Below are 56,394 nucleotides of genomic sequence, written 5' to 3'. Positions count from 1 at the left end.
CGCGGAACTGGGGCTGATGAAGACGACCGAACAGCTCTCGGCGATGGAGATGATGGCGGTGAACCCCTATCGCCGGATCTTCGCGCCACGCTTTGTGGCCGGGTTCCTCTCCATGCCGCTGCTGGCCGCGATCTTCAGCGCCGTGGGCGTGATGGGCGGCTACCTCGTCGGGGTGGGGCTGCTGGGCGTGGACAGCGGCGCCTATTTCTCGCAGATGCAGTCGGTGACCGACTGGAACGAGGATGTGCTCTCCGGCGTGATCAAGAGCATCGTGTTCGGCTTCGTGGTGACCTGGATCGCGGTGTTCCAGGGCTTCAATGCGCAGCCGACGTCCGAGGGCATCTCGCGCGCCACGACCCAGACGGTGGTGGTGTCGTCGCTCGCGGTGCTGGGCCTCGATTTCATCCTGACCGGGCTGATGTTCGGCGCGGGCTGACCAAACAGTGTTTACCCAGGACAGGTGGCAATAATGAAGGTACGTTTCTTCGAACTGGCGGTCGGTGTCTTCGTGCTCCTGGGTATCGGGGCGCTGTTCTACCTGGCGGTGCAGGTGAGCAACGTGACCGACTACCACGACCGTGACACCTATACGGTGAGCGGATACTTCGACAACATCGGGGGGCTCAAGACGCGTGCCCCGGTCACGGTGTCGGGTGTGCGCATCGGGCGAGTGGCGGATATCCGTTACGATCCGGAACGCTTTCGCGCCGAGGTGACCCTGGCGATCCGCTCGGAGCACGACTACCTGCCGATGGACACCCAGGCCGCCATCCACACCGCGGGGCTGCTGGGCGAACAGTACATCGCGCTGGAGCCGGGTGGTGACTACGACACCCTGCAGGAAGGCGACGAGCTGATGTTCACCCAGTCGGCACTGGTGCTGGAGAACCTCATCGGTCGCTTCATGACCAACATGGGTAGTGACTGATCTACCCAAACCGGGAGCAAGAGACATGAAATGGTTGCATGAACGAATCCTGATCCTGCCGCTGGCGCTGCTGGTCCTGATCCTGGCGGCTCCCGCCCAGGCCGAAGAAAACCCCGCCGAGCTCATCAAGCAGTCGATCGACGCGGTCTACGAGAAGCTGCGGGCAAACGAGGCGCGTGCGCAGGAAGATCCTGACTTCGTGATTGGCGTGATCGAGGAGGAGATCCTGCCCGGCGTGGATGTCAACGGGATGGCCCGCCTGGTCCTGGCACGTCACTGGCGCGATGCCAGCAGCGAGCAGCAAGACCGCTTCGCCGAGGCCTTCAAGAACACGCTGCTGCAGGCCTACGGGGTGCAACTGGCCGATCATCTGGACAAGGACGTGCGCGTCATCGAGCGGCGCTCGCGCCAGGACGAGCGCATGGCCGTGGTTGCCACCGAGGTGGTGATGGGCTCCGGCCAGTCGAACATCCAGGTCAACTACCGTCTGCGTCCGGTGAACGGCGAATGGAAGGTCTTCGACGTCGAGGCCGAGGGGCTCAGCTTCGTCGGCAACTTCCGCACTCGCTTTAACGAGGAGATCAACCGCGATGGCCTGGAGGCGCTGATCGAGCGCCTGGAAGATGGCGACGAGGCGCTGATCGAGGATGCCGTGGGCGACGTGACCCCCGACAACGGCGCCGCGGACCGGTGAGCGACGCACAGATCCGGGCGGATGAAGGCGGTCTGGTCGTCAACGGGCCACTGACCTTCGCGACGGTGGCCGGGCTGGAGGCACGGGCCCGCGGGCTGACGGCGCATCTCCCGGAACACGCTCGGGTGGACCTGACGCAGGCGGGTCGTATCGACAGCGCCGGCGTGGCGTTCCTGGTCATCCTCTGGCGTCGCGCCCGCGAGCAGGGCCGCACCCTGGTCTTCGAGCCCCTCCCCGAGGGGTTGCGCCCGTTACTGGAGTTGTACGACCTGGAGTCGATTATCACCGACTCCGCCGCCCGTTCCGTCGCCTGAGTCGTGCCGGCGGCGGGCGAACGGGCGAGCCCGGCGCGGATTCGTTATCATGGCGCGTTTCGCCGAACCACGGTCGGTTCGGCGGTCAATCCGGGCATCCCATGGACAAACTGATCATTACCGGAGGTCGCCGACTCGAGGGTCAGGTCTGGATCTCCGGGGCCAAGAACGCCGTGTTGCCGATCCTGTCCGCCACCTTGCTGGCGGACGGGCCGATGACCATTGGCAACGTCCCGCATCTGCAGGACGTGACCACCACCATGGAACTGCTCGGCCGCATGGGCGTCAGCCTTACGGTTAACGAGCGCATGCGCATCGAGGTCGACCCGACCACGCTGACCCAGTGCGTCGCCCCGTACGACCTGGTCAAGACCATGCGCGCCTCCATCCTGGTGCTGGGGCCGCTGCTGGCCCGCTTCGGCGAGGCCGAGGTTTCCCTGCCGGGTGGCTGTGCCATCGGTTCGCGTCCGGTGAACCTGCACCTGCGGGGTCTTGAGGCCCTGGGGGCCGAGATCGAGGTCGAAGGCGGCTACATCCACGCTCGCGCGGATCGCCTGAAGGGCGCGCGCGTGGTCTTCGACCAGGTGACGGTAACCGGTACCGAGAACCTGTTGATGGCCGCCACCCTGGCCGAGGGCGAGACCCTGATCGAGAACGCCGCGCGCGAGCCAGAGGTCATCGATCTGGCGGACTGCCTGACCGCGATGGGCGCGAAGATCCAGGGGGCCGGCACCGACACCATTCGGGTGCAGGGCGTGGAGCGCCTGCACGGCTGCGAATACGATGTGATGCCGGACCGTATCGAGACCGGCACCTTCCTGGTCGCCGCCGCGGTCACCCGTGGGCGCGTGCGCTGCCGCAATACCCGCCCGGAGCTGCTGGACGCGGTGCTGGCCAAGCTGGTCGAGGCCGGCGCTCGCATCGAGACCGGGCCGGACTGGATCGAGCTGGATATGGAGGGCCGCCGACCGAAGGCGGTGAACCTGCGCACCGCGCCGTTCCCGGCCTTCCCGACCGACATGCAGGCGCAGATGATGGTGCTGAACACCGTGGCCGAGGGCACCGGATCGGTAGTCGAGACGGTGTTCGAGAATCGCTTCATGCATGCGCTGGAGCTGCAGCGCATGGGCGCGCACATTACCATCGAGGGCAATACCGCGATCGTCGAGGGCGTGGAAAAACTGGTCGGTGCGCCGGTGATGGCGACTGACCTGCGTGCCTCGGCGAGCCTGATCATCGCCGGCCTGGTGGCCGAGGGCGAGACCGAGGTGGACCGCATCTACCACATCGATCGCGGCTACGAATGCATCGAGGAAAAACTGAGCCAGATCGGCGCGACCATTCGTCGCGAGCCGGTCTGATGCCGCGACTCACACGGAACCGGACGAACGCCTGACCCATGATGGATCCCAACGCCCTGACCATCGCCCTGTCCAAGGGCCGCATCCTCAAGGACACCCTGCCGCTGCTTTCCAGCGCCGGGATCGAGTTGCTGGAGGATCCGGACGAGACGCGCAAGCTGATCCTCGACACCAACCGCGAGGATGTGAAGATCGTGGTGGTGCGCGCGACCGACGTGCCCACCTACGTGCAGCACGGCGCGGCGTCCATCGGCGTGGCCGGCAAGGACGTGCTGATGGAGCACGGCGCGGCCGGGCTGTACGAACCGCTGGATCTGCATATCGCCGAGTGTCGCCTGATGCTGGCGGGGCGCCCGGGCCAGCAACCGGACCCGCAGCAACGCCTGCGCATCGCCACCAAGTTTGTGAACATCACGCAGAACTACTTTGCCCAGCAGGGCCGCCAGGTCGATATCATCAAGCTCTACGGCTCGATGGAACTGGCACCGCTGGTGGGCCTGGCCGACTACATCGTCGACCTGGTGGATACCGGCAACACCCTCAAGGCCAACGGCCTGGAACCGCTGGAACTGATTACCCCCATTAGTTCCCGGTTGATCGTGAACCAGGCAGCCATGAAGATGCGACATAGAACCATTCAAAATCTCATCGAGGGCCTGCGGGAGGCCGTCACCCCCGCGACGACGTAATCGAGAACACCATGACCGCCGATACCGACGACCTGCGAATCCGCGAAATCCAGGAGGTGTCCGCCCCGGACACCGTACGCGATGAACTGCCGATCACCGATGCGGCGGCCAACACCGTGTTCGAGGCCCGCCAGGCCTGCCATCGCATCCTGCGCGGCGAGGATGACCGCCTGCAGGTGATCGTCGGCCCCTGCTCGATCCACGACGTGGACGCCGCGCTGGACTATGCCGATCACCTGAAGACCCTGCGCGAGGAGCTCTCCGACGCGCTGCATATCGTGATGCGGGTGTACTTCGAAAAGCCGCGTACCACGGTTGGCTGGAAGGGTCTGATCAATGACCCCGATCTGGATGGCAGCTTCCATATCAACAAGGGCCTGCGCGTGGCGCGCGGACTGCTGCGCGATCTGGCGGTGAAGGGCATGCCGGCGGCCACCGAATACCTCGACCTGATCAGCCCGCAGTACATCGCGGACCTGGTCGCCTGGGGCGCGATTGGTGCGCGCACCACCGAAAGCCAGGTGCACCGCGAGCTGGCCTCCGGTCTGTCCTGCCCGGTGGGCTTCAAGAACTCCACCGATGGCAGCCTGCGCGTGGCGATCGACGCGATCCGTTCTGCCTCGCGCCCGCATCACTTCCTGTCGGTGACCAAGTCGGGCCGCTCGGCAATCTTCTCCACCACCGGCAACGACGACTGCCACATCATCCTGCGCGGCGGGAAGCAGCCGAACTACGACGCCGCGAGCATCGAAGAGGCCTGCAAGGAACTGCGCATGGCCGAGCTGCCGGAGTCGGTGATGGTGGACTGCAGTCACGCCAACAGCCGCAAGGACCCGAAGCAGCAGATCGAGGTCGCGCGTGTGCTGGGCGAACAGATTGCCGGCGGCGATCGGCGCATTATGGGCGTGATGCTGGAGAGCCACCTGACCGGTGGTCGCCAGGACATCCTGCCCGGCAAGCCGCTGCAATATGGCCAGAGCATCACCGATGCCTGCATGGGCTGGGACGACAGCGAGGCCACCCTGCGCCTGCTGGCCGATGCCGTGCGCGCGCGCCGCAAGGCTGCCGTACCCGCCTGAACGAGGAGCCCGACATGCCATCCATTGCCCGACTCGATACCCAGCAGCCCGATTTCGATCAGGCCCTGGAGAACCTGCTGTCCTGGGAATCCGTTGCCGACACCGGCGTGCGGGACGCGGTGGACGAGATCCTTGGCGCGGTGCGCACCGAGGGCGATGCCGCGGTGTTGCGCTACACCGCCAAGTTCGACCGGCTCGACCGTGCCGCAGTCTCCGATCTTGAGATCCCCCACGACCGCTTGCAGGCCGCCCTGGAGTCGATCCCGGCGGAGCAGCGCAAGGCCCTGGAGATGGCCAGCGCACGCATCCGTCGCTATGCCGAGCACCAGCTCATGCGGGACTGGGATTTCACCGACGAGGACGGCACCGTTCTCGGCCAGCGCGTGACCGCGCTGGACTCGGTGGGCCTGTACGTCCCCGGGGGCAAGGCGGCCTATCCGTCCTCCGTGCTGATGAACGCCATCCCGGCCAAGGTCGCCGGCGTCGAGTTGCTGGTCATGGTCGTGCCCGCCCCGGGCGGTGAGCTGAACGATCTGGTGCTGGCCGCAGCCGCCGTGGCCGGCGTGGATCGCGTGTTTACCGTGGGGGGCGCCCAGGCCGTGGCCGCGTTGGCCTATGGCACCCAGACGATCCCGGCGGTGGACAAGATCGTTGGTCCCGGCAATATCTTCGTGGCTGCGGCCAAGCGCGAGGTGTTCGGCACCGTCGGCATCGACATGATCGCCGGTCCGTCCGAGATCCTGGTGGTCTGCGACGGCGAGACCGACCCCGACTGGATCGCGGCCGACCTGTTCTCCCAGGCCGAGCACGACGAGCAGGCCCAGTCCATCCTGCTGTCCTGGGACGATGCGTTCCTGGATCGCGTGGCCGAGGCCATGGACCGCCTGCTGGAGGAGATGCCGCGCGCCGAGATCATCCGCACCAGCCTCGACAAGCGCGGCGCGCTGGTGAAGGTGCGCGACTCGGCCGAGGCCGTCGCGGTCGCCAACCGCATCGCCCCGGAGCACCTGGAGCTGTCGGTGGCCGACCCGCAGGCGATGCTGGATGCCGGGCTGCGCCACGCCGGCGCGATCTTCATGGGCCGCTATACCTCCGAGGCCCTGGGCGACTACTGCGCTGGCCCCAACCACGTGCTGCCGACCTCGCGTACCGCGCGCTTCTCCTCGCCGCTGGGCGTGTACGACTTCCAGAAGCGTTCGAGCATCATCCACTGCTCGGCCGAAGGTGCGGCCAAGCTGGGCGAGACCGCCGCGGCGCTGGCCCACGGCGAGGGCCTGACCGCCCACGCGCGCTCCGCCGAACTGCGCAGTCGATGACCGCCCGCGCGACCCGGACCCCGGACGCCCTGATGCGCCCGGAGGTGCTGGCGCAGCCGGCCTACCAGGTGGCCGACGCGACCGGCCTGATCAAGCTGGACGCGATGGAAAACCCGCATCCCTGGCCGGGGGAGCTGGAAGACGCCTGGCTGGCGGCCCTGCGTGATCCGCAGCTGAACCGCTATCCCGACGCCCAGGCACTGGGTCTGGCCGCTCAGGTGCGCGCCGCCCACGGCGTGCCCGAGGCCGCCGGACTGTTGTTCGGCAATGGCTCCGACGAACTCATCCAGATCCTGATCACGGCGGTGGCGGGTTCCGGGCGTCCGGTGCTGGCGCCGGAGCCGACCTTCGTGATGTATGGCGTGTTGGCCCGAGCGCTGGGGGTGCCGTTCATCGGTGTCCCCCTGAACGCGGACTTCACCCTGGACCTCGACGCGATGCGCGCGGCGATGGCCGAGCACAACCCGGCGCTGGTGTTCCTCGCCTACCCGAACAATCCCACCGGGACGCTGGACGATGCCGCGACCGTACAGGCCATCGTCGACGAGAGCCCCGGGGTCACGGTGGTCGATGAGGCCTACGCCCCGTTCGCGGCGCACAGCTTCCTTCCGCGCGTCGGCGAGGATGACGGCCTGATGGTGATGCGCACGGTCTCCAAGCTGGGGCTGGCCGGCGCTCGGCTTGGCTATCTGGCAGGCACGCCGGCGTGGATCGATGCGCTGGATCGCCTGCGTCTGCCATACAACATCAACACCCTGACCCAGCGCTCGGTGGCCTTCGCCCTGGAGCACCGCGAGGCGCTGGACGCGCAGGCGCGCGGAATCGTCGAGGAACGCGACCGCCTGAGCGAGCGTCTGACCGCGACGACGGGGGTCGAGCAGGTCTTCCCCAGCCAGGCGAATTTCATCCTGTTCCGGGTACGCGCCGGGGCGGGGCATGCGACCTTCGCCGCCCTGCGCGACGCTGGCATCCTGATCAAGGACGTCGGCCGGGCGCATCCGCTTCTCGCGGACTGTCTGCGCGTGACCGTCGGTCGCCCCGACGAAAACGACGCCTTCCTCGCCGCGCTCGGGCAGGCCCTCGCCGCCTGACGTTTTTTCCGGCGCCACGCCTTTTGGTTGCACCACAGAGGGCACGGAGAAATGCGCGGAGTGGTTTCCGGAACGGCCTAAGCGCATCGTAAAGGGGTCTTGCCCTCGCGGAAGACGCGGCGAGATCGGGTGAAGGTGGGGTGCCAGGCCCGGTTTTCGTTCACCCTTTCCCGAAACTGGTAAACCGGAGGTCATCCCGGCCGCAGCGCAGGGAAGCGAAGAGCCGGGATTTCCGACGCAAGTCCTGCCCCCCACGTTCGGCCGGGCCACAACGCGAAGATCCCGGATAACCGCTGCGCGGTTTCCGGGATGACAAGGGGGCGCTGCCGGGCCGGTGCGCAAGAGCGGCGGTAGCCCCTGACAGCCCCGCGCATTTTTCCGTGGCCTCCCGTGCCCTCTGCGGTGAAAAGCCTTTCCTGGCCCTTTCCCGGTGCGGCGTCTCAGCGGCAGCCGGCGGGCGGTTCCAGACGCAGGCCACTGACCTCGCCCATGGCACCGCAGGCACGCAGGGCGGCGGCAAATGGGGACTGGCGGGCGGGTTGGCCGTTGATGCTCTCGATGGTGATGCCGCGGCGTTTGGGCAGCCAGCGGCTGCCGGCGAGCTGGCGGACAGCCTCCGTGACGAGGGCCGCGTGTTCCTCCGCAGTGTCGATGCCGGGGATCGTCTCCCAGACGAACAGCTGGCGGCCGGAGGCGGCGAGATAGAGCAGCGGCTGGCCGCCGGCCAGCGCGACCAGGGCCCCGGCCACGCGGCGCAGGCGGCCCTCGGCGGCCTCCGGCGGCTGTGGCCAGGGCAGGAGCTGGCCCCAGGGATTGGCCGGGTCGACGCTGGCCAGCCACTGCGGCTCGGGGGTGTCGTCGGCCGCGCGTTCCAGCGCGCGCAGGCGGTCCACCGCGCCGGCGCGGGCGAACTGGGCGCCGGTCAGGCCCTCGACGAAGTGGCCGCGGCGCAGCTTGCCGGCGTCCTCCATCGCGCGGTAGATGGGATAGACGCGGCCGAATCCGCCCGGCAGGCCCTCGGCGCGCGCCATCTCGCGGCTGACCACGCCGTAGCGCGCCAGCAGGTTTTCGGCCTGTTCACGGGCGCGTTCCGTCAGCGACACGCCGGGATCGATCAGGTCGGCCACCCGTGACCAGCGCCCGCCGGCCAGGCCCTGTCCCGGGCGCCGCCGGCCGCGCGCGGAGCCCTTGCGCTGGCCCAGGCTGCGCAGCGGGGCGAAGGTGTCGTTGGTGATCTGCCCGGCCCAGACCCGATCCCAGATCGCGGCCTCGATCGCGTCCTGGCGGGCGTCCGGCTGCGCCTCGCGCGCTGCGCGTTCCAGCTCCATGTAGAAGCAGGCGCCGCGCCGGTCCAGGGCCTCCAGGATCGCCCGTGCTAACGGGTCATCGGTGGCCGCTGTCTCCGCCTCGGGCGTGTCCGGTTCCACCGGTTCCAGCAGCACCATCGCCTGTTCGCGGCGCAGAAAGCGGATGCGCCCGTCGCGCTGGCCCAGCGCGCCGCTGCCCACCCAGACGAACTCGCCGGAGGCGGTGATGCGGTCCAGCGCGTCCAGCGAGAAGTCGCGCACCCGCATCGGCAGCACATGGGCGGTCCAGGCCGACCAGGGCAGGGCGACGCCTTCGAGCTGCGTGAGCACCTCGCGCAGGGTGCCGATGCCCGACCCGGGCTTGCTCAGGCCCTGCCAGGCGGGCAGGAAGCGGCCCAGCGCGCGGGCGTCCACCGCCGCCGCCTCGTCGCGCAGGCGGGCCAGGGTGCGGCGCTTCAGCCGGCGCAGGATGTCCAGCTCGCACCAGTCCTCGCCCTGGCCCTGCGGGCGGATCTCGCCGCGCAGCAGCACGCCGGCACTCTCTAGCGCCTCCAGCGCCGGGAGCAGCGCGCCGGGCGCGAGGCCGTAGCGAACGCCCAGCTCCTCGACGTGGAATGGCCCATGGGTGCGGGCGTAGCGGCGCAGCAGCTGTTCCAGCGGGCGTTGCGGCGGCTCGAGGAAACCGGCGGGCAGGCCGGGTGGTGGCACGACCCCGAGCGCGTCGCGAAAGAGGGCAGCGTCCTCGGCCGCGATCCAGCGCGGCTCGCCGGCGATTCGGACCTCGACCGCACGCAGCCCGTCGGCCAGGGTCTGTAGCCAGGGTGCGGGGTTTTCGTCCGCTGTGGCTTCGATCTCCTCCCGCGTCAGGTCGCCCCCCCGGCGCAGCAGGTCATGCAGCTCGTCGGCGTCGCGGACCTGTGTCGCCTCGCTGGTGTGCGCCAGCTCGGCCTCCAGCTCGGCCAGGGCATCGGGGTCGATCAGCTCGCGCAGCTCGGCCTGGCCCAGCAGCTCGGCCAGCATCCCGCGATCGAGTGTGAGCGCCTGCGCCTTGCGTTCGGCCATCGGCGCGTCCTGCTCGTAGATGTAGGCCGCCACGTAGGCGAACACCAGGCTGCGCGCGAACGGCGAGGCCCGTGGCGTTTCCACCTCGTGCACCCGGATGTGGCGCTCCTGCACCCCCCGCAGGATCCCGCGCAGGGCGTCCAGATCGAACACGTCGGCCAGCACCTGGCGGTAGGTCTCCAGCACCACCGGGAAGCTCGCGTACTCGCGCACCGACGCGAGCAGCTGCTGCGACTTCAGGCGCTGGGCCCACAGCGGCGTGCGCTGGCCCGGGCGGTTGCGCACCAGAAGCAGGGCGCGGGCCGCATTCTCGCGGAAGGCGCTGGCGAACAGGGTGGAGTGTCCCAGCTCGCGGGTGACCGTCTCCTCCAGTTCCTCCGGGTCGGGGAACAGGCTGTCCAGCTCGGGCAGGTCCTCGCTGTCCGCCAGGCGCAGCACGATGCCGTCATCGGTGTACATCACCTGCACCTCGAAGCCAGAGGTGCTGGTCAGCGCGCCCTGCAGGGCCAGCGCCCAGGGGGCGTGCACGCGGGCGCCGAATGGGGTCAGGATGCACACGCGCCAGTCGCCGACCTCGTCGCGGAAGCGCTCGACCACGATGCGCTTGTCCGACGGGAGCTGCCCGGTGGCCTCGCGCTGTTCGTCGATGTAGTCGCCGAGGGTCTCGACCGCCGCCTCCGACAGCGGGGCATGCTCCTTGAGCCAGGTCGCGCGTTCGGCGCGGTCCATGCGCGCGAGGCGTTCGGTGGCGGCGCCGATTGCGCGCCCGAGTTCGATTGGGCGGCCGGGGCCGTCGCCATGCCAGAAGGGCAGCTTGCCGACCTCGCCGGGGGCGGGGGAGACCAGCACGCGGTCGCGGGTGATCGCCTCCACGTGCCAGGTGCTGGCGCCCAGGGTCACGTTCTCGCCGGTCTTCAGCTCGAACACCATCTCCTCGTCCAGCTCGCCGATGCGCGGGCCGCCCTCGCCGACATGCACGCCGTACAGGCCGCGGTCGGGGATGGTGCCGGCGTTCAGGCGCGCGGCCAGCGCCGCGCCCCGGCGCGGGGTCAGCTCGTCGCGGGCGCGGTCCCAGGCGAGCCACGGGCGCAGGTCGGCGAAGTCGGTGCTGGGGTAGTGGCCGGAGAGCATATCCAGGGTCGCCTCCAGCAGCGGGCGCGATAGCTCGCGCCAGGGTGCGGCGCGGCGCACCAACGCGTGCAGCTCGTCCACCGTGCGCGGGCGTTCGCAGACCATCGCGACGAGCTGCTGGGCGAGCACGTCCAGCGGGTTGTGCGGGGCATGGATTGGTTCCAGCGCGCCGACCTGCATGCGCTCGCCGATCACCGCGCATTCCAGCAGGTCGCCGCGAAAGCGCGGCAGCAGCAGCGAGCGCGAGACCTGGCCGACCCCGTGCCCGGCGCGTCCGGCGCGTTGCAGGCCGCGGGCAACCGAGCCGGGCGATTCGACCATGATCACCAGGTCCACCGCACCCATGTCGATGCCCAGTTCCAGCGAGCTGGTGGCGACGATGCCGCGCAGGCGCCCGGTCTTCAGTCGCCCCTCGATCTCCGCGCGGCGCTCGTGGGAGACGCTGCCGTGGTGAGCGGCGACCAGGTCTTCGGGCTTTTTGGCGTCCTCGGGATGCTGTTCGCGCCAGGCGTCGTTGATGCGCTGGACCAGGCGTTCGCACAGCCCGCGGCTGTTGACGAACACGATGGTCGAGCGGTGTTCCAGGATCGCCGCCAGCAGGCGCGGCTCCAGGCGCGCGGCGCGGTCGCCGCCCCCGCCCGGGAGTGGTCCGGTGCCCTGGCCGTAGACCGCGCCGAGGATGGAGCCGGACGGGATGGTTTCCGCGCCTTCGGACGCTTCGAGGGTGGGAGGTGCGTGTGCCGCTGGCGGCTCCTCCGGGGCGAGGATCTCGAGATCCAGGCGTGGGGCCTCGGCGGCGTCGATCACCTCCACCTCGCGGTCGCCGCCGAGGAAGCCTCGCGCGACCTCCATCGGATGCACGGTCGCGGAGAGCCCGATGCGTTGCGGGTCCTCGCCACAGCGCTCGGCCAGGCGTTCCAGCGACAGGGCCAGGTGTGCGCCGCGCTTGTTCCCGGCCAGGGCGTGCACCTCGTCGATGATTACCGTATGGACGGATTCGAGGTTCTCCGCGGCCTTCGAGCCCAGCAGCAGGTAGAGCGACTCCGGCGTGGTCACCAGGATGTCGCCGGGTTCGCGCGCCTGGGCACGGCGCTCGGCCTGCGGGGTGTCGCCGGTGCGGATGTGCACCACGGGTTCGCGGGCCGACTCGTCGCCTAGGCGCACGGCGGTCCGGGTGATGCCGGTCAGCGGGGCGCGCAGGTTGCGCTCGATGTCGGTGGCCAGTGCCTTCAGTGGCGAGATGTAGAGTACCGAGTAGCCGGTGCGGGGTTCCGGGGCCGGCTCGCCGGTCAGGCGGTCGATTGCACTCAGGAACGCGGCAAGGGTCTTGCCGCTACCGGTCGGGGCGATCAGCAGACAGTGGTGGCTGGCCCGGATCGCGGGCCAGCCGCGGGACTGGATGGGAGTGGCCTGCTCGAAGGCCTCGCGAAACCAGGTGTCGGTCGCGGGGCGAAAGGGCGTGACCGGCATCGGCTGGGGCCCCGAGCTGGCGGGTCAGGCGTGGCCGACGGTGCTGTCGGTGGTGGAGTGGAAGTAGTCGCTGTCGCGGGCCAGTTCGTCGATCAGTTCGTGCAGCATGGCCAGCCGGCTCTCGGCATCCGCGAACGGGGCGCAGTCCTCGCACAACGGGTCGCCGCACGGTTGGCGGCTGTACAGCCAGAAGTGGATCGCACCGGCCAGCAGGCCGTCGGCAACATCACCGGTCTCGTCGGCCTGGCCGTCATCCGCCAGGCGGTTGGCCAGCTCGATCAGGTGCTGGGCGGCGTTGTTGTAGGTCTGGTCGGTGGTGTCGTTCATGGGGTCTCGGGACAGTCTTGTTTAGCCAGCGCCAGTCGGTTTGACCGGCACAGAACCCGGCAGTTTACCGCGACTGGCCGATATTCCGAAGAAACAGGGGAATATGCCGTTCCTCCGGGGACAGGCCGCCGTGGGCGCCAACAAAGAACGGCCCCTCGTCATCGGCCGGCGGGTCCACCAGGTAGGCGTCCTCGACCGGCAGCAGCAGGTAGTCGCCGGCCCGCGCGCGCAGTTCCGGGTGTTGCGGCTCGGGGCCGAGGGTCCCGTGGCCCAGCCACTCGGCCTGCGGGATGGCCAGGACGTCGTCACCGAACGCCCGCTCCAGTGCCTGCAGGAAGTCAGCGTGCTGTCCGGTTCGGATGTGGGCGAGGGCGGCGCGTGGCTCGCCGGTCAGACGGTGGCGCAGGCAGGCCTGTACCGCCGGATGCTCGCGGAGGTCCAGGCGGCGTTCGACCGTGCGCATGCCGTGGTCGGCGGTGGTCAGGAACACGCTTTCCTGACGCTGGATCTGCGCGCAGGTGGCGGTGTAGGCCAGGTCCAGCTGTTTCAGGTGGCGCTCCACCTCCGGGCTGTCCGGGCCGTATTCGTGGCCCAGATGGTCCAGCTCCGACCAGTAGACGTAGGTGAAGTGGGGTCCCGGCGTCGCGTTCACATGCGCGGCCACCCGCGCCGGCAGCTCGGAGAGGTCCTCGAAGCCAATGAAGTCGGCGCCGCGGCTCATCATGCGGTTGTAGGGCGTGCCGCCGATCCATTCCGGGCCGATGAAGGTCATGCCGCAGTCAAGCCGGTCGCCCAGGCGGTCGGGCTGCACGCGGCCGGTCAGCTCGCGGTAGCCGAGCGTGGCCGGGTGGTCGTCGGCGCCGCGCTCCTGGCCCATCAGTACCGTAAGGGTGCGTTCGGCGGCCGCCAGGCGGGTATGCCAGCCGAGCAGGCCATGCCGTGCGGGGTGGCGCCCGGTCAGGATGCTGGTGATCGCGGTGGCCGTAGTGCTGGGAAACACAGTCTCCAGATCGGTCACGTGGTCCGCGCCCAACAGCGGCGTGTGGCGGCGGTAACGGGCGGCAAAGCCGTCGATGAGCCACAGCACGATATGGCGGTCCGGGCCCAGGTGCTCGGAGACACCCGCGAGCGGCGGGTGCGAGGCCGCCGCGTTCAGGCTCGCCTCGATCTGGCCGAGCAGGTCCATCAGCCCGGGGGATTCCAGCCGCGCGCGCAGAATGGCGTCCACGGCCGAGTGGGCCGTGGGGGTGGCAGTGACCGACAAGACCTCAGGCCTTCGCGCCGCCGTCGCCACCCATGCAGGGCGGGGAATCCGCGACCTTTCCGGCGCGCTCGAACCACTGGTCCGGGTCCAGGGTGTGCAGCGCCAGGGCGTGGATGCCGCCGGCCAGCTCGTCGGCCAAGGCCTGGTTCACCAGACGATGCCGCGCGATCAGCTTCTGGTCGCGAAAGGCCTCGGATACCACGGTTACCTTGAAGTGCGACTCTGAGCCCGGCGGCACGTTGTGCATGTGGCTCTCGTTCACCACCTCCAGATGCTCGGGCGCAAAGCGTTCCTCCAGCTTCCGGCTAATGGTCTCCTGCATGGTCATCGACGACTCCAGTGCTTCGAATGGTGGGTCAACCAACATGTCCAGTCTGCCGTGTCGGCAACGCATGTCCAGATCCTCTGTGGGTCGCATGGCTGCCGTGCCCGGAAGGCCGGGATTACGCGCCCGGTGCGCGGGTCTTCCAATAGTCCGGATCACGATGCAGGTGCATGATGGCGAGGATCAGAACAGCGTCGTTCAAACCGGTGCCATATCTTCTCGAAGACCTGCTCGCCCGGAATGGCCGCGACCGTGCCCGACCGGATCTCTTCCAGGCGTTTTCGGGAGACTTCCGCCCATTTTCGGTCTACACCCGCATCGGGCGGGTTCAGGCTACGCAGGAGAGAATCGACTACCAGGGCGCGGTCCTCCACGGGTAGGGACTCGGCTTCGTCGATGAGGTCTTTGATCTTCATGTCATCATCCTCGTGACATCGCTGTGGGCGATGGCCGGAGCAAGGTGTCTGCTCATACTGGCATGGTAGTGCGAGAGGGCGCCATTGTGGCCGGCATGAAGCAGGTGGTTCCCGCTCCCGGGAGGTGATGATGCGACAGACACTGGCGTTCGATGTGTACGGGACGCTGATCGATACGCAGGGGATTGCGGCGACGCTCGAAGGCTGGATCGGCGAGCGGGCACCTGTGCTGGCGCGTGCCTGGCGCGAGAAGCAGCTCGAATACACCTTCCGGCGTGGGCTGATGGGGGCGTATGCGGACTTCGATACCTGTACCGAGCAGGCGCTGCGCTATTGCTGCCAGGCGTTGGATATCGAGCTCGACCCTGAGCAGGAGGTGGCGTTGTTGCTGCGCTATCGCCAGCTCCCCGCCTTTACCGATGCGGCTCCGGCCCTGGATCGCCTGCGCGCGGACGGCCACCGCCTGTTCGCATTCAGCAACGGCAGGGCCGAGACGGTGGATGAGCTGCTGCGCCACGCCGATCTGGACGATCGCTTCGAGGATGTCGTCAGCGTGGACGAGATCGGCTGTTTCAAGCCGGATCCACGGGTGTACCGGCATTTCCTCCAGCGGGCGAATGTATTGCCGATGGCTGCCTGGCTGATCTCGGGCAACCCGTTTGACGTGATCGGCGCGCAGGCCGCGGGTATGCGCACGGCCTGGCTCGACCGGGCGGGGCAGGGGCTGTTCGATCCCTGGGGCGGGGAACCCACCGCTACCATCCGGGACCTGGACGAGCTGGCCGGCGCGCTGGGTTTGTAGCGGCCGCGACCTCGGCAAGCATTCCCGTTGCAACGCGCTATTCGCACGCGGTGGTTGCGCTACGATGGAGATCGGGCAGCCGCCGGGAGAGGAGCGTGAGCCAGCACGTCAAGCAACGGGTCGCGCCCGCAGTCGAATCGCCCCCGATCCGTCCCGCCACGCTCGAGGATCTGGAGGCGCTGGTGGCGCTGGAACAGGCGGCGTTCGAGGTCGATCGCATCTCGCGGCGGCAGTTTCGCTACCTCCTCACGCGCGGGCATGCGGCCACGCTGGTGGCGGAGGGGCCCGGCGGTGAGGGGCTGCTCGGCTACGTGATGCTGCTGTTCAGCCGGGGTACGTCGCTGGCGCGGCTGTACTCGATCGCGGTCAGCGAGCGTGCGCGTGGCCGGGGCCTGGGGCGGCGCCTGGTGGAGGCGGCGGAGGATGTGGCGCGGGATCATGGGCGCACCGATCTGCGCTTGGAGGTGCGCCGTGACAACGCGGCCAGTCAGGCATTGTTCCGTGGGCTGGGGTATCGCGATTTCGGCACCATCGATGATTACTACGAGGACCACATGGATGCGCTGCGGCTGCAGAAGTCGCTGGCGCCCGGTCCCGATCCGGCGCTGGTGCGCGCACCGTACTACGCGCAGACGCTGGAGTTCACCTGTGGCCCGGCCGCGCTGATGATGGCGATGCGCGCCATCGACCCGGACCTGAAGCTGGACCGGCGCCTGGAACTGCGCCTGTGGCGTGACGCCACTACCATCTTCATGACCTCCGGCCACGGCGGTTGCGGTCCCTACGGGCTGGCGCTGGCGGCCGCCCATCGCGGGTTCGAGGTGGAACTGCTGGTGCGCGATCGCGGCGTGGCGTTTGCCGATTCGGTGCGCAGCGTGGAGAAAAAGGAAGTCATGCAGCTGGTGCAGGAAGAGATGATCGAGGAGCTGGAGCAGCTCGGGGTCCCCGTGGTGCACGGTCCGGTGAACGTGGCCCAGCTGGCGGCACGCTCTGCCGAGGGCGGGGTGCCGGTGGTGCTGATCAGCAGCGTGCGGCTGTACACCGAGCGCTTCCCGCACTGGGTCACGGTCACCGGGTTCGACGAGCGTTTTGTCTACGTGCACGACCCGTTCGTGGATACCGAGCAGGGCGAGCGCGCGCTGGATTCGGTAAACATGCCGATCGCGCGCGCGGACTTCGAGCGCATGGCGCGCTATGGGCGCGCGGGGTTGCAGGCGGCGGTGATCGTCGGCCCACGCAAGACGCCAGGGGTGGCGCATGCCTGAGCATCGCATCCTGGTCGAGCGCCGGGCGGACTGGAAGCCGCACTTCCCCGACCTGCCGGTGATGGCCATCGACGACTACCTGCGCGGCCCGGCCGTCGACGATCCCGCCAACCTGCGGGTGATCAACCTGTGCCGCAGCCAACGCTACCTGTCGGCCGGCTACTACGGCTCGCTGCTGGCGGAGGCGCGCGGGCATCGGGTGATCCCCAGCGTGCGCACCCTGCAGGACCTGTCGCGCAAGTCGATCTATAGCCTGGACACCGAAGAACTGGATGAACGTGTGGCGCGCGTACTGGGGCGCAGCCGCCAGGGCACGCATCCGGAACGGCTGGAACTGACCGTGCTGTTCGGCCAGTGCGCCGAGCCGGCGCTGCAGGAGATCGCCGGGCAGCTGTTCGCCCTGTTCCCCGCGCCGATGTTCCGGGTGGAGTTCCGGCTGCAGGGGCGGTGGCAGATCCAAGCCCTGCGCCCGTTCGCGCTCAACGCGCTCGAGCCCGAGCAGGAGCCGGCCTTCTTTGCCGCCCTGGAGCGCTACCTCTCCAAGCCCTGGCGCCGCCGGCGCGAGGCCCGCAGCGCACGCTACGAGCTGGCTATCCTGCACAACCTGGACGAGGCCCTGGCCCCGTCCACGCCGGCGACGCTCAAGCGCTTCGTCCGCGCTGGACAGGAGCAGGGGATGGATGTCGAGCTGATCCAGGCGCGCGACCTGCCGCGGCTGGCGGAGTTCGATGCCCTGTTCATCCGCGAGACCACCGCGATCGACCACTACACCTACCGCTTCGCGCGCAAGGCCGAGGCCGAGGGCATGGTGGTGATCGACGATGCCGACTCCATCCTGCGCTGTACCAACAAGGTCTATCTGGCCGAACGCCTGGCCGCCCATCGCGTGCCCACACCGAAGACGGTGATCCTCAACCGCGAGACCATCCTGCGCGCGGAGGAGTCGATCGGCTATCCCGTGGTGCTCAAGATCCCGGACGGCAGCTTCTCGCGCGGCGTATTCAAGGCGAACGACCGCGGCGAGCTGGAATCCATCGCCCGGCGCCTGCTCAAGGAGAGCGATCTGATCCTCGCCCAGGAGTTCGTCTACACCGAATTCGACTGGCGCATCGGCGTGCTCAACCGCCAGCCGCTGTACGCCTCGCAATACCTGATGTCGCGCAAGCACTGGCAGATCGTCAACCACGACGCCAAGGGCGGCCCGCGCGAAGGCGGTTTTCGCACCCAGGCCCTGGCCGACGTGCCCGCGGCGGTGGTCAAGACGGCAGTGAAGGCCGCCAACCTGATCGGCGACGGCCTCTACGGTGTCGACCTCAAGCAGACCCCGCGCGGCGTGATGGTGATCGAGGTGAACGACAATCCCAACCTCGACGCCGGCATCGAGGACAAGGTCCTCGGCGAGACGCTCTACACCACCCTGATGCAGGACTTCGTCCGCCGCCTCGACGCCGCTCGCCGCCACCGCGCCGCCCCCTGATGCGGCTTTCCGGCGCGCTCGTTACGGGCGAGGGGTATCGAGCTTGCTCGGATTCCAGGTCAGGCTGCGGCCCCGGGCGGCTCGTGTTGCGGGTCGTGGAGTTCGAGGTCGACCATCAGTTCGTTGGCCAGTGCCTCGAGGGCGTCCTGCAGGGTGTCCAGATCCAGGTCCTCGGGGACGCCGAGCTGCGCCTGCGCGTGGAACATTGGTTCGCCGGTCATTGAGCCCGGTTTGCAGGCCGTATCCAGGGTTTCCACGCTGACGCCGTGGCGCGAGAGGATGGCGGTGATGTCCTGCACGATCCCCGGCCGGTCGTGTCCGACCAGATCGAGCATCACCCGGTGCCAGGGCGGTGCCGGAAGCTCACTCCCGCGCTGGATCTGGACCTGTAGACCGTCCCCCTCCAGCTCGCGCAGTGCGGCCTCCAGCTGGTCCGCGGCATCCGCCTCGGCCTCCAGCAGCACGACCCCGGCAAACTGACCGGCCAGCTGCGTCATGCGGCTCTCCAGCCAGTTGCCGCCCGCCGCCCGCGCCCGCGCCGCCACCGCGCTGACCAGCCCCGGCCGGTCCGGCCCGATCACCGTCAGAATCACCGAAGTCTTCATGCTCTGTCTCCCTGTTCCAGTTGCGATCAGACGGGTCATGCTACGGCATGGTTCCGGTTCGCAGGTACCACGTCACTTTGGAGCCCTTGCCGGCACTGGCGCGATTCGGCGCTAGTTCAGCCAGTAGCCAGGCCAGTAGCCAGGGATGTGCTGCCCCATCTACGCCTTGGCGTAGGTCCCTGTGTGGGAGAGGTTTGATCTGCATCAAGAACCCGGCTGTCTCTAACCGCAGGACGTATCCTTTATGCTGAATTGAGAATATTCTTTAGTTGTTATTCCGGGGTCCGCCCGATGATCGGGGTGACCGTTCGGTGACTCCTCTTTCGGCGCATAGCGGCTCATGACCAAGGACAGCACATATGAAAAAGAAACAGCTTGCCGGAGGGTTGGCTCTCCTTCTCGGTCTCGGCCTCGCGGGGACGCCGGCACTGGCCGTCGATGGCCTCGAAGGTGATCCGCAGCGCGGGGAGGGTCTGACGCAGACCTGCGTTTCCTGCCATCAGGCCGATGGCTCCGGGCAGAACGTTCCGGGAGGCGAATCCTGGCCGCGTCTGGCCGGTCTGTCCGCAGGCTATATCGCGCGGCAACTGAAGGATTACCAGGAAGGCCGCCGCCAGAACAGCACCATGGCCGCGTTCGCCAATATGCTGGATGATCAGGCTGTAGCCGATGTCGCTGCGTACTACGCGCAGCTTCCGGTTACCCAGGCCGAGGGGGGCGACGACGTGGATGACGCCACCCTAGCGCGCGGCGAGGAGCTGGCGCGGCGTGGGGACTGGAACCAGTACATCGTCAGCTGCCAGAGCTGCCACGGCCCGGGCAATGCCGGGGCCGGTGATGTGTTCCCGGGCATCGCGAGTCAGCATGCCGGCTATATCGCCGGTCAACTGCGTCAGTGGCAGGAGGGCGAGCGCGACAACGATCCTCAGGGCCTGATGGCGGCGATCGCCAAGCGCATGAGCGATGAGGACATCCGGGCCGTCTCGGCCTGGCTGGCCCGTCAACGTGTCACGTCGGCACAAGGGGATACGGAATGAAGATTCGCAAGCTCACGCTGACGACGGGCGCGGCCGTCCTGCTGGCCGGTGCCGCGAGCGCTGCCTGGGACGAATACAAGCCCCTGTTCGCCCTCGGTTATGCCGAGCCGGAGGAGGGCCAGCTCGTCCATATCCCGCCGACGCTTCAGGATCTCGAGGATGCCGCCATGAGTCCCGAACTCAAGGACGTGGTCCGGCGCGGTCATGACCTGTTCGTCGATACCCAGCAACTGCGCGGACAGCATGTGTTCAATGACATGAATTGTGCCAGCTGCCACATGGATGCCGGGCGCCAGCCGTTCAGTGCCGCTTTGTGGCCGGCCGCGATCACGCTGCCGGACTACCGCGGCAAGAACTGGCAGGTGAACAGCCTCGAGGAACGCGTGGTGGGTTGCTTCACCTACTCGATGAATGGCAATCCGCCGGAGTACGGCAGCGACACGATGCTGGCCATCACTACCTACATGCAGTGGCTGGCCAAGGGTGCGCCGGTCTACCCGGACCAGGAGATCTACGGGCGTGGCTATGGATCGGTGGCCGAGCCGGAACAGGAGCCTAACTACGAGCGCGGCAAGGAGGTCTATGCCCAGAGCTGCGCGATCTGCCACGCAGAGGACGGTCAGGGGTTGAAGCAGGACGGCCAGGTGGTCTTCCCGCCGTTGTGGGGAGATGGTTCCTACAACTGGGGTGCCGGGATGTCGCGGATCAATACCTCGGCGGCCTTCATCAAGCACAACATGCCGCTGGGCCAGCCGAACTCGCTCAGCGACCAGGAGGCCTGGGATGTGGCGTTCTACATGAACAGTCACGAACGCCCGCAGGACCCGCGCTACACCGGTGATGTCCACGAGACCCGCGAAAAGCACGCCAATTTCCACGGGCGCACCCTCTACGGGACCGTGCGCGAGGTGGACGGGCACTTGCTGGGCGATCACGACAACACCGGCGAGAAGGACTTCCTGCGCCCGGAGATCCTCCGCTCGCGTACCTTCGACTGACGCGATCGCCTCCCGGCTGATTCACTGGGAGGACATCAACGCCCTGGAACGCTGGTCGTTCCGGGGCGTTTTCGTTTCCGCCTTTGGGCCGGCCTTTCCCGTTCATGGATCGGCTCATTCGGTATAGATCATGCGGCGGGTCATGCCGCCGTCGACGGTCCAGGTCTGGCCGGTGACGAAGCCGGCGTCGGGGCCGAGCAGGAAGGCGGTGAGGGCGGCGATGTCGGCGGGCTGGCCGACGCGCCCGGCCGGGTGCTGGGCGTGGTCCTGTGCGGACAGGGGCTCGGCCTGTTGCTGGTCGGGGCTGCGGGCGTCGATCCAGCCGGGGCGGATGGCGTTCACGCGGACGTCCGGCCCGGCGCTGATGGCCAGGGCGTGGGTGAAGGCGTCGAGGCCGCCCTTGCTGGCGGCGTAGGCCTCGGTGTGTGGCTCCGACTGCAGGGCGCGAGTCGAGCTGATGTTCACGATGGCCCCATGGCGGTGGCGCAGCAGCGGCAGGGCATGCTTGCCAAGCAGGAAGGCACCGGTGAGGTTGGTGTCCAGCCAGCGCTGCCAGTCGGCCAGGTCCAGTTCTTCCAGTGGCCCGGAGTGCGGGTCGCTGATGCCGGCATTGTTGACCAGCGCATCGAGTCCGCCGTGCCATTCCTCCGTGCGCCGAATGGCTTCGCGGACCTGGTCCTCGTCGCGGACATCCAGCGTCATCGCCCGGGCCGCGGGGCCGATGCGCGCGGCGGCCTGTTCGCATTCGGCGCCGTCGAGGTCGGTCAGTACCACCTGCCAGCCATCCCGTACCAGACGCCCGGCGATGCCGAGGCCGATCCCGCGCGCGGCGCCGGTGACCAGCGCCACCCGTGGCGTCGGGTCGTTGTCCGGTGTTTCAGACACCGGCGGTTTCGGGGAGGTTGTAGAAGGCGCGGGCGGTGGCGGTGGTGTGGGCGGCGAGGTCTTCCGGGGTCTCGTCGCGCAGTTGGGCCACGTATTCGCCGATGTGGGGGAGGAAGGCGGGCTCATTGCGCCGGCCGTTGCCGATCTTCTTGCCGGTGCCCTTGGGCAGGCTGCGCGGCAGGAGGTAGGGGGCGTCGGTCTCGATCATCAGGCGGCCGCGCGGGATGCGCGGGACCAGCGGGTGCAGGTGGTGGCCGCGGCGTTCGTCGCAGACCCAGCCGGTGATGCCGATGTGGCAGTCGAGGTCGAGGTATTCGGCCAGGGCGTCGGCCTCGCCGGTGAAGCAGTGCACCACGGCCGCCGGCACCTTGTCGCGCCAGCGGCGCAGGATCTGGGCGAAGTCGTGGTGGGCGTCGCGTTCGTGCAGGAATACCGGCAGGCCGAGGTCGGCGGCCAGCTCCAGCTGGGCCTCGAAGGCGCTGCGCTGCTGCGGGCGCGGCGAGTGGTCCCGGTTGTAGTCCAGACCCATCTCGCCCATGGCGACCACGTTGGCGTCCGCGCGGGCGAGGTCACTGAACCGGGCGGCGACCGCGTCGGTCCACTGTTTGGCGAGATGTGGATGCACGCCCAGGGTGGCGCGGCAGCAGTCCGGGTAGCGGTCGGCGATCTCCAGGCACTTTTCGCTCTGGTGGGCGTCGGCGCCGGTGATCAGCATCCAGGACACGCCGGCCTCGCGGGCGCGCTCGAGGACCTCGTCGCGTTCCTTGTTGAAGGATTCGTGGGTGAGGTTAAAGCAGATATCGATCCATTCCATGCGCGGTATGCTAACGGATTGGACGCGTGGTGCCAGTTCCCGGGGCTGTCATGGCGAGGGGCCGCCGGCGCCGTGGCACAAGAGCGCGAAGCGCGTTGAACGGCCGCAGGCCGGCCCGAAGGGCGAACGCAGCGAGTCATCTCCGTCCGAGACCACTGGAGCTCTCGAACCCGACGCTTCGCGAGCTTCAGGAGATTGTTTCGTCGCCTTCGGCGCCTCGCAATGACGGGGGTAAGGAGCGGCGTCATCGCGAGGAGCGGAGCGACGTGGCGATCTCTGTGAGGAACCCCGGCGTTGCAATGGCGGGGTTGTGGTCCGGGTTTGGGGCTGAGGCCGCGGCGGCGTGTTAAACCTTGTGCAGAGCTTTTGATTTGGAGTTTGGAATGCGTGATGCGAGCCCCCTGGCGGTTTATCTGAACGACTATCAGCCGCCGGATGCGCCGCTGCGCCTGTATGGCGATGGCGTGGAGCTGGTCTCGTTCACGGTGGACGGCGCCAAGCCGGCCGAGGGTTTGCTGGAACAGGACGCCGAGGGGCTGCTGCTCCACGGCCTGCCGGAGGCCGCGCGGCTGGAAATCGTCAGCCGCTGCCACCCGGATCAGAACACCGCGCTGGAGGGGTTGTACGCCTCCAGCGGCAACCTCTGCACCCAGTGCGAGCCGGAGGGATTTCGCCGCATCACGTTCTTCCCCGATCGTCCGGACGTACTGACAACCTATCGCGTGCGCCTGGAGGCGGACCGGGTGCAATACCCGGTACTGCTGGCGAACGGTAACCGGGTGGAGGCCGGCGAGCTGGACGGTGGCCGGCATTACGCCGTGTGGGAGGACCCGTTCCTCAAGCCGTCGTACCTGTTCGCGCTGGTCGCGGGGGATCTGGCCTGCCAGCGCGACACCTTCACCACGATGTCCGGGCGCGAGGTTCAGCTCGAGCTGTACGTGGAGGCACACAACGCCGATCGCTGCGATCACGCGCTGGCCTCGCTGAAGCGCGCCATGCGCTTTGATGAGGAGGCCTTCGGCCGCGAATACGATCTGGATGTGTACATGATCGTCGCGGTGGACGACTTCAACATGGGGGCGATGGAGAACAAGGGGTTGAACCTGTTCAACGCCAAGTACGTGCTGGCCAGCCCCGATACCGCCACCGACGACGACTTCGTCGCCATCGAGTCGGTGATCGCCCACGAGTACTTCCACAACTGGTCGGGCAACCGCGTGACCTGCCGCGACTGGTTCCAGCTGTCGCTGAAGGAGGGGCTCACGGTCTTTCGTGACCAGGAGTTCACCACCGACTGCACCCTGTTCGGCGTGAAGCGCATCGACGACGTGGCCATGCTGCGCGCCTTCCAGTTCCCGGAGGATGCCGGCCCGCTGGCGCACCCGGTGCGCCCGGATCACTACGCCGAGATCAACAACTTCTACACCCTGACCGTGTACGAAAAGGGTGCGGAGCTGATCCGCATGCTGCGCACCCTGATCGGGCGCGAGACCTTCCGCCGCGGACTGGATGTCTACTTCGAGCGCTTCGACGGTCAGGCGGTGACCACTGACGACTTCGTGGCGGTGATGGCCGAGGTCAGTGGGCGCAACCTGACGCCATTCAAGCGCTGGTACACCCAGGCCGGCACCCCGCGGGTAACGGCCGCGACGTCGTTTGACGGCCCCGGTGGCCAGGCGCGCATCACGCTCACGCAGGAGACGCCGCCAACTCCAGGGCAGGAGCACAAGGAGCCTGTGGTGATCCCGATGCGGGTGGCCTTTCTGGATGCGAAAGGACGGCGCATCACGGCCCACCAGAAGGGTGGCGAGGTGCAGGACGAGTGGGTGCTGGAGCTCAGCGAGGGCGAGCAGACCTTCCGTTTCGAAGCGCTGTCCGACTCGCCAGCCGCGATCTCCTGGCTGCGCGGCTTCTCCGCCCCGGTGATCCTGAACGCCAACCAGGGCGTGGACGAGCTGGCCCACCTGCTGGCCTATGACGACGACGCCTTTGCCCGCTGGGAGGCGGCGCAGACGCTGTTCCGCCGCGCGATCCGGTCACGCATCGAGCACGATGCCGCCGACACCGCGTTGGAGGCGGCGATCGAGCATGCCCTGGCGGCGCTGTTGCGCGACGAGGCGATCGAGCCGGTGCTGTTGGCGACCATCCTGCAGCTGCCGCCGACCCGCGAGCTGGCCGAGCTGTTCGAGCGCGTGGATCCGGTGCGCCTGCGCAACGAGCGCGACGACCTGGAGAAGCGCCTGTACATGCCGCTGACCGAGGCGATGCAGCAGATCCAGCCGAAGCTGGATGACGTCGACGACGGTGCGTTCACCGCCGAGGCCATGGGCCGGCGCCAGCTGCGCAACCGGCTGCTGGCGCTGCGCGTCGCCGCGCGCGACCAGGCCGCGGTGCCGGAGGCCCTGGCGCAGTACCAGAAGGCGCGCAGCCAGACCATGCGCATGGGCGCACTGAACGCGGTCAACGAACTGGACCACGAGGCGCGCCAGGTGCTGCTGGCGGACTTCGAAAAGCGCTACCGCGACGACCCGCTGGTGCTGGACAAGTACTTCGGGCTGCAGGCGGGCAGCCAGGTCGCCGGCGGTTTCGAGCGCCTGGACGCGCTGCTTGAGCACCCCGGCTTTCGCTGGACCAACCCGAACCGCGTGCGCGCGGTGCTGGGGCCGTTCATGGCGCGCAACGAACGCCACTTCCACCAGGACGACGGCGAGGGCTACCGCCGCATGGGCGGCTTCGTCGAGAAGCTGGACGCGATGAACCCGCAGACCGCCGCACGCCTGGCCCAGCCGCTGACCCGCTGGCGCAAGGTCGACACCGTGCGCAGTGAATTGATGCGAGCGGAACTCGAGCGTCTGGCCGCACTCGAAGTCTCGCGCGATCTGCGCGACGTGATCGAACGCGCGCTGGCCCCGTAGCCGATCGGGTGTTGGGGGTGAATGCAGGAGCGTGCTTGCACGCGAAGCCCCTGCCCGCGTCCGGCTTTGGCTGGGGCTTCGCGTGCAAGCACGCTCCCTACGGGGGCTGTGGGTTGTGGTAGGTTGATGTCAGGTTATAGGGGGCGCGACGCCCCTCGAGACGAGGTTCGGACCGACGTGAAGCGAGTCTTCTACCGACTGCTGTGCTGGATGCTGGTGCTGGCGATTGCCGGCCTGCCGGCGCTGGCGGCGGCCGTGGGAATGGAAGACGGTCACGCTGGGCACACGATGCATGGCGCCCAGTCCAAGGGCGATGCCGAGCACGGGGTGCACGATCACGGGCACGACGCTGCCCATCACCACCATGCGCATGGCGACCGGGCGGGCCACGCCGCGTCGCCGCATCATGGTTCGGACCATGCGTCTTCGTCGGGACACTCCCAGGTCAGCGAGCTGCTCGTGCATGCCGATTGCGTGGACGCGGCCTGTCTGGCTGCCTGCGCCGCCTGCAGCCATTGTCAGGGCATGCCGTCCATCACAGGCATGGTTGTCCTGACGACAGTGGCGCAGGGCGCAAGCCTGCATTCTTTCCAGAGCGGTCCTTCCGCGGTCGCGTTGCACCGCCCTCCAATCCTCTCCTGATCCCGTAATGCCGGCCGTTTGGCCGGTTCCTGCCCGTGTGCTGCCTGGGTGCCCCCCGGCAGCGGGTAGAAAGGCCGTGTCGTGCGCTTGCGCGCGGTTCGGAATCGAGTACGGAATCAAGGAGATTTTCACGATGCGAGCAACCCGATTGCTGCTCCCCGTGGTGTCGGTACTGTTTCTCGCCGGTTGTGCGGTTACCGCGCCCGAGCTGGACCGGTCCGATCTGATGGAGGACCTCTCGGTGCAGGGGATCGACCTGCCCGAGTCGGAGATGCCCCGACCCTCCGGCGAGCTGACGCTCGACGAGGCCATTCACCAGGCCATCTGGCGCAACCCGCGCATGCAGCAGGCTTATGCCAAGCTGGATCTGACTGCGGCCGACGTGGTCGAGGCCTCCCAGTTTTCCAATCCATCGCTGTCGCTGTCGGTCATGCGCCCCGAGGGTGGCGGTGGCAACGAGTACGGCGTTGGCCTGGCCTGGGGGATCTCCGGGCTGCTGATGCGCGGCTCGCGCCAGGAGATGGCGCAGTCCCACTGGGAATCCACCCGTCTGCAACTGGCCGAGGGGATGGTCGCGTTGGCCAGTGACACCGAACGCGCCTGGTATGACGCGGTGGCCGCGCGCCAGCGTGCCGAGGTGCAACGCCTGGAGAGCCGGGCCGCGGATCTGGGCGCACGTTTGGGCGAGCGCTTCTATGACGCCGGCAATATCTCGGACCTGCAGCGCGCCCACCTGCGCATCCGGGCGGCCGAGTCACGGCTTAAGCTCGAGGATGCCCGACAGCGCGAGCGCGAGGCGCGGCTGCGCCTTGCGCATTTGATGGGCCTGCCCGGACAGGTCCATGACTGGGAGTTGCCGACCGCGCTGCCGCTGCCGCTGGCAGAGGTCGAGGAGCGCCAGGCCCTGGTGGATCAGGCCCTAGAACAGCGCTTGGACCTGCGCGCGCTGGATCATGCCCTGGAAGGGCTGACCGAGGGTGTGGCCCTGGTACGACGGTATCGCTGGATGGGTGATATCGAGCCGGGGTTGGAGTTCGAGCGCGAGGGCGACGGGACCCGCCTGTGGGGTGGAGGTATCTCGTTCACGCTGCCGATCTTCAACCAGAACCAGTCCGGCATTGCCCGCGCCGAGGCCCGGCTGGCGGACGGCGAGGCCCGCCGCGCATCGCTGGTGCAGGTGATTACCAATGACGTGCACCAGCACTTCGAGCGTCTGACCCACCACCGCAACCGTTTCGGCGTGCTGCAGGACGACCTGCTGCCGGCTCGCGAGTTGGCGACCGAGCGGCTGCAGGAGCGCGTGAACTTCATGTTCGACGATGTGTTCGACCTGCTCGCGATCAAGCAGGAGGAGCTGGCGGACTGGCAGAAGGCGGTCGCGGCCCTGGGTGACTACTGGCAGGCGCGTGCGGCGCTGGCGCATTCCGTCGCCGGTGAATTGCCGGGCGGCGAACCGGGCAGTGCCGGCAAGTTCGACACCGCGCAGCTGGAGCACGACCCGGCGCCCATGGACCACGGGTCCATGGGGCATGGCGATCACGGCGCGATGGATCACGGTGCCCCTGGCGCCATGGATCATGACGGCGATGAAGGTCATTCCGGTATGGATCACGGGGCCCATGACGGGGTGGATCATGGCGAAGGCCACGAAGGCCACGAAGGCCACGAAGGCCACGAAGGCCACGAAGGCCACGAAGGCCACGAGGGTCACGAGGGTCACGAGGGTCACGAGGGTCACGAGGGTCACGAGGGTCATTCCGGCATGGATCACGGAGATCACGACACCCCTGAGCATTCCAACCACGGGCATGGAGGGCATCACTGATGAAACGCCGTAACTTTCTGATTGCCGCCAGCGCCCTGCTGCCGGCGACCACCCTGACACGGGTGATGGCCGAAACCGGCCACGAGCACCACAACCAGGGCGATCACACGCCGGGCGAACGCACCGAGCAGGGCTACATGCCGGTGCACACGCCCAATGGCTGGACGCTGCCGTACCAGATGAACGACGGGGTGAAGGAGTTTCACCTGGTGGCCGAGGAGATCGAGCACGAATTCGCGCCCGGTTCGGTGGCCAAGTGCTGGGGCTACAACGGCACCACCCCCGGGCCGACCATCGAGGCGGTGGAGGGCGATCGTGTCCGCATCTACGTGACCAACCGGCTGCCCGAGTACACCTCGGTGCACTGGCACGGCATCCACCTGCCCTCGGGCATGGACGGGGTGAAGGGCGTGACCCAGCCGCCGATCCACCCGGGCGAGACCTTCGTCTACGAGTTCGAGTTGAACCAGCACGGCACGCACATGTACCACCCGCATGCCGACGAGATGGTGCAGATGGCGATGGGGATGATGGGCATGTTCATCATCCACCCGAGGGATGGCGAGATCGAGCCGGTGGACCGCGACTACGCGATCCTGTTGCACAACTGGGGACTGCATCCCGGTACGCGCACGCCGGATCCGTCGATCATGGTGGACTTTGACCTGTGGTCGATGAACTCGAAGGTGTTCCCGGCCATCGACTCGCTGGTGGCGAAGTCCGGCGAGCGGGTGCGTATCCGCATGGGCAATCTGTCGATGTGGAACCACCCGATGCACGTGCACGGGGTGTCGTTCGAGGTGACCGGCTCCGATGGCGGGCGCTGGCCACGCAGCCAGTGGCGCAAGGAGACCACCGAGATCGTGGCAGTCGGCCAGACCCGCGATATCGAGTTCGTCGCACCGCCGGGCGACTGGGCGTTCCACTGCCACATGTCGCATCACACCATGAACCCGATGGGCCACGGCATTGCCAACCCGCTAGGCGTGGATCAGTCCGGTATCGAGGAGGAGATCCGCTCGATCCTCCCCGGTTACATGGCGATGGGCGAGCACGGCATGGCCGATCACCAGGAACATACCGACAGCGGTCACATGACCGGCCCGGAGAACACCCTGGCGATGGCCATGGGACAGGGGCCCTTCGGCAGCATCGGCATGGGCGGGATGTTCACCCTGATCAAGGTCCGTGACGACCTGGAGCCGGGCGACTTCCGTGACCCGGGCTGGTACTGGCATCCGGAGGGCGAGGTCGCCTGGATGGTCAGCGATGACCCGGACTTCGGCAATCCGGTTCGCCGCGGCAAGCTGGCCGGCGAGGGCTCGGATGCGCTGCCGACCCCCAGCCGCGACGCGAACGGCCATGGCGGTCACGGGGGGCATGGAGGTCACGACCACTAGTCTCCGGTATGGAACCGGCCGGAGGGTCCATTCGGACCCTCCGTGTTACCCACACCTGTTTCAAACAACGTTTGCTACACGGCTAAACAGCAAGAGGACACGACATGCAGACCAAGAATACGATTCACAACACCACCCGAGCCGCCCTGGCGGCCCTGCTGCTGGCCCTGGCCATGCCGCTGCTGGCCCATGAGGGCGATTTGGGCAGCACGCCGGAGGACGGCGCCACCGTGCAGGGCTCGCCGGAGGAGATCGGCATCGAGTTCGATGGCGCGATGCGCATTACTCAGTTCGACGTGACCGGCCCCAACGGCCGTGTGAGGATGGCGAATCGGCCGGGCAACGAGCCGACCGAGCGCTACTTCGTGGAGCCTGCGGAGCCGCTTCCGGCCGGTAGCTATCAGGTGCGCTGGCGCGGTCTGGCACGCGACGGGCACATGATGTCCGACGGTTTCCGCTTCACGGTAGAGGACTGATCCATGGCCTGGATGTCGGCACTCGCCGGGGTGGAGGCCTGGACCGTTGCGATGATTCTCGTGATGGCCGGGTTCTACCTCGGGGCCCTGCTGGCGACCGGGGCGGTGCTGTTTCGCCTGGCGTTTCCGGGGCTCCCCGATCCGGACCGCCGGGTGCTCGCCCGGACGGGGGCGGTCGCGGCCTGGGTGGCAATCGCCCTGGCCATGCTGCAGTGGCTGTTGCAGGCCGGGTATCTCGGGGGCGGCACTATCGCCTCCGCGATGGACCCCATGCTGCTGGGGATCGTGTTCGAGGGCGCGCAGGGCACCCGCTTGATCCTCGCGGTGACGGGCCTGCTACTGGTCCAGGCGATCCTGCTGGATGCCCGGCGTCTGCCGGGGGTGGGCTATGGCCTGAGCCTGGCCGGGGTACTGTTGGTGATGTTCGCCTTTGTGCAGGTGGGGCATACCGTGGGCGAGCCTCGTTTTCTGTTGGCCGGCTTGCTGATCGTGCATCTGCTGGCAGCCGCCTTCTGGGTTGCGTCGCTGGCGCCGCTGTACCGGCTGGCCGGGCACCCACCCGAGGCTGCCGATGCCGCGCGCATCCTCGCTCGTTTCGGGCAGGTCGCGATGATCGGGGTCGGGCTGCTGGTGCTGGCGGGGCTGGTTCTCGCCTGGTGGTTGCTGGGTGGCATCACGCCGTTGCTGACCACCGGCTATGGCCAGTTCCTGATCGGCAAGGTGCTGATCGTCGCACTGCTCCTGCTGCTGGCGGCCGCGAACAAGTGGCGGCTGGTACCGGCCTTCGAGCGCGGCGAAGCGGGAGCACCGCGGCGTCTGCGGCGCAGCATTGCGCTGGAGGGCGCCCTGGTGGCGTTGATCCTGCTGCTGACCGCGGTGCTGACCACGGTCAGCTCGCCGGCCAACGGCTGAGAAAGACCCCGGGTGGGTGTTGCCTAGATCGGGCGCTGGACGACAGTCGCCGAGAGTTCGATGTCCTCGCCCTCACGCTGGATGCGGATGTCCAGGGTTGCGCCCGGCGCGGTGCGGGCGATCGCGTTGAGGGCCTCGCGCGGGGTGTTCACGCTGCTGTCGTCGAGGTGGGTGATGACGTCCCCCGGGCGGATGCCGGCGTCTTCGGCAGGGCCTTCGCGCAGGATGCCCGCCACCAGTACGCCGCGCGGGGCATCCAGGCCGAAGGATTCGGCCAGTTCGCGGTTCATCGCCTGGACCTCGATTCCCAGCCAGCCGCGGGCGACAAAGCCCTGTTCGATGATGTCGGTCATCACGCTGCGCGCCAGGTCCACAGGGATCGCGAAGCCGATGCCGTGGGAGCCGCCGGAGCGCGAGAAGATCGCCGTGTTGATGCCGATGACCTCGCCGCGGGCATTGATCAGCGCGCCGCCGGAGTTGCCCGGGTTGATGGCCGCGTCGGTCTGAATGAAGTCCTCGAAGGTGTTGATGCCGAGCTGGTTGCGTCCGGTGGCGGAGACAATGCCCTGGGTCACGGTCTGGCCGACCCCGAACGGATTGCCAATGGCCAGGACCACGTCACCCACCTGCAGGTCGCTGGAGTGACCCACCGTGGCCACGGCCAGATTCGGCACCCGCACGCGCAGCACGGCGAGGTCGGTGTCCGCGTCGATGCCGATGATCTCGGCGGGATGGGCCTCGCCGCCGGGCAGCACGATGGCGATGGCATCGGCCTCCTCGATCACGTGGTGATTGGTGAGCACGTGCCCCTGATCGGTCATGATGACCCCGGAGCCGAGGCTGGACTGTTCCTGTTCGCCCGGTGGCAGTTGCTGGCCAAAGAACTCGTGCAGGCCGAAGCCGGATGGGCGGTCGATGGTACGCGAGGTCATGATGTTGACCACCGCGGGTGCGGCGCGGCGTACGCCGTCGGCATAGCTGGCCGGCGCGCCGGTTGCGGCAGGCGCAGCCACCGGCTCGGCGACCCGCAGCTCGGCACCCGGGTCGCCGCGGCCGAGGATCTCGGGGAAGAACACCGCGATCACCACCGCCAGGGCGATGCCGGTCAGCGCAGCTTGCAGCAGGAAGCGGGAGAAATTCACCATATGCCGAATATACCGAATCATCGCTCAACAGGGGATCCCGCCGTGGTCGATCGCGACGAACTGATGCAGGCACTCAATGCGGAACTCGAACCGGAGCGCTTCCGCGACTACTGTCCAAACGGGCTGCAGGTCGAGGGACGGCGCGAGATCCGCCGGATCGTCAGCGGGGTGACCGCCTCGCTGGCGCTGGTGGAGGCGGCCGTGGAGACCGGGGCCGACCTGATCCTGGTACACCATGGCTACTTCTGGAAGGGCGAGCCGCAGGAGGTGACCGGCATGAAGCGGGAGCGCCTGCGGCAGTTGCTTGCGCATGACATCAATCTGGTGGCCTACCATCTGCCGCTGGATGCCCATCCGGCACTCGGCAACAATACCCAGCTGGCGGGACGCCTGGGGTTCGCGATCGACGGCGTATTGCGCGAGGACGGTGTCGGCCAGATCGGAACCCCCGCCCGACCGCTGTCGGCGCCGGACATGCAGGCGCACATCAGCAATGTGCTGGGGCGCGAGGCCCTGTGCGTGGAGGCCGGCGATCACCCGATCCGGCGCATCGCCTGGTGTACCGGCGGGGCGCAGTCGCTACTGACCGAGGCGGCGGCCCTGGGGGTGGATGCCTATGTCAGTGGCGAGATCTCGGAACAGACCACCCACGAGGCGCGCGAGCTTGGGGTGCATTACTTCGCCGCCGGGCACCATGCGACCGAACGTTACGGGGCCCTGGCCCTGGGGCAGTGGTGCGGGGAGCGTTTCGGCCTCGAGCACGAGTTCATCGAGATCGACAATCCCGCCTGAGCGATGTCGCCCCCACGGGCCGCGCGCTGCGAGATTGTGGTGCAGAATGTGCGGTTTCGGGGCGTTGGCAGCGCCCGGAACAAGCAAATTTATAATCAACTGCTTATAAGGTTTTCGGGGGCGTGAGACCGAGTGCAATGCTCGGTCTTATGGCGGCAATCTACTTGACCTTATTAGCGTGTTCGGGAATTCTATCGCATTTTACAGCCCGCCCAGATGGGTATTCGCGCGTGCGGCAAGCCCCTTCGCGTGCCAGCCGCGCCTTCCTTTGCGGCCGCGGGAACACGATTTCAACACGTTGTTTGGAGAGACAAACATGGCAAACCAAGGCGTAAACCGAGGCCGTCGCCGGTTCCTCGTCGCCGCGACATCCGTCGTAGGCGGAGCCGGGGTCGCCGCAGTCGCGGCCCCGTTCCTGGCGTCCTTGCAGCCCAGCGCGCGCGCTCAGGCAGCCGGGGCCCCTGTCGAGTTCGACGTGGCCGCTGTCGAGCCGGGTCAGCGTGTCAGCGTCGAGTGGCGTGGCCAGCCGATCTGGGTAGTGCGGCGCACCGACGAGATGGTTGCCGGTTTGGCCGAGGTGGCCGATCGCCTGCGCGATCCCGACTCCGAAGTGGAAAGCCAGCAGCCGGCATATGCGCAGAACGAGTATCGTTCGCGCGACCCCGAGATCCTGGTCGTCATCGGTATCTGCACCCATCTGGGCTGCTCGCCGACCTACCGTCCGGAGATCGGTGATCCCGAGATGGGTTCCGACTGGCAGGGCGGCTGGCTGTGCGGTTGCCACGGTTCGCGCTTCGACCTGGCCGGTCGCGTGTACCGCAACATGCCCGCGGCGACCAATCTGGTGATCCCGCGGCACATGTATCGGAACGATACCTTGCTAGTCATTGGTGAAGATGAAGACGGGGAGGCGATCTGATGGCCAGCAATCCTGATACCAAGATCCAGGGCGGTGTGCTGGGCTGGGTGGACGCCCGCTTCCCGCTCTCCCAGATGTGGAACGAGCATCTGGCGCAGTACTACGCACCGAAGAACTTCAACTTCTGGTACTTCTTTGGTTCCCTGGCCCTGCTGGTGCTGGTCATCCAGGTGGTCTCCGGCATCTTCCTGACCATGTTCTACAAGCCCGACGCCGAACTCGCGTTTGCGTCGGTCGAGTACATCATGCGCGATGTGGAGTGGGGCTGGCTGATCCGCTATATGCACTCCACTGGCGCCTCGATGTTCTTCGTGGTCGTCTATCTGCACATGTTCCGGGCATTGCTGTACGGCTCCTACAAGAAGCCGCGCGAGCTGATCTGGATCTTCGGTGTGCTGATCTACCTGGTACTGATGGCCGAGGCCTTCGCCGGCTACCTGCTGCCGTGGGGTCAGATGTCCTACTGGGGCGCGCAGGTCATCGTGAACCTGTTCCAGACGATCCCGTACATCGGGCCGGACCTGGTGACCTGGATTCGCGGTGACTTCCTGCTGTCCGACGCCACGCTGAACCGCTTTTTCGCACTGCACGTGATTGCCCTGCCGCTGGTGCTGATCATGCTGGTGGCCGCGCACATCATCGCGCTGCACGAAGTGGGTTCCAACAACCCGGACGGCATCAACATCAAGGACCACAAGGACGAGAATGGCATCCCGAAGGATGGCATCCCGTTCCACCCCTACTACTCCGTGAAGGACCTGGTGGGCGTCGGCGTGTTCCTGATGGTCTTCGCCGTGATCATGTTCTTCTTCCCGACCGGTGGTGGTCTGTTCCTGAAGGCCGACAACATGATCCCGGCCGATCCGCTGGTGACCCCGGACCTGATTCCGCCGGTCTGGTACTTCACCTCAATGTACTCGGTCCTGCGTTCGGTGCCGGATCCGTTCCTGGGTGTGATGGCGATGGGCGCCGCAGTGGTGATGCTGTTCTTCATCCCTTGGCTGGATCGCAACCCGGTCCTGTCGATGCGCTATCGCTCGTTCGCGGCCAAGTTCAACCTGGCGGTGTTCGTGGTGGCCTTCGTGATCCTCGGATGGCTGGGCCTGCAGCAGGCAACCAGCGAGGTCAGCGAGATGAGCTTGCGCTTCTCCACGGTCTACTTCGCGTTCTTCTTCGTGCTGTGGTTCCTCAGCAAGGAACGGTCCATGGTCTTTAGCCTGATCGCGTTTGCCGTGGTGGTGGGTATCTACTCCTTCTACGACATCCTGCGCTTCGACCCCGATAGCGCGGGCCTGCTGATGTGGTCCTGGCTGATTCCGACCGTGTATCTGTTCGTGACCATGGTGGTCCCTGCCTTCGCACGTGGCCTGGGCCGTGACCGTGCCGTTCCGGAAAGGGTGACTTCGTAATGAAAACGCTGATTGCAACTACATTCCTGGCCGCTGCGGCTTTGTTCACCGTCCCGGCCGCCTCGGCGGCCGGGTACGACGGTGACCTGGAAAAGGCCAACATCGACGTGACCAACGAGGCCTCGTTGCAGCGCGGTGCCAACCTGTTCATGAACTACTGCATGGCCTGTCACTCGACCGAGTACATGCGCTACAACCGCGTGGGTCGCGATATCGGCCTGACCGAGCAGCAGGTGGAGGAGAACTTTATCTTCATCACCGACGAGGCCGGTGATCCCGTTGGCGTCGGTTCGCTGATGACCAACGCCATGAGCGAAGACTATGGCGAAGAGGCCTTTGGTGTGGTCCCGCCGGACCTGACCATGACCACGCGCATCAATGGCGAGGACTGGGTCTATACCTTTCTGAAGAGCTTCTACATCGACGAGTCGCGCCCGCTGGGCGCGAACAACGAGGTGTTCTCCAACGTCGGCATGCCCCACGTGCTGTGGGAACTGCAGGGCTGGCAGGAAAAGGTCGTCGACGAGGATGGTAACGAGCGTCTCGAACTGGTGCGCTCCGGTCAGATGACGCCCAGCGAGTACGATCGTGCCGTGCGCGACATCGTGACCTATCTCTCGTACATGGGTGAGCCGATGCAGCTGGACCGTCAGCGAATTGGCCTGTACGTACTGATTTTCCTCGGGATCTTCACGATTCTCGCCTACTTCTTGAAAAAGGAGTACTGGAAAGACGTACACTAGGCGGCATGAACCGTAACCGGCGCGCCGATCAGGGATGATCGCGCGCCGGTGTTATTGACCGTCTGCCCGGCACCGGAAACCGTTCGGCCGGGCTAGGGAGAAAGCCATGGCGCTGGTCGCCAACCGTCGTTCCGTTATGACCCTGTTTTCTGCTCACGACTGCGTGCGTTGCCACCGGGTGCGCATCATCCTTGCGGAGAAGGACATCGCCGTGGATGTCGTCAATCTCGGGCCCGATGAACTGCCCGAGGATCTCTCCGACCTGAACCCGTACAACGAGGTCCCGACCCTGGTGGATCGCGACCTGGCCCTGTATGGCACGCACGTCATCACCGAGTACCTGGATGAACGCTTTCCGCATCCGCCGCTGATGCCGGTGGATCCGGTCTCGCGGGCGGCCGCGCGGCTGGCGCTTTATCGCGTGGAGCGTGACTGGTACGAGGGTCTCGATGCCGTCAACCAGGCCTCCGGCTCCGGCTTGACCAAGGCGCGCAAGATCCTGCGCGAAAGCCTGGTCAGCTCGGCCGAGATCTTCGAGCTCAAGCCGTATTTCCTGAGCGACGAGTTCTCGATTGTGGACTGCGCCATCGCCCCGGTGATGTGGCGGCTTCCCGCCGTAGGCATCGATCTGACGGCGTTGCCGCAGGCGATTCAGGAATATGCCGATCGCGTCTGCAAGCGTGAATCGTTCCAGGTGAGTCTGACCGAGGCCGAGCGCGAGCTGCGCCTGTGACTTCGTCGCGCCCCTATCTGCTCCGGGCTCTGTGGGAGTGGGTTACGGATAACGGCTTCACGCCGCATCTCCTGGTCGACGCGACAGTCGAAGGGGTGATCGTTCCGGAGGCGTTCGTCGACCAGGGCAAGATCACGCTCAATGTCGGTCCGACCGCAGTGCAGGCCCTGAACATCGGTGACGAGGCGGTGGCCTTCTCGGCCCGGTTCGCGGGCAGCCCGATGGATGTCTTTGTGCCGATGCAAGCGGTGCTCGCAGTCTACGCGCGCGAGAACGGTCAGGGGATGATGTTCGGCAGCGAGCCGGGGCCCGGCCCCGACGACGACGGTCCGGGCACGCCTCCGGATGGTTCTGGTGATGACGGGGGCGGGGAGGATTCGCCGGCCCCGAAGCGCAAGGGTCCGGCACTGAAGGTCGTGAAGTAGGGCCCCTTCCGGGGCCCTTTTCTTTTCCGGTCCCTGCTGGGGAGGGGATTCCCTTGCCCGGTACCTGGCTAGGCGGGTCCGGGCGCCTTGCCCGGGTTCAGGATGTTGTCCGGGTCGAACGTTCGCTTGATGCCGGCCATCAGTCCCAGTGCCACCGGGTCCAGTTCCCGGCTGATATACGGTCGCTTCACCAGCCCGATGCCATGTTCGCCCGAGAGCGTCCCGCCCAGCGACAACACCAGGGTGAAGACGCCGTCCAGGCAACGCTCCGCCGCCGCGAGTTCCGCCGGGTCATCCGGGTTCACCAGCAGGTTTACATGAATGTTGCCGTTGCCGGCATGGCCGAAGTTCACGATCTTGATCGCGTGTTCCGCGGCCAGCCGGTCGAGCCCGGCAATCAGGTCGGGAATGCGCGAGACCGGCACGACCACGTCTTCGTTGATCTTTTTCGGCGCCACCGTGCGTAACGCCGGTGACAGGGCCTTGCGCACGGCCCAGAGCGCCTGGGCCTCTTCCGGGGTGTCGGCGCTGAGGGTCTGCACGCAACCTTCGCCCTCGGCCGCGCGCCGGATGCCGGCGGTGGTGGCCTCGATGCCGGCCTCGGTGCCATCGGTCTCGATCATCAGGATCGCGCCGGCAGCGGCGGGCAGGGGGCAATCCGGCGAGTAGGCGCGGATCATCGTGATCGCGGAATGGTCCATGAACTCCAGCGCCGACGGGACCTCGGCGCGCGCCATCAGCCGGGATACGGCCCGGGCTGCGGCGCCGACGTCACGGTAGACCGCCTGGATCAGACGAGTCGCCTCCGGCTTGGGTGTCAGGCGCAAGGTGGCCTCGGTGAGCACGGCCAGGGTCCCTTCGGATCCGATCAGCAGACGGGTGAGGTCGTAGCCCACCACGCCCTTGGTGGTATGGACGCCGGTGCGGAATGCCTCGCCGGTTCCGGCCACGCCGGACAGGCCCAGGGTGTTGTCACGCGGGGTGCCGTACTTGACCGCGTGCGGGCCGGCGGAGTTATAGGCGAGATTCCCACCGAGCGTGCAATAGGCGCTACTGGTGGGGTCCGGCGGCCAGAAGAAGCCCGTGGCGCCTGCCGCCTGCTGGATCTCGCCGTTGGTGGCGCCCGGCTCCGCGATCAGCCAGCGATTGTCCGGGTCCACCTCCAGGATGCGGTTCATGTGCTCGAATGACACCACCAGCCCGCCATGGTCCGGGACCGCGGCACCGGTGGTGCCGGTGCCGCGTCCGCGGCTGGTCAGGGCCACGCCGAGGCGCCGGCAAAGGCGCACCAGCTCGCGCACCATATCGGCGTCCCGTGGGAAGGCGACGGCGTCGGGCACCGCATGCAGCTTCGAGTTGTCGGCACCGTAGGTCCAGCAGTCCGCGGGATCGAGCAGACGATCGCCGGGCGCCAGGAGCTGTTCCAGTTCGCGAGCCAGAGGGATCATCGGTGGGCGCTCACGGGGTGGATGCCAGGATGGCGTCCTGCAGCCACTCGATCCGGTCCTGGCCATCCAGGGTCATCACATCAAAGCGGACCGGGCCGTTCCAGGCGCTTTCCTGCAGGTACGCCTCGGCCACCCGCAACAGGCGTTCACGCTTGCGCCGGTCGATGCTCTCCGCGCCGCCCCCAAAGCCCGGGTGGCTGCGCTTGCGTACTTCCACCAGCACCAGGGTATCGTCCTCGAGTGCGACCAGGTCGAGCTCGCCGTAAGGGCGGCGGACGTTACGCGCACGGATCTGCAGCCCGTGTGCCTCCAGGTGGTCCGCGGCTCGCTTCTCGGCGGCCTGCCCCGAGGCACCCGGGCGAAACACTCAGGATTCTCCGGGGTGTACGTCGATGCGTCGGGGCTCGCCGCCCTCGAAGCGCGCCCAGGCCGGTTCTCTCACCCACTCGTGGTTGAAGGGGTTCAGGCTCCAGGTGCCAGCGCCGCCGGTTAGCTGATGATGGGGGGCGTTGCGAATCCCGTCCTGGCGCAGGCTCAGGCGCATCGCGTCCATGCCCAGGGCGACGAACCGGGGGAGTGCCTCGTCGCGCGTTTGTTCGTCGTTCGCCAGGGGGCTCACCCGGTCGAACAGCCGGGGGGTATCGGGGAACACGATCCCGTTGAGATCGGCGTCGCGATTGGCATCCGGGCGTCCGGAATAGACATGGGGCGTGGCCATCATCGGGAGCTGGCTGGCCCGGTGGAAATGGAGATGCGGCACGATGCGCCGAACTTGCGGCGCCGTGCCGGCAATGAAGATGTGGTCCACATCCGCGCGCACCTGAGGGTCGCCTTCCAGTTCCAGCCCGGTCCGGCGTGCCACATCGCGAATGCGCGCCTCGCTCTGCTGGATGCCGAGTGCGTTGCCAATGGTAGCGTTCAGCTCCCCGGCGCTGGGCTGGATGCGAATGACGTCTCGCGGGCGCCGGTCCTCGTCGGCCAATGCCGCCCGGAAGGCACTTGCCACGCGATCGCCGAAGGCCCCTTCCGGCAGGAGCACCAGCGGGTGATGCCAGCCGGCGCGGGCCGCCCGGTCGGCCACCGCACGGGCATCCTCTTCCGGATTCAAGGCCAGCGTTGTGAGTTCGCTGGGGGTCGAGACTTCCGTGCGGTTCAGCAGGATGGTCGGGAGGGTCTGATCGCTAGCGGCCACCTGGCTTACCGACTCACGCCGCAGCGGACCGATGATGCGCGCGACGCCGGAGTCCACGCCACGCCGGTACAGGGCGGCCGCGCCGTCCGGCTCGCCGCGCGTGTCGCGCACGATCAGCCGGCCGTTGCCGCCACCCTCCGCGTAGTAGGCGCGGGTGATTCCGTCGAGTATGGCGTTGCCCAGTGCGGCCAGGTCGCCCGACAGTGGCAGCAGCACCAGGGTGTCCCCAGGCGCGTCCGCGACCAGCGGGTGGCTGGCGACGAGTTCCGGCAGCAGGCTGTTGGCCGGATGCGCGGGATGGCGCTCGCGCCACAATCCGGCGGCCAGGTGCGCCTGTTCCTCGGTATCGGCGGCCCGCAGCAGTCGGAACAGGCTGACCCAGGCATCCCCATCCGGCGGGTGGTTGCCCACGATCCGGTCGCGCTGGGCCGGGCGCAGGGCTGCGAGCAGCCCCCATATGCGCTGCTGATTCTCGGCGTGTGTGTCGGGCTCCATGATCAGCAGGCGGTCCAGGCGCAGCCGGGTGTCCAGGGCCTGATACCATTGGCTCTCCTGTTCCAGCATCCGGGCGTGCAGGGCAAGCCCCTGGCGATAGACCTCCGGGGATCGCGTGGGGTCGTCCGGGTCGTCTGCACCCAGTCGTTCGCGGGCGAGCTCCCAATCCCGTTGCGCTGCTGCGAGTCGCGCGCCTAGAAGGCGGGCTTCCTGGGTGTCCCGCTCGGCGTCGGGAAGCTCGGCCCACAGGGCTTCGGCCCGGTCCAGCTGGTCCGGCGTCGCGGGATCGAGCGCCAGCACGGCCTCGATGGCGCGGCGCACCAGGTCGGGCTCCGGCCGCGAGCGGGCCTCGCTCAGCAGCAGGCTGGCGCGCACCTCGGGAGGCAGTTCGGCCAGGTCCGGCCGCACCTCGGCGTCCGGGGTCGGCTCCGGATCCGGGCGCGGCGTGGCACAGCCCACCACGATGGCCGTGGCCAGCAGCAACAGGGCAAGACGGGACAGGGGCCGGGTATGCCCGGCGCGTTCGGGGATTCGGGTCACGATAGCGGTTCGTCAGCGAATGAGGAGTCAGTATTGAAAGCGCATCAGGCCGTGTCAACGAACTGGGGCACGTTGTGGGTGGTGGCTACCCCGATTGGTAATCTTGGAGATATGAGCCCGCGGGCGGGCGAGGTCCTCGGTCGGGTGCAGCGCATTGCGGCGGAGGATACGCGACACAGCGCCGGGCTGCTGGCGCATCTGGGCGTGCACACGCCGCTGGTCAGCCTGCACGAGCATAACGAGGCAGAGCGTATTCCCTCGCTGCTGGAGGCGCTGAGGGCGGGGGAGTCCGTCGCGCTGATTTCCGATGCCGGCACGCCGCTGGTGTCGGACCCGGGTTTTCGGCTGGTGAGGGCGGCGCGCGAGGCCGGGTTGGATGTGCGCGCCGTACCGGGTCCCAGTGCGCCTCTGGCTGCGCTGGCGGTTGCCGGGCTGCCGTCCGACCGCTTCTGCTTCGAGGGCTTCCTGCCGCATGCCGCCGGGGCGCGCCAACGGCGGCTGGAGGCATTGCTGGTCCAGCCGGTCACCACCATTCTGTTCGAATCGTCGCACCGTGTTCGCGCGGCCGCCGCCAACCTGGCGCAGCTGGCACCGGGGCGGGAGGTCTTCCTGGCGCGGGAGTTGACCAAGCAGTTCGAGGAACACTATCGCGGCCCCGCCGGCGAACTGCCGGCCTGGCTGGATGCCGACAGCAACCGCACCCGCGGCGAGTTCGTGCTGATCCTGGGGCCGGCGCCCGCGCCTGACACGGGGGGCGAGGCCGACATGCCCCTGTCCGACGAGCACGAGCGCCTGCTCGCGGCACTGCTGCACGAACTCCCCCTCAAGCGCGCTGCCCGCCTGCTCTCCGATGCCACCGACCTGCCGCGTAACCGCGTCTACGCCCGCGCCCTCGCCCTCAAGGACGCCGGAGGATAGGACGGTTTGGGTCCGCAATGAAGCGTGCGCAGACACGCAGCGGATCAAGGTCAGAAGCCATCGGCAGGAAGGTTTGGAAGAACGGAAATAATCATTGTTGGCGGGGATGGCTGGCTGCGTTCCGGCATCGTGGCGATAACCCTGTCGTTCGTTGAATTGATTGCCTTCCGATCGTCCCCTCTTCCTGGGGGCTGCTCTTGACGTCCTTCGTGTCTTGGTGTGCTTCGTTGTGGACGGAGGCCCTTGGGGCAGGCCGTTGAAAAGGCTTGCGTTCGCGCACGCGGCGGCGTACAAGGAGCGCGGGAGTCGGCCAGGCAGTCGCTGCATCCTCGGATGTGGAGGAAAGTCCGGGCTCCATAGGGCAGGACGCCAGGTAACGCCTGGGCGGCGCGAGCCGACGGAAAGTGCCGCAGAAAACATACCGCCGATGGCCCGGTTCGCCGGGTACAGGTAAGGGTGAAATGGTGCGGTAAGAGCGCACCGCGCGACTGGTAACAGTTCGTGGCAGGGTAAACCCCGTCCGGAGCAAGGCCAAATAGGGGTGCATGGTGTGGCCCGCATCGCACCCGGGTAGGCTGCTCGAGGCGTCCGGTGACGGACGTCCCAGATGAATGACTGTCCTCGACAGAACCCGGCTTACGGCCGGCTCCCACTTTTTCCCACGATCAAGCCCCCGCGGCCGCCCCGGTCTGCGCGTACACGGCTGTGTGTGCGGCAAACTTGTAAGGTGATGCATTAAGTTTGAGCCTCAACGCGAGGCTTTTAATACCCTTCTCCCCGCTCTTTCGTCCGCCTCGGGGTGGATGCGCTAAGTCTCTGTGATTCAACGCTTATTTTTCGTTTTTCGGGGTCGATTTTCTTGACTCTGGAGGATGCCCGTACCTATAGTGTCGGAAAGTGGGTCAAAGTGGGGAAAGGTGGGTAACCACCGTTATCAGCGATGTTTCGAGGCGTTAGCCAGCTCAATCTGGATGCGAAGGGCCGCCTGGCCATGCCGGCGCGGTATCGCGACGACCTCGCTGCGAGCTGCAACAGTCAGCTGGTGATCACGGTTGATCCCTCCCGCTGCCTGCTCTTGTACCCGTTCCCCGAGTGGGAGCGCATTGAGCAGAACCTGATGTCCCGCCCCAACATGAATCCCAAGGTGCGCAATCTGCAGCGCCTGCTGGTGGGCCATGCCACCGAGTGCGAGCTGGACGGCAGCGGCCGCCTGTTGCTGCCCCCGCCCCTGCGTCAGTACGCCGGCCTGGAAAAGCGGGTGGTGCTGCTGGGCCAGGGCAAGAAGTTCGAGATCTGGGGCGAGGCCGCCTGGGAGGAGACCTGCGCCCAGGTGCTGGGGGGTGACGTGGATGATGAAGCGCTCGAGTCCATCGCGTTGTGACGGACATGGAAGCCGTCTCCCACATCCCGGTGCTGCGCGACGCGGTGCTGGAGGGCCTGGCCGTGCGCGCTGACGGCTTTTACGTCGATGGCACCTTCGGCCGCGGTGGGCACAGCCGGGCGATCCTGGATCGCCTGGGCCCGGACGGCCGGCTGCTGGCCATGGATCGCGATCCGGAGGCCGCCACGGCGGCCGCCTCCTTTGCCGATGATCCGCGTTTTGCCTTCGAGGCCGCGCCGTTCTCGACCATGGCCGCCACGCTGGAACGGCGGTCGCCGGACCGGGGTCCGGACGGCGTCTTTCTGGACCTGGGCGTGTCCTCGCCCCAGCTGGATACGCCCGAGCGCGGATTCAGTTTTCAGCATGACGGCCCGCTGGACATGCGCATGGATCCGAACAGCGGCGAGAGCGCGGCGGAGTGGCTGGCGCGGGCCGACGAGACCGAGATCGCGAATGTGATCTATCAATACGGCGAGGAGCGCCACTCGCGGCGCATTGCCCGGGCCATTGTGGCTGCACGCACCGAGGCACCCCTTAGCCGCACCGGCGAACTGGCCGAAATCGTTCGCCGGGCGGTCCCGAAACGCGAGCCCGGAAAGCACCCGGCCACTCGAACCTTCCAGGCGCTGCGCATCTTCGTGAACGCGGAGCTGTCCGAGCTGGAGCAGTGGCTGGCGACGATCCCCGATGTGCTCCCGCCTGGTGCGCGGCTGGTGGTGATCAGCTTCCATTCACTGGAAGACCGACTGGTAAAGCAGGCCCTGCGCAAGCCGGTGTCCAGCGTGCGCCTGCCGCGCGGCCTTCCGGTGATGCCGGAGGAGCCGGAGCGCAAGCTGCGCCCGGTCGGCAAGCCGATCCATGCCGATCGCGAGGAGCAGCGCATCAATCCGCGTTCGCGCTCGGCCGTGCTGCGTGTCGGGGAGCGGCTCTGATGGTTGCGCGCGGGCTCCTGGCGGTGGCGCTGGCAACCGGGGTGTTTGCCTCGGCGGTTGGGGTGGTGGCGGCCAAGCATGAGTCGCGCCAGGCCTTTATCGACCAGCAGCAGGCATTGAGCCAGCGCGATGTCCTGAATCTCGAGTGGACGCAGTTGCAGATCGAGCAATCGACCTGGGCGACCCAGGGCCGGGTCGAGGAGCAGGCGCGCGAGCGTCTCGACATGATTCAGCCCGATTCGGATCGCATCGTGGTGATCGGGGGTAGCTCGTGGGCGCGCTGAAGCGGCAGATCAGTGGTGGCCGTCTGAAGGTCGTGATCGCCGTGTTCGCCGTCGCGAGCGCCGCGTTGCTGTTGCGCGCCGTCGATCTGCAGGTCCTGGAGCGCGACTTCCTGACCAAGCAGGGCGAGCAGCGCCAGGTGCGCACCCTGACCGAGTCCGCGAACCGCGGAATGATTACCGACCGTCACGGCGAACCCCTGGCCATTTCGGCCCCGGTACAGACCGCCTGGGCCAACCCGCAGGACTTGATGGGCCAGCGCGAGCGCTGGCCGGATTTGGCCGCGGCGTTGGAGGTGGAGCCGGACTGGCTGGCGGAGCGTATCGAGGCGCGTGCCTCGCGCGAATTCATCTACCTGCGTCGCCAAATGTTGCCGGATCAGGCCGAGCGCGTAGCGGCCCTGCGCATCCAGGGCGTCGGCCTGACCCGCGAATTCCGGCGTTATTACCCGCATGGCGAGGCCACCTCGCATGTGCTGGGCTATACCAATATCGACGATCAGGGCCAGGAGGGCGTGGAACTGGCCTTTGACCAGTGGTTGTCCGGTCATCCGGGCGCCAAGCGGGTGCTGCGCGATCGCTATGGCCGCAGCATCCGTGATGTCGCCAGTATCCGCCCCGCGCGTGACGGCAACACCCTGGCCCTGACTCTGGATCAGCGCCTACAGTATCTGGCGTACCGCGAACTGAAGACCGCGGTCGCCGAACACAATGCCCGTGGCGGCTCCGCTGTCCTTCTGGACGCCCGCAGCGGCGAGATCCTGGCGCTGGTCAATCAGCCCGGATTCAACCCGAACAATCGCGGTGCTATCCGTTCCGATCGCGCCCGCAACCGGGCCATCACCGATACCATGGAGCCCGGGTCGGTGCTGAAGCCGTTTACCGTGGCGGCCGCCCTGGATGCCGGTGTGGTGGATGCCAACACCACGCTGGAGACCGGCCCCGGCACCATGCGGGTGGGGCGCCTGACCGTGCGCGACCTGCGCGACTACGGGACGATCGACCTCACCACCCTGATCGCCCGTTCGAGCAATGTCGGGGCCACACAGCTGGCTTTGGATACCCCCGCGGATCGTTTCTGGAAGACCCTGCATCAGGCGGGCTTCGGGCAGGCGCTGGGTACCCATTTCCCGGGCGAGGCCACGGGGCGTCTGCGCGATTTCACCACCTGGCGCGAGGTCGAACAGGCCACGCTCGGTTATGGCTACGGGCTGTCGCTGTCGCCGTTGCAGATGGCGGCCTCCTACACCGCCTTTGCCAATGACGGCGAGCGGGTGCCGGTGCGTCTGGTGCGCACCGCCGACGATCTGCGCGAGTCGGCGCAGGTGATGACTCCGCGTACTGCCCGCCAGGTGCTGGCAATGATGGAACATGTGATCGGTACCGAGGGCACCGCGCGTCAGGCGGCGATCGACGGTTACCGCGTGGCCGGCAAGACCGGCACCAGCCGCAAGAGCGGTCCGGGCGGTTATACCGAGGACCGCTATTTTTCGAGTTTCGTCGGCCTGGCCCCGGCCTCCGATCCGCGTTTTGTCATGGCCGTGGTGATCGACGAGCCGGATGCCGGCGTCTACTACGGTGGGGCGGTCGCCGCGCCGGTGTTCCGTAATGTCGTCGGTTCGGCCCTGCGCATGTTCAACGTGCGCCCGGACGCGATGCCGGAGGTCCCCATGCGCCTGGCCGCGGATCACGAGGGGACGACATGATGGCCGCCCGTGATACCCGAGGCGGGGCGGGACCGGTGCTGGGCGACTTGTTGCCGGCCGGTCTCCTGCGCCCCGGCCTGGCGGACTTGCCGGTCGCCGACCTGGTTCAGGATAGCCGCCGGGTCGCGCCCGGCACAGCCTTTGTGGCCCTGGCCGGCACGCACGGCCATGGGCTGGCGCATGCTGCCGATGCCGTGGCACGGGGTGCCGGCGTGATCCTGTGGGACGAGGCCGGAACCCCGGAAACATTCCCTGCTGTGCCGATGCTCCATGTGCCGGGCCTGCGGGAACGGCTGCCGCAGATGGCGCGCGGATTGTTCGGTAGCTGGCCGGAGGCGGCCCCGCTGGTGGCGGTGACCGGTACCGACGGCAAGACCTCGGTCACGCACCTGATCGCGATGGCCCTGGAGACCCTGGGTCGGCCCACCGGTCTGATCGGCACGCTCGGCGTCGGGCGACCGGGCCACCTGGTGGATACCGGACACACGACCCCGGGCGTACTGGACCTGCATCGCCACCTGGCCGAGCTGGCCGCGGCCGGTTGTGGTGCCGTGGCGCTGGAGGCCTCCTCGCACGGTTTGGCACAAGGGCGCCTCGCCGGAGCCCCGATCAGCGTCGGGGTGCTCACCCGACTGAGCTCCGATCACCTCGATTTCCACGGTAGTCAGGAGGCGTATGCGGCAGCCAAGGCGCGGCTGTTTGTCTGGCTTGGCCTGCAAACGGCGGTCCTGAATATCGATGATGCCTTTGGACGCCAGGTTGTGCAGCATCTGCCGGCGGGCGTTCAGGCCCTGACCTACAGTGCACTGGGTGCACCCGCCGATCTGCGCGCCCGAGACGTAGAGGCCACAGCCGAAGGGCTGCGTTTCACCCTCGAGGCCGACGGCCGGGCCTATCCGGTTCGTTCCACCCTGTTCGGCCTGTTCCAGGTCGGCAATCTGCTGGCGACCCTCGCCACCCTGCAGGGCCTCGGGGTAGAGCGCGAGGAGGCGATCGCGGCAGTCGCCGAACTCCCCGGCGTGCCCGGCCGCATGGAGCGCTTCCCGCTCGCTAACGGGGCCTTGGCGGTGGTCGATTACGCACATACTACCCAGGCCCTGGAGGCTGCATTGCAGGCGCTTCGACCCCATGTACGCGGGCGCCTGAGTGTGGTGTTCGGCTGCGGCGGCGACCGCGATCGAGGCAAGCGCCCGGCAATGGGCCAGGTGGCCTGCCGGGAGGCCGACGTGATCTTTGTGACCGATGACAACCCGCGCGGAGAAGACCCGGCCGAGATCCGCGCCGAGATCCTTGCCGGCTGCGCCGATTCCGCCGAATGCCACGAGATTGGCGATCGCGCAACGGCGATTGCCAGTGCGCTGGCCGAGGCCGTTGCCGGGGATGTGGTGCTGGTGGCCGGTAAGGGTCACGAGACGACCCAGGAGATCCGCGGTCAGCGCTATCCGTTCAGCGACCGCGAACAGGTGCAGGCCCGGGCGTGCCGGCACCCGCAGGACAGGCGTGGCCAGGACCGCGCGATCAGGGGGGAGGGACAATGATTCGAATGACCAGCCAGGAATTGGCCGAGGCGGTCCATGGGCGCCTGCAAGGGGTGCCCGACACGGCCTTCGAGGGCGTGTTTACGGACACTCGCGAGCCGCGCCCGGGAGCGCTGTTCATCGCGTTGAAGGGGCCGAATTTCGATGCCCACGCACAGGTCGGTGCCGACCTGCCGGCGGCCGTGCTGCTGGTGGAGCGGGCGCTCGATGTGCCACAGCCGCAGATCATCGTGGCCGATACCCGCGAGGCCCTGGGCCGCCTGGGCCGCCATTGGCGGCGCCAGAGCCGCGCGCGGGTGATTGCCCTGACCGGCTCCAATGGCAAGACCACGACCAAGGAGATGCTCCGCTGCATCCTTGAGGGGGTGGGGTCGGTGCATGCCACCGCGGGCAACCTGAATAACGAGATCGGCGCGCCGCTGACATTGCTGGCGATGCCCTGTGACGTCGACTACGCGGTCATCGAACTGGGCGCCAATCATGCCGGTGAGATCGGGCGCATGGCGCGCTGGGTCGAACCGCAGGTCGCCATGATCACCAATGCCGGTCGCGCCCATCTCGAGGGCTTCGGCAGCCTGGAGGGCGTCGCCCATGCCAAGGCCGAGATCTACTCCGGTCTCCCGGCCCAGGGCGGCACCGCGGTCATCAATCTGGATGATCCGTTTGCCGACTACTGGCTGTCGCTGAACGAGCATCACCACTGCCAGCGCTTCTCGCTGGAGGGTGGCGGCGAGGTGGAAGGCATGTGGCAGGCCCCGGACCGGCTGCGTCTATCCATCCTCGGGGCCGTCCGCGATCTGCGCCTGGCCGGCCCCGGTCGCCACGTCGCAGCCAATGCCGTGGCGGCCGCGGCCGCGGCGAACGCGGTCGGTATCGGGATTGACCGAATCGTCGACGGGCTCACCCGCTGGAAGCCGGTGCGCGGCCGTCTGCAGGAGCTGTGGCACGTCAGCGGCGCGCGGATTTGGGACGACAGCTACAACGCCAATCCGGACTCGCTGCGGGCCGGGCTCGAGGTGCTGGCGGCGATGCCCGGTCGGCGCATCCTGGTGCTGGGTGCCATGGGTGAACTGGGCGCCGCCACGCCGGCGTTGCACCGGGAAACCGGGCACCTGGCCCGCGCGGTGGGTATCGAACACTGCCTGGCGCTGGGCGAGGCCGCGCGCGACAGCGCCGAGGGCTTTGGCGACGGCGGCGAGTGGTTTGCCGACCACGCCGCGCTGCGCTCGCGCCTGGAGGACCTCCTGGGGGAGGGCACCACGGTCCTGGTAAAGGGCTCGCGCAGCCAGCACATGGAACAGATCATCGAGGGGCTGGACCTGGCCTCGTCAGCGCCGGAGGTGGCGAATGCTGTTCGCGCTGACTGAATACCTGAGCCTGTTCTATTCCGGCTTCACGGTCTTTCAGTACCTGACCGTTCGCGCCATCCTCGGGGTGGTTACCGCATTGGCGATCGCGCTGTTGATCGGGCCGGCGATGATCCGCCGCCTGACGGTCGGCAATGTCGGCCAGCAGATCCGCGATGACGGTCCCGAGTCGCACTTGACCAAGGCCGGCACGCCGACCATGGGTGGTGCCCTGATTCTGGTGGCAGTGGCGGCGGCGACCCTGCTGTGGAGCGATCTGACCAACCGCTTCGTCTGGCTCGTGCTGCTGACCACCCTGGCGTTCGGCGCCGTGGGTGGCTGGGATGACTACCTGAAGCTGCGCTACGGCAACAGCAAGGGCCTCTCGGCGCGCGCCAAGCTCCTGTGGCAGACGCTGTTCGCCCTGGTCGCCGCGGGGGTGATCATGTACACCGCGCAGGGGCCGGTGGAGACCACCTTCTACCTGCCGGTGTTCAAGGACATCCAGTTCAGCCTGGGCTGGCTGTTCATCCCGCTGGTCTGGCTGGTGGTCGTGGGGTCCTCCAATGCCGTGAACCTGACCGATGGGCTGGATGGCCTGGCGATCATGCCGGCGGTGCTGGTGGCCGGCGCCCTGGGCGTGTTCGCCTACGCGGCGGGCCATGCGGTATTCGCCGACTATCTCGGTATTCCGGCGGTACCCGGCGTGGGCGAGGTGGTGATTTTTACCTCCGCCCTGGTCGGCGCCGGGCTGGGATTCCTGTGGTTCAACACCTACCCGGCGCAGGTCTTCATGGGCGACGTCGGGGCGCTCGCGCTGGGCGCGGCCCTGGGCATGCTGGCGATCATCACCCGTCAGGAGATCGTGTTGCTGATCATGGGTGGCATCTTCGTGCTGGAGACGCTTTCGGTGATGCTCCAGGTCGCCTCTTTCAAACTCACTGGGCGGCGGATCTTCCGCATGGCGCCGCTGCACCACCACTTCGAACTCAAGGGCTGGCCGGAGCCGCGCGTGATCGTGCGTTTCTGGATCCTGACCGTGGTGTTCGTCCTTGTCGGTCTCGCGACCCTGAAGGTGCGCTGATCCCATGACGCGAACCGGCGACAACAACCTGATCGTGGGCCTGGGGGCGACCGGCGTGTCGGTTGCCCGCTTCCTGCGTGCGCAGGGTGAGCCGTTCGCGATCACCGATACCCGCGTGGCGCCGGCCGCGCTGGAGACCGAGGGTGCCAAGGCCTGGCTGGCCGATGCCTGGGTCGGGCCGCTGGATCGACTGGACGCCGCGGGCTTTGCCCGCATCATCGTCTCGCCCGGGGTCGCACTGGAGCACCCGGTCCTGCAACGGGCGCGTGCCGCCGGTGCCCGCCTGACCGGAGACATCGACCTGTTCGCCGAGCAGGCGGGCGCCCCAGTCATCGCGATTACCGGCTCCAACGGAAAGAGCACGGTGACCGCGCTGGTCGGCGAGTTGCTGCGCGCCGCCGGCCTGCGGGTGGCGGTGGGTGGTAACTACGGCACCCCGGCGCTGGACCTGCTGGAGCAGGCCCCGGACCTGTACGTGCTGGAGCTGTCCAGTTTCCAGCTGGAGCGCAGCGACATGTTGGCGCCAGCGGCCGCCGCCATCCTGAATATCTCGCCTGATCACCTGGATCGCTACGCCGATCTGGATGCGTATGTGCGTGCCAAGGCCCGCATCCTGGATCGCGCCGGGCGTGGTGTGTTGAACCGCGAGGACGCCTGGCTGCGCGAGATCGCCCTGCCGCCGGGTCTGAAGGTGATCTCCTTCGGTCTCGATGCGCCGGCCGGCCCGGACGATTTCGGGGTGCGCCCGTCCAGCGCGGATGCTCCGGACCTGGTGCGCGGTGACCAGGTCCTTCTCTCGACCGGCCATCTGCGTCTGCGCGGGCAGCACAACTGGGCCAACGCCCTGGCCGCGCTTGCCCTGGTCTGGCCGTGGCTGGAGGCGGGCGAGCCGCGCGCACGCGCCATGGCGGCCCTGGCCGACTTCGCTGGTCTGCCGCATCGCTCGCAGTGGATTGCCGAAGTGGGCGGTGTCGCCTATATCAATGACTCCAAGGGCACCAATGTCGGCGCGACCCTGGCGGCCCTGCGCGGTACGCCCGGGCCGCTGGTGCTGATTGCGGGCGGGCAGGGCAAGGGGCAGGACTTTACGCCGCTGGCCGATTACGTCCCGGGCAAGGTCCGTGGTGTGGTGTTGCTCGGCGAGGACGCGCCAATGATCGCCCGTGCCCTGGCCTCCGTGGTTCCGGTCCAGCGCGTGGACGACATGGCCGCCGCGGTTGCGCAGGCCGCTGCCTGGGCGGAACCGGGGGATACCGTCCTGCTGTCGCCCGGTTGCGCCAGCCTGGACATGTACCCGAACTATCAGGCGCGCGGCGACCACTTCGCGCACGCGGTCCGGGAGCTGGCAGCATGAGTATCTCCAGCACCCGCCTCGGACTCCCGGATCGCGGCCTGGTCGCCGGCCTGCGCGACCACGTGGACCTGCCCCTGCTGGCCGTCGCGGCGATCCTGCTGGGCATCGGCCTGGTGATGGTCGCGTCCGCCTCCATGGGGCTGGGCGAGCGTTATTTCGGCAACACCTGGCACTTCTTCCAGCGCCAGGTCATCTTCGCCGCCATCGGGCTTGCGGTGGCGACCTTCCTCTGGGTGGTCCCGCTGGCGCGCTGGGAACGCGCCGGGCCGTGGCTGCTGATCCTGGTGATGGCGTTGCTGATCGCAGTGCTGATCCCGGGCGTCGGGCGCACGGTCAACGGTGCGACCCGCTGGATCCCGCTGGGGATGTTCAACCTGCAGGTCGCCGAGATGGTGAAGCTGCTGGTGGTGATGTACCTCGCCGGCTACATCGTGCGTCACTATTCGACGCTCCGCTTGCACTTCCTCGGTTTTATCCGCCCGCTGATCGTTCTTGGGGTGGGCACCATCCTGCTGTTGCTGCAGCCGGACTTCGGCGGCGCCGCGATCATGCTGGCGATTGGCATGGGCATGCTGTTTCTGGCCGGTGCGAAGCTTTGGCAGTTCGCCGCGCTGGCGGGCACCATCGCGGCGGGGATGGCGGTCGTCGCGGTCGCGGCGCCTTACCGCGTGGCGCGCCTGACGGCCTTCCTCGATCCCTGGCAGGATCCATTCGCCACCGGTTTCCAGCTGACCCAGTCGCTGATCGCGATCGGTTCCGGCGGCTGGTTCGGGGCCGGGCTCGGCAACAGTGTGCAGAAGCTCTTTTACCTCCCCGAGGCGCACAACGACTTCCTGTTCGCGGTGTTTGCCGAGGAGTTCGGCTTCGTCGGTGTGGTGGCCCTCATCGCGCTGTTCGGAGTCCTGGTCTGGCGCTGCATTCAGATCGGTTTGTACGCCGAGCGCGCAGGGCACGCCTTCGGCTCGCATCTGGCCTTTGGCGTGGCCATCTGGATGGGCCTGCAGGCGTTCCTGAACCTCGCGGTGAACATGGGGCTGCTTCCGACCAAGGGCCTGACCCTGCCGTTTCTCAGTTACGGCGGCAGTTCGCTGATCGTCTCGCTGGCGGCTATCGGCCTGGTGATGCGCGTGTACCGCGAGGCCCAGGTGCCGGCCCCGCGCGCCGCACCCCCGGCGCGCCGCCGGCGTGGGGGTGCCGCATGAGGGCCCCGCGCATCCTGATCATGGCCGGCGGCACCGGGGGCCATGTGTTCCCGGGCCTGGCAGTGGCCACCCTGCTGCGGGAACGCGGTGCCGAGGTGCGCTGGCTGGGCACGGCCCGCGGCGTGGAATCGCGGCTGGTGCCGGCGGCCGGGATCGAGCTGCATACGCTTCCAATCGCCGGCATCCGCGGCAAGGGCCTGGTCGGGCTAGCACTCGCACCCTGGCGGCTCGGCATTTCGCTGTGGGCCGCCCTGGGTCTGATGACGCGTCTGCGCCCGGATGCCGTGATTGGCTTTGGTGGGTTTGCCGCCGGCCCCGGGGGACTAATGGCGGCCGCCATGGGCCGGCCGCTGGCAATCCACGAACAGAACGCTGTGGCCGGTCTGACCAATCGCTGGCTGGCGAAGGTGGCGGACCGGGTCTATGCCGGCTTCGAGCACAGCTTCCCCGAGCGGGTGGCGGTCACGGTGGTGGGCAACCCGGTGCGCGCCGCGATTGCGGAACTCCCGGCGCCGGAGGCGCGCTTCGACGAGCGCGAGGGCGCCCTGAACCTCCTCGTCCTGGGCGGCAGCCTGGGCGCCCGGTCGCTCAACCGCACGCTGCCCGCCGGGCTGGCGCGCGTGGCCGTGGAGCAGCCGCTGAACATCCGTCACCAGGCGGGCGAGCGCACCCTCGACGAGGCCCAGGCCGCCTATGCGGAGGCAGGTCTGGAGGCGGAGATCAGCGCCTTTATCGAAGACATGGCCGCGGCCTATGCCTGGGCGGACCTGGTGATCTGCCGCGCCGGCGCGCTCACCGTGGCCGAGGTGGCCGCGGCCGGCGTGCCGGCGATCTTCGTGCCCTATCCACATGCGGTGGACGATCATCAAACCGCGAATGCCGAGGCCCTGGTGCAATCCGGTGCCGCCTGGCGGGTCGCGGATGCCGAGCTGGACGCTCAGCGGGTCTACGAGCTGGTCGCCCCGCTGGACCGCGAGGCCCTGCGCTCGCGTGCCCTGCTGGCCCGCGCACAGGCCCGCCCCGACACCGCACGGCGCCTGGCCGATGCCTGCATGGAAATGGCGGGCGTCCGCCGGGAGGGATCGTCATGAACGCCCCGCGCCTGCCACGCCATGCGATGCGTCGTATCCGCCGGATCCATTGTGTGGGGATCGGGGGATCCGGCATGAGCGGGATCGCCGAGGTCCTGCATCAACTGGGATATCAGGTCTCGGGATCCGATCTCGGGCAGTCGGCGATGGTCGAACGCCTGAAGGGCATGGGCATCCCGGTGGTGGCGGCCCATACCGAATCGAACGTGGCCGATGCCGACGTGCTGGTGGTTTCCAGTGCGATCAATCCGAGCAACCCCGAGGTCCAGGAGGCGCGTCGGCGCGGCNNGCCGCGCCGAGATGCTGGCCGAACTGATGCGCTTTCGCTATGGCATCGCGGTCGCCGGGACCCATGGCAAGACCACGACCACCAGCCTGGTCGCCAGTGTGCTGGCGGAGGCCGGGATGGACCCGACGTTTGTGATTGGCGGACGCCTGAACAGCACGGCGAGCCACTCGAATCTCGGCGCCGGGGACTATCTGGTGGCCGAGGCCGACGAGAGTGACGCCTCGTTCCTGCATCTGCAGCCGATGATCAGCATCGTGACCAATATCGATGCGGATCACCTGGGGACCTATGGCAACGACTTCGGCCAGCTGCGCGCGACCTTCCTGGAATTCCTGCACCACCTGCCGTTCTACGGCATTGCCGTGTTGTGCGCCGACGACCCGCAGGTGCGTGATCTGTACCCGGAACTGGAGCGCCCGCGCCTGACCTACGGCATCGAACAGGACGCCGACGTGCGCGCCCTGAATGTGCGCCAGGAAGGCGTGCGCATGTACTTCGACCTCGCGTTGCCCGGTCAGGCTGCGTTCCCGGTGACGCTGAACCTGCCCGGGCGCCACAACGTGCTCAATGCCCTGGCGGCGGCGGCTGTCGCGCACGAGCTGGAGGTCGCCCCCGAGGCGATCCAGGCCGCGCTGGCGCGCTTCCAGGGTATTGGGCGGCGCTTCCAGGTGCAGGAGCTGCGGACCGCACAGGGGGCCCTGACCCTGGTCGACGACTATGGCCATCACCCGCGCGAGATTGCTGCCACTCAGGCGGCCGCGCGCGATGCCTGGCCGGGCCGCCGCCGGATCACCATCTTCCAGCCGCATCGTTATACCCGCACGCGTGATCTGTTCGAGGACTTCGCCGAGGCCCTGTCCGAGACCGATGTCCTGATCCTGCTCGAGGTGTATGCCGCCGGGGAGGACCCGATCCCCAGCGCCGATGGCCGCAGCCTGGCGCGCGCCATTCGTCTGCGCGGGCGGGTGGAGCCGGTGTTTGTCGAGCGCGCAGAGGATGTGATCGGTGTGCTCGCGGGGATGCTGCGGCCGGACGATGTCGTGCTCGCCCAGGGTGCCGGCGATATTGGCCGTCTGGCCGGGCTGCTCCCGCAGCAGCTGGGGACCGCCGGCGAGGAGGAATCATGATGGCCGCCCGCGTTGTGGACTCGTCGATGACTCCGTTCGCGCAGGCAACGCGTGGCCGGTTGCAGGCGCAGGTTCCGCTGGCCGGGCTGACCTCCTGGCGCGTAGGCGGCCCGGCCGACTGGCTGTTCCAGCCGGCGGACCTTGACGACCTGGTCGCTGCCCTGCGCGATCACGCTACCCACGCGCCGCAGATGCCCGTGACCTTCCTCGGCCTGGGCAGCAACGTCCTCATTCGTGACGGCGGGCTGGACGGCCTGGTCGTGCATCTTTCCGGAGTGCTGAACGAACGCCGGCGCCTGGACGGCGATCGCCTGCTGCTTGGGGCGGGGTTGGCCTGCGCCCAGGCCGCGCGTTTCGGGGCCCGCGAGGGGCTGGTCGGGGCCGAGTTCCTGGCCGGCATCCCCGGGACCGTGGGCGGCGCGCTGCGGATGAACGCCGGCGCCTGGGGTGGCGAGATCTGGCCGCTGGTGGAGGCGGTCTCCACGGTAGATGCGCGCGGCGAACTGCATACCCGCACTCCCGCGGACTACACGATCGGTTACCGCAGTGTCCACGGCCCCGAGGCGGAGTGGTTCACCGGCTGCGTGTTGCAGCTGGCCGCGGGTGACCCTGACGTCGGGACCCGGCGCATCCGCGAGTTGCTGCGCGAACGATCCGCGAAGCAGCCGTTGGGGTTGCCGTCCTGCGGGTCGGTGTTCCGCAACCCGGAGGGCGATCACGCCGCGCGCCTGCTCGAGGCCGCCGGTCTGAAGGGACTGCGCCACGGGGCGGCGGAGATCTCCCCCAAGCACGCGAATTTCATCACCCACGACGGCAGCGCGCGCGCCGCCGATATCGAATGGTTGCTGCGTCATGCCCAGGACGAGGTGCAGCGGCAGTTCGGGGTGCACCTGGAGCCCGAGGTCCGGGTCCTGGGTCGGCCAGGGGCTACGCACGAGGCAAGCGAGGGAACGGCATGAGCAAGCGAAGTGCACAAGATTATGGCCGTGTCGCGGTCCTGATGGGTGGCTGGTCTGGCGAGCGCGAAGTCTCGCTGCACAGTGGTCAGGCGGTGCTGGCGGCACTGCAGCGCCAGGGTGTCGATGCCCATCCCCTGGACCTGACCCGCGAGACGGCTCGCTGCCTGGCCCTGGAGAACTTCGACCGCGTCTTCATCGTGCTCCACGGGGAGTGCGGCGAGGACGGGACCCTGCAGGGCTGTCTGGACATGGCGGGCATGCCTTACACCGGGACCGGCGTGCTCGGTTCCGCATTGGGCATGGACAAGCTGGCCTGCAAGCGGCTGTGGGCGGGGAGCAATCTGCCGAGCGCCCCCTATCGTCTGCTCACGCCGGGGTTCGACCCCGACGCGGTGGCCGATGCACTGGGCCTGCCATTGATCGTGAAGCCCGCGCGCGGCGGCTCCAGCCTGGGGATCACACGGGTGGATCGGGTGGCCGATCTGCCGGCCGCCTTCGAGGCCGCGCGGCTGCAGCCG

General features: G+C 67.9%; 52 protein-coding genes, 1 other RNA gene and 1 pseudogene (1 of these 54 only partly in view). 41 read left to right on the top strand and 13 right to left on the bottom strand.

Annotated elements, in window-relative coordinates:
• From mlaE to hisC, 9 genes are all read left to right on the top strand, one after another.
• A protein-coding gene (gene mlaE, locus B0684_RS05090; protein WP_018144518.1) for a lipid asymmetry maintenance ABC transporter permease subunit MlaE crosses the window boundary here: on the top strand, positions 1-436 show its 3' portion. Its footprint begins 347 nt before the window's first position; the window shows 436 of its 783 coding nt (coding positions 348-783); its start codon lies off the left edge, out of view; it ends in the stop codon at positions 434-436.
• 33 nt (positions 437-469) lie between these two features.
• The gene (gene mlaD / locus B0684_RS05085) at positions 470-928 is read left to right on the top strand and encodes an outer membrane lipid asymmetry maintenance protein MlaD (protein ID WP_018144517.1); all 459 of its coding nucleotides are present in this window, start codon (positions 470-472) and stop codon (positions 926-928) included.
• Between the two features lie 25 nt (positions 929-953).
• Entirely contained in the window at positions 954-1,622 is a 669-nt protein-coding gene (locus tag B0684_RS05080; protein WP_018168265.1) for an MlaC/ttg2D family ABC transporter substrate-binding protein, read from the top strand.
• On the top strand, positions 1,619-1,936 hold the full coding sequence (locus B0684_RS05075) for an STAS domain-containing protein (RefSeq protein WP_018144515.1): 318 nt from the start codon (positions 1,619-1,621) through the stop codon (positions 1,934-1,936). The genes B0684_RS05080 and B0684_RS05075 overlap by 4 nt, the downstream gene beginning before the upstream one ends.
• Positions 1,937-2,037: 101 nt before the next feature.
• Positions 2,038-3,297, top strand: a complete 1,260-nt coding sequence (gene murA / locus B0684_RS05070; RefSeq protein ID WP_018144514.1) for a UDP-N-acetylglucosamine 1-carboxyvinyltransferase — start codon at positions 2,038-2,040, stop codon at positions 3,295-3,297.
• 38 nt (positions 3,298-3,335) lie between these two features.
• The gene (hisG, locus tag B0684_RS05065) at positions 3,336-3,986 is read left to right on the top strand and encodes an ATP phosphoribosyltransferase (RefSeq protein WP_018144513.1); all 651 of its coding nucleotides are present in this window, start codon (positions 3,336-3,338) and stop codon (positions 3,984-3,986) included.
• Positions 3,987-3,997: 11 nt separating this feature from the next.
• Complete coding sequence (locus tag B0684_RS05060) at positions 3,998-5,065, top strand: 3-deoxy-7-phosphoheptulonate synthase (protein ID WP_018168264.1); 1,068 nt, start codon at positions 3,998-4,000, stop codon at positions 5,063-5,065.
• A gap of 14 nt (positions 5,066-5,079) precedes the next feature.
• Positions 5,080-6,381 (top strand): histidinol dehydrogenase, encoded by a 1,302-nt coding sequence (gene hisD, locus B0684_RS05055; protein ID WP_018144511.1) that lies wholly within the window; start codon positions 5,080-5,082, stop codon positions 6,379-6,381.
• On the top strand, positions 6,378-7,472 hold the full coding sequence (gene hisC, locus B0684_RS05050) for a histidinol-phosphate transaminase (protein ID WP_018650525.1): 1,095 nt from the start codon (positions 6,378-6,380) through the stop codon (positions 7,470-7,472). Before hisD ends, hisC begins: the two co-directional genes overlap by 4 nt.
• Before the next feature lie 440 nt (positions 7,473-7,912).
• Here the strand turns inward: hisC and B0684_RS05045 are convergent, their stop codons facing one another.
• The 5 genes from B0684_RS05045 to B0684_RS05025 all read right to left on the bottom strand — a co-directional run bounded on the left by B0684_RS05045 (position 7,913) and on the right by B0684_RS05025 (position 14,774).
• A complete protein-coding gene (locus tag B0684_RS05045; protein ID WP_018650524.1) occupies positions 7,913-12,442 on the bottom strand; it encodes a DEAD/DEAH box helicase in 4,530 nt (1,509 codons plus the stop codon).
• A gap of 24 nt (positions 12,443-12,466) precedes the next feature.
• Positions 12,467-12,769, bottom strand: coding sequence for a hypothetical protein (locus tag B0684_RS05040; RefSeq protein ID WP_018144508.1), 303 nt, complete (start codon positions 12,767-12,769; stop codon positions 12,467-12,469).
• A 64-nt stretch (positions 12,770-12,833) separates the two neighbouring features.
• On the bottom strand, positions 12,834-14,033 hold the full coding sequence (locus tag B0684_RS05035; protein ID WP_018176173.1) for an alkaline phosphatase family protein: 1,200 nt from the start codon (positions 14,031-14,033) through the stop codon (positions 12,834-12,836).
• Positions 14,034-14,037: 4 nt separating this feature from the next.
• Complete coding sequence (locus B0684_RS05030) at positions 14,038-14,361, bottom strand: BolA family protein (protein ID WP_018176172.1); 324 nt, start codon at positions 14,359-14,361, stop codon at positions 14,038-14,040.
• 152 nt (positions 14,362-14,513) lie between these two features.
• Complete coding sequence (locus B0684_RS05025) at positions 14,514-14,774, bottom strand: addiction module protein (RefSeq protein ID WP_077276981.1); 261 nt, start codon at positions 14,772-14,774, stop codon at positions 14,514-14,516.
• A 130-nt stretch (positions 14,775-14,904) separates the two neighbouring features.
• Here B0684_RS05025 and B0684_RS05020 point away from each other — a divergent pair, with 130 nt between their 5' ends.
• From B0684_RS05020 to B0684_RS05010, 3 genes are all read left to right on the top strand, one after another.
• Positions 14,905-15,576, top strand: coding sequence for a haloacid dehalogenase type II (locus tag B0684_RS05020; protein ID WP_018176170.1), 672 nt, complete (start codon positions 14,905-14,907; stop codon positions 15,574-15,576).
• Between the two features lie 95 nt (positions 15,577-15,671).
• Complete coding sequence (locus B0684_RS05015) at positions 15,672-16,841, top strand: GNAT family N-acetyltransferase/peptidase C39 family protein (protein WP_018176169.1); 1,170 nt, start codon at positions 15,672-15,674, stop codon at positions 16,839-16,841.
• On the top strand, positions 16,834-18,318 hold the full coding sequence (locus B0684_RS05010; protein ID WP_018168255.1) for a RimK family protein: 1,485 nt from the start codon (positions 16,834-16,836) through the stop codon (positions 18,316-18,318). Before B0684_RS05015 ends, B0684_RS05010 begins: the two co-directional genes overlap by 8 nt.
• A gap of 59 nt (positions 18,319-18,377) precedes the next feature.
• On the opposite strand, the gene B0684_RS05005 is transcribed toward B0684_RS05010, so the two are convergent.
• A complete protein-coding gene (locus B0684_RS05005) occupies positions 18,378-18,923 on the bottom strand; it encodes a glycine cleavage system transcriptional repressor (RefSeq protein ID WP_018168254.1) in 546 nt (181 codons plus the stop codon).
• A 359-nt stretch (positions 18,924-19,282) separates the two neighbouring features.
• Between B0684_RS05005 and B0684_RS05000 the strand changes: the two genes are divergently transcribed.
• Together B0684_RS05000 and B0684_RS04995 are read left to right on the top strand one after the other, a co-directional pair.
• Positions 19,283-19,960, top strand: a complete 678-nt coding sequence (locus B0684_RS05000; protein ID WP_018168253.1) for a c-type cytochrome — start codon at positions 19,283-19,285, stop codon at positions 19,958-19,960.
• Positions 19,957-20,958 carry a c-type cytochrome gene (locus B0684_RS04995; RefSeq protein ID WP_018168252.1) on the top strand — a complete coding sequence of 334 codons (1,002 nt, stop codon included), beginning with the start codon at positions 19,957-19,959 and terminating at the stop codon, positions 20,956-20,958. The genes B0684_RS05000 and B0684_RS04995 overlap by 4 nt, the downstream gene beginning before the upstream one ends.
• Positions 20,959-21,072: 114 nt before the next feature.
• Here B0684_RS04995 and B0684_RS04990 read toward each other — a convergent pair whose 3' ends face one another.
• Both B0684_RS04990 and B0684_RS04985 read right to left on the bottom strand, forming a co-directional pair.
• A complete protein-coding gene (locus tag B0684_RS04990; RefSeq protein ID WP_026304771.1) occupies positions 21,073-21,843 on the bottom strand; it encodes an SDR family oxidoreductase in 771 nt (256 codons plus the stop codon).
• Positions 21,836-22,657 carry a TatD family hydrolase gene (locus tag B0684_RS04985; RefSeq protein ID WP_018650523.1) on the bottom strand — a complete coding sequence of 274 codons (822 nt, stop codon included), beginning with the start codon at positions 22,655-22,657 and terminating at the stop codon, positions 21,836-21,838. Before B0684_RS04985 ends, B0684_RS04990 begins: the two co-directional genes overlap by 8 nt.
• 383 nt (positions 22,658-23,040) lie before the next feature.
• Between B0684_RS04985 and pepN the strand changes: the two genes are divergently transcribed.
• Complete coding sequence (pepN, locus tag B0684_RS04975) at positions 23,041-25,572, top strand: aminopeptidase N (protein ID WP_077276979.1); 2,532 nt, start codon at positions 23,041-23,043, stop codon at positions 25,570-25,572.
• A gap of 129 nt (positions 25,573-25,701) precedes the next feature.
• Here pepN and B0684_RS14025 read toward each other — a convergent pair whose 3' ends face one another.
• Complete coding sequence (locus tag B0684_RS14025) at positions 25,702-25,944, bottom strand: hypothetical protein (protein WP_332881455.1); 243 nt, start codon at positions 25,942-25,944, stop codon at positions 25,702-25,704.
• On the opposite strand from B0684_RS14025, the gene B0684_RS13875 reads away from it, so the two are divergent.
• From B0684_RS13875 to B0684_RS04950, 5 genes are all read left to right on the top strand, one after another.
• Positions 25,834-26,214: a hypothetical protein gene (locus B0684_RS13875; RefSeq protein ID WP_332881454.1), complete on the top strand. Its 381-nt coding sequence runs from the start codon at positions 25,834-25,836 to the stop codon at positions 26,212-26,214. The genes B0684_RS14025 and B0684_RS13875 overlap by 111 nt on opposite strands.
• A gap of 148 nt (positions 26,215-26,362) precedes the next feature.
• Positions 26,363-28,039 carry a TolC family protein gene (locus tag B0684_RS04965; RefSeq protein WP_018168247.1) on the top strand — a complete coding sequence of 559 codons (1,677 nt, stop codon included), beginning with the start codon at positions 26,363-26,365 and terminating at the stop codon, positions 28,037-28,039.
• On the top strand, positions 28,039-29,439 hold the full coding sequence (locus B0684_RS04960) for a multicopper oxidase family protein (RefSeq protein ID WP_018168246.1): 1,401 nt from the start codon (positions 28,039-28,041) through the stop codon (positions 29,437-29,439). The genes B0684_RS04965 and B0684_RS04960 overlap by 1 nt, the downstream gene beginning before the upstream one ends.
• A 104-nt stretch (positions 29,440-29,543) precedes the next feature.
• On the top strand, positions 29,544-29,915 hold the full coding sequence (locus tag B0684_RS04955; protein ID WP_018168245.1) for a copper resistance CopC family protein: 372 nt from the start codon (positions 29,544-29,546) through the stop codon (positions 29,913-29,915).
• A gap of 3 nt (positions 29,916-29,918) precedes the next feature.
• Positions 29,919-30,827 (top strand): CopD family protein, encoded by a 909-nt coding sequence (locus tag B0684_RS04950; protein ID WP_018650522.1) that lies wholly within the window; start codon positions 29,919-29,921, stop codon positions 30,825-30,827.
• 23 nt (positions 30,828-30,850) lie between these two features.
• Here B0684_RS04950 and B0684_RS04945 read toward each other — a convergent pair whose 3' ends face one another.
• Positions 30,851-31,972, bottom strand: coding sequence for a S1C family serine protease (locus B0684_RS04945; RefSeq protein WP_018168243.1), 1,122 nt, complete (start codon positions 31,970-31,972; stop codon positions 30,851-30,853).
• A 42-nt stretch (positions 31,973-32,014) separates the two neighbouring features.
• On the opposite strand from B0684_RS04945, the gene B0684_RS04940 reads away from it, so the two are divergent.
• From B0684_RS04940 to B0684_RS04915, 6 genes are all read left to right on the top strand, one after another.
• Positions 32,015-32,764, top strand: coding sequence for a Nif3-like dinuclear metal center hexameric protein (locus B0684_RS04940; protein ID WP_018144485.1), 750 nt, complete (start codon positions 32,015-32,017; stop codon positions 32,762-32,764).
• A gap of 316 nt (positions 32,765-33,080) precedes the next feature.
• Positions 33,081-33,683 carry a ubiquinol-cytochrome c reductase iron-sulfur subunit gene (gene petA, locus B0684_RS04935; RefSeq protein WP_026305880.1) on the top strand — a complete coding sequence of 201 codons (603 nt, stop codon included), beginning with the start codon at positions 33,081-33,083 and terminating at the stop codon, positions 33,681-33,683.
• Positions 33,683-35,092 (top strand): cytochrome b, encoded by a 1,410-nt coding sequence (locus tag B0684_RS04930; RefSeq protein ID WP_018168241.1) that lies wholly within the window; start codon positions 33,683-33,685, stop codon positions 35,090-35,092. Before petA ends, B0684_RS04930 begins: the two co-directional genes overlap by 1 nt.
• On the top strand, positions 35,092-35,835 hold the full coding sequence (locus B0684_RS04925) for a cytochrome c1 (protein WP_018168240.1): 744 nt from the start codon (positions 35,092-35,094) through the stop codon (positions 35,833-35,835). The genes B0684_RS04930 and B0684_RS04925 overlap by 1 nt, the downstream gene beginning before the upstream one ends.
• Positions 35,836-35,941: 106 nt before the next feature.
• Positions 35,942-36,568 carry a glutathione S-transferase N-terminal domain-containing protein gene (locus tag B0684_RS04920; protein ID WP_018144481.1) on the top strand — a complete coding sequence of 209 codons (627 nt, stop codon included), beginning with the start codon at positions 35,942-35,944 and terminating at the stop codon, positions 36,566-36,568.
• Positions 36,565-36,993 carry a ClpXP protease specificity-enhancing factor gene (locus B0684_RS04915; RefSeq protein ID WP_018144480.1) on the top strand — a complete coding sequence of 143 codons (429 nt, stop codon included), beginning with the start codon at positions 36,565-36,567 and terminating at the stop codon, positions 36,991-36,993. Before B0684_RS04920 ends, B0684_RS04915 begins: the two co-directional genes overlap by 4 nt.
• Before the next feature lie 68 nt (positions 36,994-37,061).
• Here the strand turns inward: B0684_RS04915 and B0684_RS04910 are convergent, their stop codons facing one another.
• The 3 genes from B0684_RS04910 to B0684_RS04900 are packed head-to-tail and all read right to left on the bottom strand — an operon-like array spanning position 37,062 to position 40,668.
• Positions 37,062-38,441 (bottom strand): FAD-binding oxidoreductase, encoded by a 1,380-nt coding sequence (locus B0684_RS04910; RefSeq protein ID WP_018650521.1) that lies wholly within the window; start codon positions 38,439-38,441, stop codon positions 37,062-37,064.
• A gap of 10 nt (positions 38,442-38,451) precedes the next feature.
• Positions 38,452-38,808, bottom strand: coding sequence for a YraN family protein (locus tag B0684_RS04905; protein ID WP_018650520.1), 357 nt, complete (start codon positions 38,806-38,808; stop codon positions 38,452-38,454).
• A complete protein-coding gene (locus B0684_RS04900; protein WP_018168237.1) occupies positions 38,809-40,668 on the bottom strand; it encodes a penicillin-binding protein activator in 1,860 nt (619 codons plus the stop codon). It lies immediately after the preceding gene.
• Between the two features lie 78 nt (positions 40,669-40,746).
• On the opposite strand from B0684_RS04900, the gene rsmI reads away from it, so the two are divergent.
• From rsmI to B0684_RS04825, 15 genes and pseudogenes are all read left to right on the top strand, one after another.
• Complete coding sequence (rsmI, locus tag B0684_RS04895) at positions 40,747-41,586, top strand: 16S rRNA (cytidine(1402)-2'-O)-methyltransferase (protein ID WP_026313091.1); 840 nt, start codon at positions 40,747-40,749, stop codon at positions 41,584-41,586.
• Positions 41,587-41,888: 302 nt separating this feature from the next.
• An RNA gene (gene rnpB, locus B0684_RS04890) (RNase P RNA component class A) lies at positions 41,889-42,240 on the top strand.
• A gap of 286 nt (positions 42,241-42,526) precedes the next feature.
• Positions 42,527-42,967 carry a division/cell wall cluster transcriptional repressor MraZ gene (mraZ, locus tag B0684_RS04885; protein WP_018144475.1) on the top strand — a complete coding sequence of 147 codons (441 nt, stop codon included), beginning with the start codon at positions 42,527-42,529 and terminating at the stop codon, positions 42,965-42,967.
• 5 nt (positions 42,968-42,972) lie between these two features.
• Entirely contained in the window at positions 42,973-43,899 is a 927-nt protein-coding gene (rsmH, locus tag B0684_RS04880; protein WP_018168235.1) for a 16S rRNA (cytosine(1402)-N(4))-methyltransferase RsmH, read from the top strand.
• The gene (ftsL, locus tag B0684_RS04875) at positions 43,899-44,183 is read left to right on the top strand and encodes a cell division protein FtsL (RefSeq protein ID WP_018168234.1); all 285 of its coding nucleotides are present in this window, start codon (positions 43,899-43,901) and stop codon (positions 44,181-44,183) included. The genes rsmH and ftsL overlap by 1 nt, the downstream gene beginning before the upstream one ends.
• The gene (locus tag B0684_RS04870) at positions 44,171-45,886 is read left to right on the top strand and encodes a peptidoglycan D,D-transpeptidase FtsI family protein (RefSeq protein WP_018168233.1); all 1,716 of its coding nucleotides are present in this window, start codon (positions 44,171-44,173) and stop codon (positions 45,884-45,886) included. The genes ftsL and B0684_RS04870 overlap by 13 nt, the downstream gene beginning before the upstream one ends.
• Positions 45,883-47,424, top strand: coding sequence for a UDP-N-acetylmuramoyl-L-alanyl-D-glutamate--2,6-diaminopimelate ligase (locus B0684_RS04865; RefSeq protein WP_018650519.1), 1,542 nt, complete (start codon positions 45,883-45,885; stop codon positions 47,422-47,424). The genes B0684_RS04870 and B0684_RS04865 overlap by 4 nt, the downstream gene beginning before the upstream one ends.
• On the top strand, positions 47,421-48,791 hold the full coding sequence (locus B0684_RS04860) for a UDP-N-acetylmuramoyl-tripeptide--D-alanyl-D-alanine ligase (protein ID WP_026304769.1): 1,371 nt from the start codon (positions 47,421-47,423) through the stop codon (positions 48,789-48,791). The genes B0684_RS04865 and B0684_RS04860 overlap by 4 nt, the downstream gene beginning before the upstream one ends.
• Entirely contained in the window at positions 48,772-49,854 is a 1,083-nt protein-coding gene (gene mraY, locus B0684_RS04855) for a phospho-N-acetylmuramoyl-pentapeptide-transferase (protein WP_018168230.1), read from the top strand. The genes B0684_RS04860 and mraY overlap by 20 nt, the downstream gene beginning before the upstream one ends.
• A 4-nt stretch (positions 49,855-49,858) precedes the next feature.
• Positions 49,859-51,208: a UDP-N-acetylmuramoyl-L-alanine--D-glutamate ligase gene (gene murD, locus B0684_RS04850; RefSeq protein WP_018168229.1), complete on the top strand. Its 1,350-nt coding sequence runs from the start codon at positions 49,859-49,861 to the stop codon at positions 51,206-51,208.
• Entirely contained in the window at positions 51,205-52,410 is a 1,206-nt protein-coding gene (gene ftsW, locus B0684_RS04845) for a putative lipid II flippase FtsW (RefSeq protein WP_018144467.1), read from the top strand. The genes murD and ftsW overlap by 4 nt, the downstream gene beginning before the upstream one ends.
• Entirely contained in the window at positions 52,407-53,501 is a 1,095-nt protein-coding gene (gene murG, locus B0684_RS04840; RefSeq protein WP_018168228.1) for an undecaprenyldiphospho-muramoylpentapeptide beta-N-acetylglucosaminyltransferase, read from the top strand. Before ftsW ends, murG begins: the two co-directional genes overlap by 4 nt.
• A pseudogene (murC, locus tag B0684_RS04835) lies at positions 53,498-54,917 on the top strand (UDP-N-acetylmuramate--L-alanine ligase). The gene murG and the pseudogene murC overlap by 4 nt, the downstream one beginning before the upstream one ends.
• Positions 54,914-55,876: a UDP-N-acetylmuramate dehydrogenase gene (gene murB / locus B0684_RS04830; RefSeq protein ID WP_018168226.1), complete on the top strand. Its 963-nt coding sequence runs from the start codon at positions 54,914-54,916 to the stop codon at positions 55,874-55,876. The pseudogene murC and the gene murB overlap by 4 nt, the downstream one beginning before the upstream one ends.
• The coding region (locus B0684_RS04825; protein ID WP_463606922.1) for a D-alanine--D-alanine ligase at positions 55,873-56,394 on the top strand (522 nt) is incomplete at its 3' end. The genes murB and B0684_RS04825, both read left to right, overlap by 4 nt.

Origin of the sequence: Thioalkalivibrio versutus (assembly GCF_001999325.1) — a bacterium.
GTDB lineage: Bacteria > Pseudomonadota > Gammaproteobacteria > Ectothiorhodospirales > Ectothiorhodospiraceae > Thioalkalivibrio > Thioalkalivibrio versutus.
This window is presented reverse-complemented; position numbering and strand designations above follow the sequence as displayed.

Excerpts from the sequence above, each read along its gene's own strand:
- mlaD (WP_018144517.1), top strand. The coding sequence starts at position 470 with ATGAAGGTACGTTTCTTCGAACTGGCGGTCGGTGTCTTCGTGCTCCTG.
- B0684_RS05080 (WP_018168265.1), top strand. The coding sequence starts at position 954 with ATGAAATGGTTGCATGAACGAATCCTGATCCTGCCGCTGGCGCTGCTG.
- murA (WP_018144514.1), top strand. The coding sequence starts at position 2,038 with ATGGACAAACTGATCATTACCGGAGGTCGCCGACTCGAGGGTCAGGTC.
- hisG (WP_018144513.1), top strand. The coding sequence starts at position 3,336 with ATGATGGATCCCAACGCCCTGACCATCGCCCTGTCCAAGGGCCGCATC.
- B0684_RS05060 (WP_018168264.1), top strand. The coding sequence starts at position 3,998 with ATGACCGCCGATACCGACGACCTGCGAATCCGCGAAATCCAGGAGGTG.
- hisD (WP_018144511.1), top strand. The coding sequence starts at position 5,080 with ATGCCATCCATTGCCCGACTCGATACCCAGCAGCCCGATTTCGATCAG.
- hisC (WP_018650525.1), top strand. The coding sequence starts at position 6,378 with ATGACCGCCCGCGCGACCCGGACCCCGGACGCCCTGATGCGCCCGGAG.
- B0684_RS05045 (WP_018650524.1), bottom strand. The coding sequence starts at position 12,442 with ATGCCGGTCACGCCCTTTCGCCCCGCGACCGACACCTGGTTTCGCGAG.
- B0684_RS05040 (WP_018144508.1), bottom strand. The coding sequence starts at position 12,769 with ATGAACGACACCACCGACCAGACCTACAACAACGCCGCCCAGCACCTG.
- B0684_RS05030 (WP_018176172.1), bottom strand. The coding sequence starts at position 14,361 with ATGACCATGCAGGAGACCATTAGCCGGAAGCTGGAGGAACGCTTTGCG.
- B0684_RS05025 (WP_077276981.1), bottom strand. The coding sequence starts at position 14,774 with ATGAAGATCAAAGACCTCATCGACGAAGCCGAGTCCCTACCCGTGGAG.
- B0684_RS05020 (WP_018176170.1), top strand. The coding sequence starts at position 14,905 with ATGCGACAGACACTGGCGTTCGATGTGTACGGGACGCTGATCGATACG.
- B0684_RS05010 (WP_018168255.1), top strand. The coding sequence starts at position 16,834 with ATGCCTGAGCATCGCATCCTGGTCGAGCGCCGGGCGGACTGGAAGCCG.
- B0684_RS05005 (WP_018168254.1), bottom strand. The coding sequence starts at position 18,923 with ATGAAGACTTCGGTGATTCTGACGGTGATCGGGCCGGACCGGCCGGGG.
- B0684_RS05000 (WP_018168253.1), top strand. The coding sequence starts at position 19,283 with ATGAAAAAGAAACAGCTTGCCGGAGGGTTGGCTCTCCTTCTCGGTCTC.
- B0684_RS04995 (WP_018168252.1), top strand. The coding sequence starts at position 19,957 with ATGAAGATTCGCAAGCTCACGCTGACGACGGGCGCGGCCGTCCTGCTG.
- B0684_RS04985 (WP_018650523.1), bottom strand. The coding sequence starts at position 22,657 with ATGGAATGGATCGATATCTGCTTTAACCTCACCCACGAATCCTTCAAC.
- pepN (WP_077276979.1), top strand. The coding sequence starts at position 23,041 with ATGCGTGATGCGAGCCCCCTGGCGGTTTATCTGAACGACTATCAGCCG.
- B0684_RS13875 (WP_332881454.1), top strand. The coding sequence starts at position 25,834 with ATGGAAGACGGTCACGCTGGGCACACGATGCATGGCGCCCAGTCCAAG.
- B0684_RS14025 (WP_332881455.1), bottom strand. The coding sequence starts at position 25,944 with ATGCGCATGGTGGTGATGGGCAGCGTCGTGCCCGTGATCGTGCACCCC.
- B0684_RS04960 (WP_018168246.1), top strand. The coding sequence starts at position 28,039 with ATGAAACGCCGTAACTTTCTGATTGCCGCCAGCGCCCTGCTGCCGGCG.
- B0684_RS04955 (WP_018168245.1), top strand. The coding sequence starts at position 29,544 with ATGCAGACCAAGAATACGATTCACAACACCACCCGAGCCGCCCTGGCG.
- B0684_RS04950 (WP_018650522.1), top strand. The coding sequence starts at position 29,919 with ATGGCCTGGATGTCGGCACTCGCCGGGGTGGAGGCCTGGACCGTTGCG.
- B0684_RS04945 (WP_018168243.1), bottom strand. The coding sequence starts at position 31,972 with ATGGTGAATTTCTCCCGCTTCCTGCTGCAAGCTGCGCTGACCGGCATC.
- petA (WP_026305880.1), top strand. The coding sequence starts at position 33,081 with ATGGCAAACCAAGGCGTAAACCGAGGCCGTCGCCGGTTCCTCGTCGCC.
- B0684_RS04930 (WP_018168241.1), top strand. The coding sequence starts at position 33,683 with ATGGCCAGCAATCCTGATACCAAGATCCAGGGCGGTGTGCTGGGCTGG.
- B0684_RS04925 (WP_018168240.1), top strand. The coding sequence starts at position 35,092 with ATGAAAACGCTGATTGCAACTACATTCCTGGCCGCTGCGGCTTTGTTC.
- B0684_RS04920 (WP_018144481.1), top strand. The coding sequence starts at position 35,942 with ATGGCGCTGGTCGCCAACCGTCGTTCCGTTATGACCCTGTTTTCTGCT.
- B0684_RS04910 (WP_018650521.1), bottom strand. The coding sequence starts at position 38,441 with ATGATCCCTCTGGCTCGCGAACTGGAACAGCTCCTGGCGCCCGGCGAT.
- mraZ (WP_018144475.1), top strand. The coding sequence starts at position 42,527 with ATGTTTCGAGGCGTTAGCCAGCTCAATCTGGATGCGAAGGGCCGCCTG.
- rsmH (WP_018168235.1), top strand. The coding sequence starts at position 42,973 with ATGGAAGCCGTCTCCCACATCCCGGTGCTGCGCGACGCGGTGCTGGAG.
- ftsL (WP_018168234.1), top strand. The coding sequence starts at position 43,899 with ATGGTTGCGCGCGGGCTCCTGGCGGTGGCGCTGGCAACCGGGGTGTTT.
- B0684_RS04865 (WP_018650519.1), top strand. The coding sequence starts at position 45,883 with ATGATGGCCGCCCGTGATACCCGAGGCGGGGCGGGACCGGTGCTGGGC.
- B0684_RS04860 (WP_026304769.1), top strand. The coding sequence starts at position 47,421 with ATGATTCGAATGACCAGCCAGGAATTGGCCGAGGCGGTCCATGGGCGC.
- mraY (WP_018168230.1), top strand. The coding sequence starts at position 48,772 with ATGCTGTTCGCGCTGACTGAATACCTGAGCCTGTTCTATTCCGGCTTC.
- murD (WP_018168229.1), top strand. The coding sequence starts at position 49,859 with ATGACGCGAACCGGCGACAACAACCTGATCGTGGGCCTGGGGGCGACC.
- ftsW (WP_018144467.1), top strand. The coding sequence starts at position 51,205 with ATGAGTATCTCCAGCACCCGCCTCGGACTCCCGGATCGCGGCCTGGTC.
- murG (WP_018168228.1), top strand. The coding sequence starts at position 52,407 with ATGAGGGCCCCGCGCATCCTGATCATGGCCGGCGGCACCGGGGGCCAT.
- murB (WP_018168226.1), top strand. The coding sequence starts at position 54,914 with ATGATGGCCGCCCGCGTTGTGGACTCGTCGATGACTCCGTTCGCGCAG.